Annotated in this window: 60 protein-coding genes and 1 tRNA gene (2 of these 61 cut by a window edge); 27 read left to right on the top strand and 34 right to left on the bottom strand. The window is 69.6% G+C overall.

Annotated features, from left to right (window positions below):
• From tatB to AC1RN0_RS04770, 7 genes are all read right to left on the bottom strand, one after another.
• Nucleotides 1-76: the beginning of a Sec-independent protein translocase protein TatB gene (gene tatB / locus AC1RN0_RS04800; RefSeq protein ID WP_492786287.1), read on the bottom strand. It extends 419 nt beyond the left edge of the window; only the first 76 of its 495 coding nucleotides appear in the window; the start codon lies at nt 74-76; its stop codon lies off the left edge, out of view.
• A 57-nt stretch (nt 77-133) separates the two neighbouring features.
• Nucleotides 134-349 (bottom strand): twin-arginine translocase TatA/TatE family subunit, encoded by a 216-nt coding sequence (tatA, locus tag AC1RN0_RS04795; RefSeq protein WP_492786286.1) that lies wholly within the window; start codon nt 347-349, stop codon nt 134-136.
• Between the two features lie 229 nt (nt 350-578).
• The gene (scpB, locus tag AC1RN0_RS04790; RefSeq protein WP_492786420.1) at nt 579-1232 is read right to left on the bottom strand and encodes an SMC-Scp complex subunit ScpB; all 654 of its coding nucleotides are present in this window, start codon (nt 1230-1232) and stop codon (nt 579-581) included.
• 8 nt (nt 1233-1240) lie between these two features.
• A complete protein-coding gene (locus tag AC1RN0_RS04785) occupies nt 1241-2059 on the bottom strand; it encodes a segregation and condensation protein A (protein ID WP_492786285.1) in 819 nt (272 codons plus the stop codon).
• The gene (nagZ, locus tag AC1RN0_RS04780; protein ID WP_492786284.1) at nt 2056-3081 is read right to left on the bottom strand and encodes a beta-N-acetylhexosaminidase; all 1026 of its coding nucleotides are present in this window, start codon (nt 3079-3081) and stop codon (nt 2056-2058) included. Before nagZ ends, AC1RN0_RS04785 begins: the two co-directional genes overlap by 4 nt.
• On the bottom strand, nt 3078-3857 hold the full coding sequence (gene ftsN / locus AC1RN0_RS04775; RefSeq protein ID WP_492786283.1) for a cell division protein FtsN: 780 nt from the start codon (nt 3855-3857) through the stop codon (nt 3078-3080). The genes nagZ and ftsN overlap by 4 nt, the downstream gene beginning before the upstream one ends.
• 153 nt (nt 3858-4010) lie before the next feature.
• Entirely contained in the window at nt 4011-5195 is a 1185-nt protein-coding gene (locus tag AC1RN0_RS04770; protein ID WP_492786282.1) for a deoxyguanosinetriphosphate triphosphohydrolase, read from the bottom strand.
• 79 nt (nt 5196-5274) lie between these two features.
• On the opposite strand from AC1RN0_RS04770, the gene AC1RN0_RS04765 reads away from it, so the two are divergent.
• From AC1RN0_RS04765 to AC1RN0_RS04750, 4 genes are all read left to right on the top strand, one after another.
• Nucleotides 5275-5607 (top strand): HesB/IscA family protein, encoded by a 333-nt coding sequence (locus AC1RN0_RS04765; protein ID WP_492786281.1) that lies wholly within the window; start codon nt 5275-5277, stop codon nt 5605-5607.
• 75 nt (nt 5608-5682) lie between these two features.
• Nucleotides 5683-5985, top strand: a complete 303-nt coding sequence (locus AC1RN0_RS04760) for a metalloregulator ArsR/SmtB family transcription factor (protein WP_492786280.1) — start codon at nt 5683-5685, stop codon at nt 5983-5985.
• The gene (locus AC1RN0_RS04755) at nt 5982-6653 is read left to right on the top strand and encodes an SdpI family protein (protein ID WP_492786279.1); all 672 of its coding nucleotides are present in this window, start codon (nt 5982-5984) and stop codon (nt 6651-6653) included. Before AC1RN0_RS04760 ends, AC1RN0_RS04755 begins: the two co-directional genes overlap by 4 nt.
• An 8-nt stretch (nt 6654-6661) precedes the next feature.
• Entirely contained in the window at nt 6662-7642 is a 981-nt protein-coding gene (locus AC1RN0_RS04750) for an alpha/beta hydrolase (protein ID WP_492786278.1), read from the top strand.
• Here the strand turns inward: AC1RN0_RS04750 and AC1RN0_RS04745 are convergent.
• Complete coding sequence (locus AC1RN0_RS04745; protein WP_492786277.1) at nt 7624-7962, bottom strand: hypothetical protein; 339 nt, start codon at nt 7960-7962, stop codon at nt 7624-7626. The genes AC1RN0_RS04750 and AC1RN0_RS04745 overlap by 19 nt on opposite strands.
• Before the next feature lie 36 nt (nt 7963-7998).
• Here AC1RN0_RS04745 and xth point away from each other — a divergent pair, with 36 nt between their 5' ends.
• Nucleotides 7999-8778, top strand: coding sequence for an exodeoxyribonuclease III (gene xth, locus AC1RN0_RS04740; protein WP_492786276.1), 780 nt, complete (start codon nt 7999-8001; stop codon nt 8776-8778).
• Here xth and AC1RN0_RS04735 read toward each other — a convergent pair.
• Complete coding sequence (locus AC1RN0_RS04735; RefSeq protein WP_492786275.1) at nt 8773-9834, bottom strand: FUSC family protein; 1062 nt, start codon at nt 9832-9834, stop codon at nt 8773-8775. The two genes, xth and AC1RN0_RS04735, sit on opposite strands and share 6 nt — an antisense overlap.
• An 87-nt stretch (nt 9835-9921) precedes the next feature.
• Between AC1RN0_RS04735 and AC1RN0_RS04730 the strand changes: the two genes are divergently transcribed.
• The 4 genes from AC1RN0_RS04730 (at nt 9922) to AC1RN0_RS04715 (ending at nt 12430) form a co-directional block, all read left to right on the top strand.
• On the top strand, nt 9922-10296 hold the full coding sequence (locus AC1RN0_RS04730) for an EthD domain-containing protein (RefSeq protein ID WP_492786274.1): 375 nt from the start codon (nt 9922-9924) through the stop codon (nt 10294-10296).
• A 238-nt stretch (nt 10297-10534) separates the two neighbouring features.
• Nucleotides 10535-11224, top strand: coding sequence for a hypothetical protein (locus tag AC1RN0_RS04725; protein WP_492786273.1), 690 nt, complete (start codon nt 10535-10537; stop codon nt 11222-11224).
• A 57-nt stretch (nt 11225-11281) separates the two neighbouring features.
• Nucleotides 11282-11968 carry an NnrU family protein gene (locus AC1RN0_RS04720; RefSeq protein ID WP_492786272.1) on the top strand — a complete coding sequence of 229 codons (687 nt, stop codon included), beginning with the start codon at nt 11282-11284 and terminating at the stop codon, nt 11966-11968.
• Nucleotides 11969-12004: 36 nt separating this feature from the next.
• Nucleotides 12005-12430 (top strand): group II truncated hemoglobin, encoded by a 426-nt coding sequence (locus AC1RN0_RS04715; RefSeq protein ID WP_492786271.1) that lies wholly within the window; start codon nt 12005-12007, stop codon nt 12428-12430.
• A gap of 11 nt (nt 12431-12441) precedes the next feature.
• Here the strand turns inward: AC1RN0_RS04715 and ilvD are convergent, their stop codons facing one another.
• Complete coding sequence (gene ilvD / locus AC1RN0_RS04710; RefSeq protein WP_492786270.1) at nt 12442-14292, bottom strand: dihydroxy-acid dehydratase; 1851 nt, start codon at nt 14290-14292, stop codon at nt 12442-12444.
• Nucleotides 14293-14391: 99 nt separating this feature from the next.
• On the opposite strand from ilvD, the gene AC1RN0_RS04705 reads away from it, so the two are divergent.
• Nucleotides 14392-15288, top strand: a complete 897-nt coding sequence (locus AC1RN0_RS04705) for a LysR family transcriptional regulator (RefSeq protein ID WP_492786269.1) — start codon at nt 14392-14394, stop codon at nt 15286-15288.
• Here the strand turns inward: AC1RN0_RS04705 and AC1RN0_RS04700 are convergent.
• The 4 genes from AC1RN0_RS04700 to AC1RN0_RS04685 form a co-directional block, all read right to left on the bottom strand.
• Nucleotides 15285-16406, bottom strand: coding sequence for a serine hydrolase domain-containing protein (locus AC1RN0_RS04700; RefSeq protein WP_492786268.1), 1122 nt, complete (start codon nt 16404-16406; stop codon nt 15285-15287). The genes AC1RN0_RS04705 and AC1RN0_RS04700 overlap by 4 nt on opposite strands.
• The gene (locus AC1RN0_RS04695) at nt 16403-16885 is read right to left on the bottom strand and encodes a glutathione peroxidase (RefSeq protein ID WP_492786267.1); all 483 of its coding nucleotides are present in this window, start codon (nt 16883-16885) and stop codon (nt 16403-16405) included. Before AC1RN0_RS04695 ends, AC1RN0_RS04700 begins: the two co-directional genes overlap by 4 nt.
• Nucleotides 16886-17070: 185 nt before the next feature.
• On the bottom strand, nt 17071-17388 hold the full coding sequence (locus AC1RN0_RS04690; RefSeq protein WP_492786266.1) for a hypothetical protein: 318 nt from the start codon (nt 17386-17388) through the stop codon (nt 17071-17073).
• Between the two features lie 12 nt (nt 17389-17400).
• On the bottom strand, nt 17401-18300 hold the full coding sequence (locus AC1RN0_RS04685; protein ID WP_492786265.1) for a Gfo/Idh/MocA family protein: 900 nt from the start codon (nt 18298-18300) through the stop codon (nt 17401-17403).
• Nucleotides 18301-18394: 94 nt separating this feature from the next.
• On the opposite strand from AC1RN0_RS04685, the gene AC1RN0_RS04680 reads away from it, so the two are divergent.
• Nucleotides 18395-19396 (top strand): NADP-dependent oxidoreductase, encoded by a 1002-nt coding sequence (locus tag AC1RN0_RS04680; RefSeq protein ID WP_492786264.1) that lies wholly within the window; start codon nt 18395-18397, stop codon nt 19394-19396.
• Nucleotides 19397-19520: 124 nt separating this feature from the next.
• Here the strand turns inward: AC1RN0_RS04680 and AC1RN0_RS04675 are convergent, their stop codons facing one another.
• Nucleotides 19521-19874 carry a copper-binding protein gene (locus AC1RN0_RS04675; protein ID WP_492786263.1) on the bottom strand — a complete coding sequence of 118 codons (354 nt, stop codon included), beginning with the start codon at nt 19872-19874 and terminating at the stop codon, nt 19521-19523.
• Between the two features lie 117 nt (nt 19875-19991).
• Here AC1RN0_RS04675 and AC1RN0_RS04670 point away from each other — a divergent pair, with 117 nt between their 5' ends.
• Together AC1RN0_RS04670 and AC1RN0_RS04665 are read left to right on the top strand one after the other, a co-directional pair.
• Complete coding sequence (locus tag AC1RN0_RS04670) at nt 19992-20900, top strand: cobalamin biosynthesis protein CbiG (protein WP_492786262.1); 909 nt, start codon at nt 19992-19994, stop codon at nt 20898-20900.
• Between the two features lie 72 nt (nt 20901-20972).
• Nucleotides 20973-22208, top strand: coding sequence for a DUF418 domain-containing protein (locus AC1RN0_RS04665; RefSeq protein WP_492786261.1), 1236 nt, complete (start codon nt 20973-20975; stop codon nt 22206-22208).
• Between the two features lie 90 nt (nt 22209-22298).
• Here the strand turns inward: AC1RN0_RS04665 and AC1RN0_RS04660 are convergent, their stop codons facing one another.
• Complete coding sequence (locus AC1RN0_RS04660) at nt 22299-23672, bottom strand: class II 3-deoxy-7-phosphoheptulonate synthase (RefSeq protein WP_492786260.1); 1374 nt, start codon at nt 23670-23672, stop codon at nt 22299-22301.
• Nucleotides 23673-24256: 584 nt separating this feature from the next.
• On the opposite strand from AC1RN0_RS04660, the gene AC1RN0_RS04655 reads away from it, so the two are divergent.
• Nucleotides 24257-24418 carry a hypothetical protein gene (locus tag AC1RN0_RS04655; protein WP_492786259.1) on the top strand — a complete coding sequence of 54 codons (162 nt, stop codon included), beginning with the start codon at nt 24257-24259 and terminating at the stop codon, nt 24416-24418.
• 130 nt (nt 24419-24548) lie between these two features.
• On the opposite strand, the gene AC1RN0_RS04650 is transcribed toward AC1RN0_RS04655, so the two are convergent.
• From AC1RN0_RS04650 to rpiA, 5 genes are all read right to left on the bottom strand, one after another.
• Nucleotides 24549-25337 carry a hypothetical protein gene (locus tag AC1RN0_RS04650; RefSeq protein ID WP_492786258.1) on the bottom strand — a complete coding sequence of 263 codons (789 nt, stop codon included), beginning with the start codon at nt 25335-25337 and terminating at the stop codon, nt 24549-24551.
• Nucleotides 25338-25346: 9 nt separating this feature from the next.
• Nucleotides 25347-25853, bottom strand: coding sequence for a hypothetical protein (locus tag AC1RN0_RS04645; protein ID WP_492786257.1), 507 nt, complete (start codon nt 25851-25853; stop codon nt 25347-25349).
• 44 nt (nt 25854-25897) lie between these two features.
• A complete protein-coding gene (locus tag AC1RN0_RS04640) occupies nt 25898-26818 on the bottom strand; it encodes a hypothetical protein (protein WP_492786256.1) in 921 nt (306 codons plus the stop codon).
• 162 nt (nt 26819-26980) lie between these two features.
• A complete protein-coding gene (gene gor, locus AC1RN0_RS04635; RefSeq protein ID WP_492786255.1) occupies nt 26981-28360 on the bottom strand; it encodes a glutathione-disulfide reductase in 1380 nt (459 codons plus the stop codon).
• A 50-nt stretch (nt 28361-28410) separates the two neighbouring features.
• A complete protein-coding gene (gene rpiA / locus AC1RN0_RS04630; RefSeq protein ID WP_492786254.1) occupies nt 28411-29091 on the bottom strand; it encodes a ribose-5-phosphate isomerase RpiA in 681 nt (226 codons plus the stop codon).
• Nucleotides 29092-29273: 182 nt separating this feature from the next.
• On the opposite strand from rpiA, the gene ahpC reads away from it, so the two are divergent.
• On the top strand, nt 29274-29837 hold the full coding sequence (gene ahpC / locus AC1RN0_RS04625; protein ID WP_492786253.1) for an alkyl hydroperoxide reductase subunit C: 564 nt from the start codon (nt 29274-29276) through the stop codon (nt 29835-29837).
• Nucleotides 29838-29923: 86 nt separating this feature from the next.
• Nucleotides 29924-31507 carry an alkyl hydroperoxide reductase subunit F gene (ahpF, locus tag AC1RN0_RS04620; protein ID WP_492786252.1) on the top strand — a complete coding sequence of 528 codons (1584 nt, stop codon included), beginning with the start codon at nt 29924-29926 and terminating at the stop codon, nt 31505-31507.
• On the opposite strand, the gene glmU is transcribed toward ahpF, so the two are convergent.
• Nucleotides 31504-32874: a bifunctional UDP-N-acetylglucosamine diphosphorylase/glucosamine-1-phosphate N-acetyltransferase GlmU gene (gene glmU, locus AC1RN0_RS04615; RefSeq protein WP_492786419.1), complete on the bottom strand. Its 1371-nt coding sequence runs from the start codon at nt 32872-32874 to the stop codon at nt 31504-31506. The two genes, ahpF and glmU, sit on opposite strands and share 4 nt — an antisense overlap.
• A 30-nt stretch (nt 32875-32904) precedes the next feature.
• Between glmU and gph the strand changes: the two genes are divergently transcribed.
• The gene (gph, locus tag AC1RN0_RS04610) at nt 32905-33621 is read left to right on the top strand and encodes a phosphoglycolate phosphatase (protein WP_492786251.1); all 717 of its coding nucleotides are present in this window, start codon (nt 32905-32907) and stop codon (nt 33619-33621) included.
• A gap of 31 nt (nt 33622-33652) precedes the next feature.
• Nucleotides 33653-33727 (top strand) — tRNA-Val (locus AC1RN0_RS04605).
• A 368-nt stretch (nt 33728-34095) separates the two neighbouring features.
• Here the strand turns inward: AC1RN0_RS04605 and AC1RN0_RS04600 are convergent.
• Nucleotides 34096-35853: a DUF4153 domain-containing protein gene (locus AC1RN0_RS04600; RefSeq protein ID WP_492786250.1), complete on the bottom strand. Its 1758-nt coding sequence runs from the start codon at nt 35851-35853 to the stop codon at nt 34096-34098.
• 140 nt (nt 35854-35993) lie between these two features.
• On the opposite strand from AC1RN0_RS04600, the gene AC1RN0_RS04595 reads away from it, so the two are divergent.
• From AC1RN0_RS04595 to AC1RN0_RS04580, 4 genes are read left to right on the top strand one after another with little or no spacing between them, the layout of a single operon-like run.
• Nucleotides 35994-37109 (top strand): ABC transporter permease, encoded by a 1116-nt coding sequence (locus tag AC1RN0_RS04595; RefSeq protein ID WP_492786249.1) that lies wholly within the window; start codon nt 35994-35996, stop codon nt 37107-37109.
• Nucleotides 37106-37918, top strand: a complete 813-nt coding sequence (locus AC1RN0_RS04590) for an ABC transporter ATP-binding protein (protein ID WP_492786248.1) — start codon at nt 37106-37108, stop codon at nt 37916-37918. The genes AC1RN0_RS04595 and AC1RN0_RS04590 overlap by 4 nt, the downstream gene beginning before the upstream one ends.
• Nucleotides 37918-38856, top strand: a complete 939-nt coding sequence (locus AC1RN0_RS04585; protein ID WP_492786247.1) for an MlaD family protein — start codon at nt 37918-37920, stop codon at nt 38854-38856. The genes AC1RN0_RS04590 and AC1RN0_RS04585 overlap by 1 nt, the downstream gene beginning before the upstream one ends.
• Nucleotides 38853-39473, top strand: coding sequence for an ABC-type transport auxiliary lipoprotein family protein (locus AC1RN0_RS04580; protein ID WP_492786246.1), 621 nt, complete (start codon nt 38853-38855; stop codon nt 39471-39473). The genes AC1RN0_RS04585 and AC1RN0_RS04580 overlap by 4 nt, the downstream gene beginning before the upstream one ends.
• A gap of 33 nt (nt 39474-39506) precedes the next feature.
• Here AC1RN0_RS04580 and AC1RN0_RS04575 read toward each other — a convergent pair whose 3' ends face one another.
• From AC1RN0_RS04575 to folD, 3 genes are read right to left on the bottom strand one after another with little or no spacing between them, the layout of a single operon-like run.
• A complete protein-coding gene (locus AC1RN0_RS04575) occupies nt 39507-40907 on the bottom strand; it encodes a D-arabinono-1,4-lactone oxidase (protein ID WP_492786245.1) in 1401 nt (466 codons plus the stop codon).
• 13 nt (nt 40908-40920) lie between these two features.
• Nucleotides 40921-41403 (bottom strand): c-type cytochrome, encoded by a 483-nt coding sequence (locus AC1RN0_RS04570; protein ID WP_492786244.1) that lies wholly within the window; start codon nt 41401-41403, stop codon nt 40921-40923.
• Nucleotides 41404-41405: 2 nt separating this feature from the next.
• Complete coding sequence (gene folD / locus AC1RN0_RS04565) at nt 41406-42302, bottom strand: bifunctional methylenetetrahydrofolate dehydrogenase/methenyltetrahydrofolate cyclohydrolase FolD (protein WP_492786243.1); 897 nt, start codon at nt 42300-42302, stop codon at nt 41406-41408.
• Between the two features lie 71 nt (nt 42303-42373).
• Between folD and AC1RN0_RS04560 the strand changes: the two genes are divergently transcribed.
• Genes AC1RN0_RS04560 through AC1RN0_RS04545 form a run of 4 tightly spaced genes read left to right on the top strand, consistent with a single transcriptional unit; the run spans nt 42374 to nt 46510 of the window.
• A complete protein-coding gene (locus AC1RN0_RS04560; protein ID WP_492786242.1) occupies nt 42374-42880 on the top strand; it encodes a low affinity iron permease family protein in 507 nt (168 codons plus the stop codon).
• A gap of 32 nt (nt 42881-42912) precedes the next feature.
• On the top strand, nt 42913-44094 hold the full coding sequence (gene crtY / locus AC1RN0_RS04555) for a lycopene beta-cyclase CrtY (protein WP_492786241.1): 1182 nt from the start codon (nt 42913-42915) through the stop codon (nt 44092-44094).
• Entirely contained in the window at nt 44091-45578 is a 1488-nt protein-coding gene (locus AC1RN0_RS04550) for a phytoene desaturase (protein ID WP_492786240.1), read from the top strand. Before crtY ends, AC1RN0_RS04550 begins: the two co-directional genes overlap by 4 nt.
• The gene (locus tag AC1RN0_RS04545) at nt 45575-46510 is read left to right on the top strand and encodes a phytoene/squalene synthase family protein (protein ID WP_492786239.1); all 936 of its coding nucleotides are present in this window, start codon (nt 45575-45577) and stop codon (nt 46508-46510) included. The genes AC1RN0_RS04550 and AC1RN0_RS04545 overlap by 4 nt, the downstream gene beginning before the upstream one ends.
• Here AC1RN0_RS04545 and AC1RN0_RS04540 read toward each other — a convergent pair.
• The 8 genes from AC1RN0_RS04540 to AC1RN0_RS04505 all read right to left on the bottom strand — a co-directional run bounded on the left by AC1RN0_RS04540 (nt 46507) and on the right by AC1RN0_RS04505 (nt 52967).
• Nucleotides 46507-47034 carry a sterol desaturase family protein gene (locus AC1RN0_RS04540; protein ID WP_492786238.1) on the bottom strand — a complete coding sequence of 176 codons (528 nt, stop codon included), beginning with the start codon at nt 47032-47034 and terminating at the stop codon, nt 46507-46509. The genes AC1RN0_RS04545 and AC1RN0_RS04540 overlap by 4 nt on opposite strands.
• Before the next feature lie 8 nt (nt 47035-47042).
• Entirely contained in the window at nt 47043-48233 is a 1191-nt protein-coding gene (locus tag AC1RN0_RS04535; RefSeq protein WP_492786237.1) for an ABC transporter permease, read from the bottom strand.
• Nucleotides 48230-49168, bottom strand: coding sequence for an ABC transporter ATP-binding protein (locus AC1RN0_RS04530; RefSeq protein ID WP_492786236.1), 939 nt, complete (start codon nt 49166-49168; stop codon nt 48230-48232). The genes AC1RN0_RS04535 and AC1RN0_RS04530 overlap by 4 nt, the downstream gene beginning before the upstream one ends.
• Nucleotides 49165-50049: a polyprenyl synthetase family protein gene (locus AC1RN0_RS04525; protein WP_492786235.1), complete on the bottom strand. Its 885-nt coding sequence runs from the start codon at nt 50047-50049 to the stop codon at nt 49165-49167. Before AC1RN0_RS04525 ends, AC1RN0_RS04530 begins: the two co-directional genes overlap by 4 nt.
• Nucleotides 50050-50267: 218 nt before the next feature.
• Nucleotides 50268-50891 (bottom strand): class I SAM-dependent methyltransferase, encoded by a 624-nt coding sequence (locus AC1RN0_RS04520; RefSeq protein ID WP_492786234.1) that lies wholly within the window; start codon nt 50889-50891, stop codon nt 50268-50270.
• A gap of 1 nt (nt 50892) precedes the next feature.
• Nucleotides 50893-51339: an NUDIX domain-containing protein gene (locus AC1RN0_RS04515; RefSeq protein WP_492786233.1), complete on the bottom strand. Its 447-nt coding sequence runs from the start codon at nt 51337-51339 to the stop codon at nt 50893-50895.
• Nucleotides 51339-52352 carry a phospholipase C/P1 nuclease family protein gene (locus tag AC1RN0_RS04510; RefSeq protein WP_492786232.1) on the bottom strand — a complete coding sequence of 338 codons (1014 nt, stop codon included), beginning with the start codon at nt 52350-52352 and terminating at the stop codon, nt 51339-51341. Before AC1RN0_RS04510 ends, AC1RN0_RS04515 begins: the two co-directional genes overlap by 1 nt.
• Before the next feature lie 30 nt (nt 52353-52382).
• A complete protein-coding gene (locus AC1RN0_RS04505; RefSeq protein ID WP_492786231.1) occupies nt 52383-52967 on the bottom strand; it encodes a glutathione S-transferase family protein in 585 nt (194 codons plus the stop codon).
• 93 nt (nt 52968-53060) lie between these two features.
• Here AC1RN0_RS04505 and AC1RN0_RS04500 point away from each other — a divergent pair, with 93 nt between their 5' ends.
• Nucleotides 53061-53446, top strand: partial view of a 3D domain-containing protein gene (locus tag AC1RN0_RS04500; protein WP_492786230.1) — the 5' portion only. Its footprint extends 130 nt past the window's final position; 386 of the gene's 516 nt are visible here — the first part of the coding sequence; it begins with the start codon at nt 53061-53063; its stop codon lies off the right edge, out of view.

Below are 53446 nucleotides of genomic sequence, written 5' to 3'. Positions count from 1 at the left end.
GGTCCTTGGGACCCACGACGATCAAGGCGACGATGGCGATGACGAAGAGTTCGGACGAACCGATTCCGGGCAGCATGGAGGCGGCCTTATGTTCGCGCGTGCGGCGCGATCAGGGACGAAGCCACAGGATCGTCTAGCTGACGATCTTGTCCTTCTCGGGTTCGGTGCGGGGCAGCGGCGTGGCCGGGGTCTCGTCGACCTTCGACTCCTCGCCCTTCAGGCCGTCCTGGAAGGCGCGGATGCCCTTGGCCGCGTCGCCCATCAGGCCCGACAGCTTGCCACGTCCGCCAAACACAACGGCCACGACCGCGATGACGATCAGCCAGTGCCAGATACTCAGACCACCCATGGCGGCGATGCTCCTTCAGGCGGACGGCGACCGGCGCGCCCGCAGTGTTCTATTGTTGGGCCCAATATAGGCGGTTGCGCGGCCTGTCGCCAAATTAAAGGACGGATATCATCGTGCGTGGTTCGAGACGCTCGCCCGAGGGCTCGCTCCTCACCATGACGAGCACCGGCTGTCGTCATCCTGAGGAGGCCCGCAGGGCCGTCTCGAAGGACGCTCGAACGCCCTACCCCTACTCCTCGCCGCCGACGTAGTCCTGGACGAACTCGGGCGAGTCGCCCTCCCCCTCGCCGAAATCGAGGGCGTCCTCCTCGTCGCCGAGACGCGAGGGATCCGGAACCTCGAAACCCGGCGGCAGATCGAGGCCCAGCAGGCCGGCGGCCTTCATGTCGGCCATGCCCGGCAGGTCGGCCAGGCTGGCCAGGCCGTAGTGCTCGAGGAAGGCGTCGGTCGTGCCGTAGGTCACCGGACGGCCCGGCGTGCGGCGGCGGCCGCGCATGCGGACCAGCCCCAGTTCCAGCAGGATGTCGAGCGTGCCGCTGCTGGCCTGGACGCCGCGCACGGCCTCGATTTCGGCCCGGGTCACCGGCTGGTGATAGGCGATGATCGCCAGCGTCTCCTGGGCGGCCTTCGACAGGCGACGGGGCGTGTCCCGCTCCTCGGTCATCAGGAAGGCCAGGTCCGCGGCGGTCTGGAACCGCCAGCGGCCGCCGACCGCCGCCAGCTCCACGCCGCGGGGCTCGTAGCGCACACGCAGCGCCTCCAGCCCGGCGGCGACATCGGCGCCTTCGGGCAGGCGGCGGGCCAGATCCTCGAGACTCAGCGGCTCGGCCGCGGCGAACAGCAGCGCCTCGATGCAGCGTTCGAGAAAGATCTGGTCAAACAGGGTGTCACTCACGCCACCGCCTCCGGACGATCCTTGCGTTTGCGCAGATAGAGATCGGCGAAGGCTTCGAGCTGGCGGGCCTCGAGTTCGCCCTCCTTGACCAGCTCCAGGCTCGCCGACAGCGTCGAGGCCAGATAGGAGGCGCGGCTGGGGCCCAGGTCGTCGACGGCCATCGGCGCCACCCCGGCCAGCGACGTCCAGGCGGTCAGCTCCGGCAGCATGCCGCGCAGGCGGTGGCGGGCGTCGTCCAGCGCATAGGCCGTCGGCACGGCCGGGCGATAGCTGCGGTCATGCTCACGCTTCCGCTGGCCGATATAGGCGCTCATCAGCTGGTAGAGGTCGCCCTCGATGCGGCCGGAGGACTGGATCACCACGGCCTCGGGATCGCCCCGCACGAACACATCGCGGCGCAGCTGCGGCCGGGCGTTCAGCGCGTCCACCGCCTTGCGCATGGCGTCGAGCTTCGCCAGCCGGAAGGCCAGCTGGGCGGCGATTTCTTCGGGCGGGGCCTCGTCGGCCTTCGGCCGCTCGTTGCGCGGCAGCAGCAGGCGGGACTTGAGGTAGGCCAGCCAGGCGGCCATCACCAGATAGTCGGCCGCCAGCGAGAACCGCAGCTTCCGCGCCTGTTTGACGAAGGCGAGGTACTGGTCGGCCAGCTTGGTCACCGACAGCTGCAACAGGTCGACCTTCTGGCTGCGGGCCAGAGCGAGCAGCACGTGCAGCGGGCCTTCGTAGCCGTCGACGTCGACGATCAGGGCGTCGCCGTCCTCGGCCGCGTTGGCCGCGGCGTCGAAGTTGAGGTTCGGCTGGAAGGTGATGTCGCTCATGCCGCGAGCCGTCCGCCGAAGGCGGCCTCGAAGCGGGCGACGGCGTCGGCGACGTCCAGTGGCTCGGGCGACCTGGCCAGCCGCGCCAGGGCCGCGTCGGCGCGACGCTTCGCCTTGCCGGCCAGCACCTTCGTTCCGGCGATGACCGCCGTCATCTCGTCCATCCGGCCGTTGCAGTGCAGGATCATGTCGCAACCGGCGGCCAGCGCCGAGCGGGCGCGGAATTCGAAATCGCCCCGCAGCGCCTTCATCGACAGGTCGTCGGTCATCAGCAGGCCGTCAAAGCCGATCGAACCCCGGATCACGTCACGGATCACCGTGCGCGAGGTGGTCGCCGGCCCCCTGGGGTCGACGGCCGTGTAGACGACGTGCGCACTCATCGCCATCGGCATGTCGGACAGGATGCGGAACGGCTCGAAGTCGACGGCTTCGAGGTCGGCGCGGGAGGCCTCGACCACCGGCAGGTTCTCGTGGCTGTCGGCCATCGAGCGGCCGTGGCCGGGCATGTGCTTGATCACCGGCAGGACGCCGCCGGCGATCAGGCCCTCGGCGGCGGCGCGGCCGAGCGTGGCGACCGCCTCGACTGTCTCGCCATAGGCGCGGTCGCCGATGATGTCGTGGGCGCCGGGGACCGGCACATCGAGCACCGGCACGCAGTCGACGGTGATGCCCAGCGCGCGCAGGTCATGCGCCATCAGCCGGGCGCCCAGGCGGGTGATCTCGCGGCGAACCAGCGGATCGTTGGTCGCCAGGGTCCCGTAGGCCCGGCCCGGCGGGTACTTGCGCCAGTGCGGCGGGCCCAGCCTCTGCACCCGGCCGCCTTCCTGGTCGATGAGGATCGGCGCGGTCTCGTCGTCGACCGCCTCGCGCAGGGCCGCGGTCAGGGCGCGGACCTGGTCCGGCGTTTCGACGTTGCGTTTGAACAGCACGAAGCCCCAGGGCCGCACATCCCGGAAGAAGGCCTTCTCCTCGTCGGTCAGGACCGGTCCGAGGCAGCCGAGGATGGCGGCGTGGCGCGTCACTTCACAAAGCAGCTCTTGCCGGCGCCCTTGAGGCGTTCGCAGAAGGTCTGGGCCTCGGCGCGGCTGGAAAAGCCGGTCACCGAGGTGCGGAACAGGGTCTTGCCGTCCTTGTCGATGGCCTCGACCTGCTTGCCCTTGCCGGCGGCGAGGCCGGGGGCGACCGAGGCGGCGTCGCTCCAGCCGCGATCGGCCAGGGCCGCCGAGGAGAAGGCGCCGATCTGGACCATGGCCGAGCCACCCGCCGATTTCGGCGTCGTGGCGACGACCGTCGGCCTGGGCGTCGCGGGCTTGGGCGTGGCGACCACGACCTGGGTCGGCTGCGCCGGCGGCGCGACGACGGGATGGGCGGGCGCGGCGGTTACCGGCAGAGCCGGACGCAGGGCCGCGCTCTGCACCGGCGCGGTCGGCTGGGCCTGCGGCGCGGGACGCGGCTGGACCGGCTCGGGACCCGGCGCGAAGGTCGGGGCCGCCTCGCCGGCGGCGTCCTCCTTGTAGATCTGCAGGCCGGCGCTCTCGTCCTCCGGCTGGGCCTGGGCGGGCGGCGGTGCGCGGGTCTCGGCCACCACGGCGCCGACCGGACGCGGCTCGTCGTTGGCGCCGCGCTGGCCGTCCTTGTAGAGCCAGAATCCGGCCCCCGCGACCAGAAGCACCAGAATGATCGCGCTGATCATCAGGGTCGAGGAATTGCCGCCGGCGCCGCGAACGGGGCGGCGGGCGTCGAAGGTCAGCGGAGAGTCGGTCGGGGGCGTATAGGCGCCGCGATCGGGATCGGACATCAAACAGGGCTCCAGGGAGCGGCGGACCGGACATCGCGGCGAATCGCGCGCCGACGTCGTCCAGTCTACCGAAGCGCGGCGCGGGGCCGCCAGCGCCGCAAGATCGCTACCAGACAGTTAATTTCGCGTTGCCAAACGGTTAATGACGCAGCGTCAGTTCCAGGTGTCCATCTGGAACAGGCGGCGGTGTTCCTCGATGGCGAAGCGGTCGGTCATGCCGGCGATGTAGTCGCAGACGACCCGCGCCCGGGCGGCGTCATCGCAGTTCTGCGACAGGGCGAACCACTCCTCCGGCAGCACCTCCGGCTCGGCCTGGAACAGCGAGAACATGTCGGCCAGAATCCGCTTGGCCTGGCTGCGGGTGCGGTTGACCTTCCAGTGGCGGTACATCCGCTCCATCAGGAAGGCGCGCAGCCGCGAGAGATCCTCGAGCATGTCCGGCGAGAAGGCCACCAGGGCATGGTCGAGCCCGCGGACGTCGTCCGGCGAGGCGACGCCGGTGGCCTGGGCGCGACGAAGGGTCTCGGCCATCACGTCGTCGATCATCGCCCCGATCATCCGCCGCACGGCTTCCAGCCGCGTCAGGCGCTCGTCGAGGCCCGGACGGTCGGCGCGCACCCCATGCAGGATCGGCCCGATCAGCGGAACGTCGAGCAACTCCTCAAGCCGGAACAGCCCGGCCTGCAGGCCGTCGTCGACGTCGTGGTTGTTGTAGGCGATGTCGTCGGCGATGGCCGCGACCTGGGCTTCGGCCGAGGCCCAGCTGTCGAGCCGCAGGGGCCATTCCCGGTCGCAGTCGCGCACCATGCTCCACGACGGCCGGTCGAGCTTTCCGGTCACCGGACCGTTGTGCTTGATGATGCCCTCGAGCGTCTCCCAGGTCAGGTTCAGCCCCTCGAAGTCGGGGTAGCGATGCTCCAGCTTGGCCACGACCCGGAAGGTCTGGACGTTGTGATCGAAGCCGCCCCACGGCTTCATGCTGTCGTCGAGCTGGTCCTCGCCGGCGTGGCCGAACGGCGGATGGCCAAGGTCATGCGCCAGGGCGACCGTCTCGGCCAGGTCGTTGTCGAGACCGAGCGCCGTGGAGATCGACCGGGCGATCTGGGCCACCTCCAGCGAATGGGTCAGCCGGGTGCGGTAGTGGTCGCCTTCATGGGCGACGAACACCTGGGTCTTTTCCTTCAGCCGCCGGAAGGCCGTCGAATGGATGATCCGGTCGCGGTCGCGGGCGAACGGCGTGCGGGTGCGGCTTTCCGCCTCCGGATGCCGCCGCCCCCGCGACAGGGCGGGGTTTTCGGCATAGGGCGCGCGCGGCGGCGGCTGGAACGATTGCGACATCAGCGGTCCGGAAAGTCGATCGCCCCTTTCCCCGGGGCTCTGGGTTGCACATATAGGACAGGAGAGAGTTTTCCACAGCATGACCAACACCGCCGTCACCCTGTCCGAACAAGCCGCCCGCCGGCTGCACGCCATCAGCGAGACCGAAGGCCGGCCGCTGATGCTGCGCGTCGCGGTTGACGGGGGCGGCTGCTCCGGCTTCCAGTACCGCTTTGACCTCGTCCCCGAGGGCGAACCGGACGATCTGCGGATCGAGTGCGACGGCGCCGCGGCCCTGGTGGATCCTGTCTCCCTCGCCCTGCTCAAGGGCTCGGTGATCGACTTCGTCGACGAACTGGCCAGCGCCGAGTTCCGCGTGCGCAATCCCAACGCCAGGTCCAGCTGCGGCTGCGGCGTCAGCTTCTCGATCTGATCCTCCCGCCAACGACTTAGGACATCGCCTGATCGAGGCTTGAATTTAGGATAAGCCCTAATTAGGGTTTGTCCTATGAACTCGCTCTTCAAGGCCCTGTCCCATCCGGTCCGCCGCCGCATCATCGAGATGTTGCGGGTCGGCCCGCTGGCCTCCGGCGACATCGCCGCGCGGTTCGACATGGCCTGGCCGACGGTGACCGGACATCTGAACACCCTGAAGGACGCCGGCCTGGTCGACGCCGAACGGGACGGCGCCTCGATCCGCTACCGCCTGAACATTTCCGCCGTCGAGGAGGCGCTGGCCTTCCTGATGGACCTCGCCCGCGCCGGTGAGCCCGCGCCGGACGCCCTCACGTCCCTGGAGACTCCCTCATGAGCAGGCTCGTCCCCCGCCCCGCCGTCCTGCTGGCCGCGGCCGGCCAGGCCGCGATCGGCGTCTATATCGCCCGCTTCGGTCCGACCGGCCCGATCCCCGCCCACTTCGGCCTGGACGGTCAGGTCGACCGCTGGGGCGACCGGACCGAGACCGCCCTCGTCGTCGGCGGGATGGCGCTCCTGACCCTTCTGGCCGGCGCGGCGATCGGCTGGAGCGCCCGGCGCCCCGAGGCCGATGCCGCGCGTCAGCGGGGACTGGGCGTCGCCCAGGGGGTGCTCATCGCCGCCACCAGCGGCGTCACGGCCCTCCAGCTGGCGATCGCCACCCTCGGCGTCGACGGCGTGATCGATCCCGCCCGGCTGTCGCTGCTGGGACTGTGCGTCGTCTTCACCCTCATCGGGGCGACGGTCGGCAAGGTCGCCCCCAACGCCCTGGTCGGCGTGCGCACGCCCTGGAGCCTGAACAGCCGCCTCGCCTGGGAGAAATCCAACCGTCTCGCCGGGCGCCTGTTCTTCTGGGGCGGACTGGTCGGGCTGTTTCTCGCCCCGTTCGCGCCCGAACCCCTGGGCCATCAGGCCGCCATCGGCGCGGTCCTGCTCGCCGCGCTCGCCTGTGTATTCGAAAGCTGGCGCGTGTGGCGCGCCGACCCCGAACGTCGCACCGTCTAGGAGCCGACATGACCTTCCGTTCCCTGATCCTGGCCGCCGCCCTTGCGGCCCTGGCCCCGGCCGCCGCCTTCGCCGCCGCGCCGGTCGAGACCTTCGTCGAGATTCCCGGCGGCCCGGGCCCGCTCAAGGGCACGATGCTGGCGCCGGCCGACGGGCCCCGCGGCCCGGCGGTGCTGATCCTCGCAGGCTCGGGGCCCACCGATCGCGACGGAATCAATCCGCTCGGCGTGAAGGCTCCGACCTACCGCCAGATCGCCGAGGGGCTCGCGGCCCAGGGCGTGACCAGCCTGCGCGTCGACAAGCGCGGCATGTTCGCCAGCGGCCTGGCGGCGGCCGATCCCAACGCCGTCACCGTGGTCGATCTGGCCGCGGACGCCCACAGCTGGGCCGTGAAGCTCAAGGCCGACACCGGCGCGCCCTGCGTCTGGCTGCTCGGCCACAGCGAGGGCTCGCTGGTGGCCCTCATCGCGGCGCAGAACCCCCGGGACATCTGCGGCCTGATCCTCGTCGCCGCGCCGGGCCGCCGCCTGAGCGACGTGCTGCGCGAGCAGCTCAAGGCCAATCCGGCCAACGCCCCCCTTCTGCCCCAGGCCCTGCCGGCGATCGACGCGCTGGAGGCCGGCAAGACCGTCGACACGACCGGCATGCACCCGGCCCTGCTCGGGCTGTTCCGGCCCAACATCCAGCATTTCCTCATGGTCATGTTCCAGCAGGATCCCGCCAAGCTGGCGGCGGCCTACAAGGGGCCGGTCCTGATCCTGCAGGGCGACGCGGACATCCAGGTCCAGGTGGCCGACGCCAATCTGCTCAAAGCCGCGCAACCCGCCGCGACCCTGGTCATCCTGCCCGGCGTCAACCACACGCTGCGGCCGGGAACCCGCGACCGCGCCGAAACCCAGGCCAACTACGCCGACCCGTCCCTGTCCATCGCGCCAGGGGTGGTCGACGCCATCGCGGCGTTCGTGAAAAGTCAGCCCGGCACGAACTGAAGCACGGTCACCAGCGCCAGCGCCCAGACCAGCGGCGCGCTCATCAGGCCCCAGGCGGCGGTCTCGCGGTGACGGCGGAACATGATCCAGGCCACGAACGGCGCGACGATGCAGACGATCCAGAAGCTGATCATCAGCGCGAAGCCGATCCAGGCCAGCGGGTTGAACAGGTTGCCCCGGGCGTCAAAGATCAGCGGCGAGAACAGCACCCCGATCGCGCCCAGCGGCATCAGGCCGGCGCAGCCCAGCGTCGCCACGACGAGCAGAATCTGCCGCGTCCTGCGATCAATCGTGATGTTGGTCTTGAGCGCCTTGGCCATGGGCCCTAGCCTCGCCCGCCGCAGCCGGAGCCGTCAATGCGCCTCGCCACCTGGAATGTGAACTCGATAAACGCTCGCCTGGAAACGGTATTGGGCTGGTTCGAGGAAGCCTCGCCTGACGTCGCCGTGCTGCAGGAAATCAAGTGCATCGACGAGAAGTTTCCCGCCGAAGCCTTTGAACGGCTTGGCTATAATATCGCCGTCCATGGCCAGAAGACCTACAACGGGGTGGCCATGTTGTCGAAGACGCCGCTCGAGGACGTGCGACGCGGCCTGCCGGGCGACGACGGCGACGAACAGGCCCGCTACATCGAGGCGGTCGTCTCCGGGCCCGTGCCGGTGCGGGTGGCCGGCATCTACCTGCCCAACGGCAACCCGATCGGAACCGAGAAATTCGCCTACAAGCTGGCGTGGATGGAGCGGCTGCGGCGGCACGCGACCGGGCTGCTGGGCTACGAGGAGCCGATGGTCATCGCCGGCGACTACAACGTCATTCCCCGCCCCGAGGACGCCGACAAGCCCGAGGCCTGGCTGGGCGACGCCCTGTTCCAGCCCGAGAGCCGGGCCGCCTATCGCGCGCTGCAGAACCTCGGCCTGACCGACGCCTTCATGCAGGCCGACGGCGGCGCGGGCGCCTATACCTTCTGGGACTACCAGGCCGGGGCCTGGCCGCGGAACCACGGCATCCGAATCGACCACGCCCTGCTCTCGCCGCAGGCCGCCGACCGGCTGACCGGCGTCGAGATCCACCGCGACGTGCGCGGCCGGGAAAAGCCGTCGGACCACGTGCCGGTGGTGGTCGAACTGGCCCTATAGCGACGGCGCCGGCCGGGCCGGCGCGGGCGTCCCCAGGAGGCGCTCCGTGGCGATCACCAGCAGCGCCCCGGCCAGGGTGGCCAGCATCCGGTCCGCCAGCAGGCCGGTCGTCGGCGGCGCGCCCAGGTCCAGCAACAGGATCACCAGCGGCGTCATGATCGCCGAATAGGCGACGTAGCTTCGTGTCCGCAGCAGCGGCCGGGCGCCGGCCAGCACGGCCACGCCGAGCGTCAGGGCCATGAGCGGCGGCCGCCACACCACCAGCAGGCCCGCCGCGAGGACGCCGACGAACACGCCGAGCGCCCGCTGTGTCGTCATCAGCAGCGCCTCCACGCCCTGCCGCCGCACGAGGATGGCCACCGTCAGGGTGATCCAGCGTCCGTGATGGTGCGGCCAGGCTGCCGCCAGCATCTCGGCCAGCGCCAGGCACAGGGTGATCCGCACCGGATACCGCCAGGCGGGCCAGGTTCGGAGCTGGCGCGCCCAGCGCCGCGCCAACAGCGTCATGCGCGGGCCCGGCGGCTCCTCGATGTCCGGGCGTTGCGGGAACAGCCGCCCGAATACGACGATCAGCAGGGCGGTCCACAGCGCGCCCTGCGACGCCAGAATGAACAGCGCCAGCGGTCGTCCCGCCTCGCCGAGATTGGTCGCGATGACCAGGAACAGGATGAAACGGGTCGCGGCGACGGCCGCCGGGCGACTGAGGCCGCCGAGCACGGCCGCGACGCCCGCCAGGCCAACCAGCGCCACGCGGGTCGCCGGCCCATGCCCCGCGATCAGCAGGCCGAAGCCGAGCGCCAGCACCGCCGCGGCCAGCCCCCACGCCAGATCGGCGCGACGGGCGCGACGCGACGGGCCGAGACCCGAGCCGCTGACCGCCAGCGCCCCGGTCGCCGCCGCCATGCCCGCCTCGACGTGTCCGAGCGCCGCGGCCAGCGCCACGGGGCCGGCCATGCCCAGCGCCGCGGCCAGCGCCTGCGGCCAGTCCAGGCCGTCCTCGCGCGTCCAGCTCAACGCCCGGCGAATGTGGTCAAGGAAGCGGGAACGCAGCGACACCGGCGGCCTGACTTGCGAGGGGATCGGAACACGCCGACAGTCGCACGCACGACCGGAACCGCCAATATCGGGCCAGGGGACGAGACCATGATCAAGCTGACCTTCTGTCTGATCCGCCGGCCGGAGTTCACCCGCGAGACCTTCCAGGACTACTGGTTCAACGTCCACGCCCCGCTGGTCGCCAGCGTCAGGGACGTTCTGCGCATCCGCCGCTACGTGCAGATGCACAGCCTGCCGGTCGAGGTCAGCGCTGGCACCCGCGCCGCCCGGGGCGGGCCGGAAGGTTATGACGGCGTGGCCGAACTCTGGTGGGACAGCTTCGAGGACATGGCGCTGACCGGGTCCGATCCCGCCGCCCGCGAGGCCAGCCGGCTTCTGCTCGAGGACGAGAAGCGCTTCATCGACCTGTCGAAGTCGCCGCTGTGGTGGGGTCAGGAGCGGGAGATCTTCGCCGCGACATGATGTGAGCGTTTGTTCACTTTTTGCTTGCGACAGAGCGCGTCCAGCGGTAGTGAGTGATTGCTCACATCTGGAGACGCCGCCATGCGTTCGTTCACCTACGCCGAGTTCTGCGCCGCCCTGACCGCCCGTGGTCGCCCCGCCCGCCAGGGCCGCATCGCCGTGCGCAAGCCCGCCGCCCGGGCGCCGCGCAAGGGCTGACGTCCTTCGGGACTCCCGCTAGCGTGTCGGCATGACCGACATGGCGCGCCTGTTTCTGCTTCTGGGGATCGCCGGCGCCGCCGTGACTTTCGTCGGCAGTCTGGCGCTTTGGTTCCTCGACGAGCCGCGCCGCATCCGCCGGGCCCTGCGCCGCGTGCTCGGGGCCGATCCCGAGGCCATGGTGCTGGCCCAGGGGCGCGGTCGGGGCGCCGGTTTCGCGTTCCAGACCGGCCTGGCCGCCGTGGCCTGGGACAAGGGCGACTGGTGCCTGATCTACCGCATCGACGAACTGGTCGGCGCCGAACTGGTCGTCGACGGCCAGGTCGCGGCGCGCGTCTATCGCGGCGAGCCGCGGCGGGCGCTGGAACAGCGGGTCTCGTCGGCCGACCAGATCACCCTGCGGCTGATCTTCGACGATCCGGGCAATCCCGACTTCGACCTGGACCTGTGGCTGCGCGGCGACGAGGCCCGGCGCGACGACTGGTCGCCGCAGAAGGCCATCCAGGAAGCCAACAGCTGGCTGGCCCGCTGCGACGCCATCCTGCGGCGGCCAGCGGCGCCGAAGGCCGCCCCGGTGGTGTCCGCACCGCCGCCCCCACCGCCTTCGCCGCCTTCGCCGCCGCCTGTTCCGTCCCCGCCTCCGTACGCCGGCGTCGAGGACGAGGCCGAACCGCCGCCGTGGGACGACGATGACGAGCCCGACAACGACGATCCACCGTGGCTTCTATAATTGACAGTGTAAATCTGTAAGCGCACGGTTCCGCCGGGTTTCCTGGGGAGGAGTCACATGACCGCCTTGATCGCCGCCGCCGTCTTCTTCGTGCTGTTGCACCTGCTGGTGTCCGGCACCGCCCTTCGCGGGGCCATCGTGACGATGATCGGCGAGGCCCCGTTCATGGGCCTGTTCTCGCTGGCTTCCGTCGCGGGTCTGGTCTGGCTCGGCTGGGCCTATGGCCAGGCGCGCGGGACCGGGCCGGTGTTCTGGGATCTGGGACTGCCGGCGAAACACACCGCCGTGGCGCTGGCGCTGCTGGCCATGCTGCTGATCGTTCCGGGCCTCACCACGCCCAACCCGACCAGCGTCAAGCAGGAGGGCGCGATCGAGAAGCCCAACGCCGTCCAGGGCATGCTGCGCATCACCCGCCATCCGTTCCTCTGGGGCGTGGCGATCTGGGCGCTGGCCCATCTGCTGGCCAACGGCGACCTGCCGAGCGTGGTCCTGTTCGGATCGATGCTGGCGCTGGCGCTGTTCGGCACGGCCAGCATCGACGCCAAGCGCAAGCGCGCCCTGGGCGCCCGCTGGGACAGCTTCGCCGGCCAGACCTCGGGCGTGCCGTTCGCGGCCATCCTCGTTGGCAAACAGAAGCTCTCGGTGAGCGAAATCGGCTGGTGGCGGCTGCTGCTGGGCGTCGTCGTCTGGGCGGCCCTGCTGTACGGCCACCCCTTCCTGTTCGGGGTCAATCCGCTCGGCTGAGGCCGGGATTGATCCGGATCATGGACCCGCGAGGCCTTGCTCCGCCACGCCTCGGCCATGGCCCGCACCGACACTGTCGAACTCCCCCTGCCCACGCCCTATGACCAGCTGGGCGGCGCGTCCGCCCTGCGCCGGCTGGTCGACGCCTTCTACGACGCCATGGACACCGATCCGGAGGCCGCCGGCATCCGCCGGATGCACGACGCCGATCTCGGGCCGATCCGCGACAAGCTGTTCGACTGGCTGAGCGGCTGGGCCGGCGGCCCGCAGCTCTACAGCCAGCGGCCGGACCGGGCCTGCATCATGTCGGCGCACGCGCCCTACGCCATTGGCCCGGCCGAACGCGACCAGTGGATGGCCTGCATGCGCACGGCGCTGGACAGCCTGTCGCTCGAACCCGATGTGCGGGAGATGTTCGAATCCGCCTTCGGCCGGCTGGCGAACGGCCTGCGGAACCGCTAGGCGAACAGCCCTCAGCGCTCGACCTGGCTCACATCGCGCACCGCGCCCCTGGCGGCGTTGGTGGTCATGGCCGCGTAGGCGCGCAGGGCCGGGCTGACGGCGCGCACGCGGTCGACCGGCTTCCAGGCGTCCTTGCCCCGCGCTTCCATCGTCTCGCGGCGCGCGGCGATGACCGCGTCCGGAAGGTCCAGGGTGATGCCCCGCTTGGGGATGTCGATCAGGATCGGATCGCCGGTCTCGACCAGCGCGATCAGACCACCCTCGCCCGCTTCGGGCGAGACGTGCCCGATCGAGAGTCCGGAGGTTCCCCCCGAGAAACGCCCGTCGGTGATCAGGGCGCAGGCGGCGCCCAGCCCCTTCGATTTCAGGTAGGTGGTCGGGTAGAGCATCTCCTGCATGCCCGGCCCGCCCTTGGGGCCCTCGTAGCGGATCACGACCACGTCGCCGGCCTGGACCTTGCCGCCGAGGATGCCGCTGACCGCCGCCTCCTGGCTTTCATAGACCTTGGCCTTGCCGTGGAAGGTCAGGATCGACTCATCGACCCCGGCCGTCTTCACGATGCAGCCTTCGGGCGCGAGGTTGCCGAACAGCACGGCCAGCCCGCCGTCCTTCGAGAACGGGTTCTCGACGTTGCGGATCACCCCGGCCTCGCGGTCGATGTCGAGCTCTTCCCAGCGCGCGGCCTGGCTGAAGGCGATCTGGGTCGGCTTGCCGCCGGGCGCTGCGCTGAACAGGTCGCGGGCGACCTGGCTGTTGGTGCGGCCGATGTCCCAGCGGGCGAGCGCTTCGGACATCGTCGCGGCATGGACGGTCGGCTGGGTCGCGTCGATCAGGCCGCCGCGCTCCAGTTCGCCCAGGATGGCCATGACGCCGCCCGCCCGGTGAACGTCCTCCATGTGGACGTCGGCCTTGGCCGGGGCGACCTTGCACAGGCAGGGCACGCGGCGCGACAGTCGGTCGATGTCGGCCATGCCGAAGTCCACTTCGCCCTCGTGGGCGGCGGCCAGCAGGTGCAGCACCGTGTTGGTCGAGCCGCCCATGGCGATGTCCAGGCTCATGGCGTTCTCGAACGCCGCCCGGGTCGCGATGCCGCGCGGCAGGGCCGTGGCGTCGTCCTGCTCGTACCAGCGCTGGCACAGGTCGACGATCAGCCGGCCGGCTTCCCTGAACAGCGCCTCGCGGTCGGCGTGGGTTGCCAGCACCGAGCCGTTGCCGGGCAGCGACAGCCCCAGCGCCTCGGTCAGGCAGTTCATCGAATTGGCCGTGAACATGCCCGAGCAGGAGCCGCAGGTCGGACAGGCGGCCTTCTCGATCTCGGAGACCTCATCGTCGCTGTACGTGTCGTCGGCGGCGACGACCATGGCGTCGACCAGGTCGAGCGCGCGGATCTGGCCCTTCACCGTGACCTTGCCGGCCTCCATGGGACCGCCCGAGACGAACACCACCGGAATGTTCAGCCGCATCGCCGCCATCAGCATGCCGGGCGTGATCTTGTCGCAGTTGGAGATGCAGACCATGGCGTCGGCGCAGTGGGCGTTGACCATGTACTCGACGCTGTCGGCGATCAGTTCGCGGCTGGGCAACGAGTACAGCATCCCGCCGTGGCCCATGGCGATGCCGTCGTCGACGGCGATGGTGTTGAACTCCTTGGCCACGCCGCCGGCCGCCTCGATCTCGCGGGCGACCAGCTGGCCCAGGTCCTTGAGGTGCACATGGCCGGGCACGAACTGGGTGAAGCTGTTGGCGACGGCGATGATCGGCTTGCCGAAGTCCCCGTCCTTCATGCCGGTGGCGCGCCACAGGCCCCGGGCGCCGGCCATGTTGCGGCCATGAGTGGAGGTGCGCGAGCGGAGAGCGGGCATGGCGAGGGTCTCGGTGTGATCAGACCCCGATCCTACCGCGGTTATCATCCGCACCGAAATATATTACTGACGGCCTATTAGGTCGCCTGGACTATCAATATGGACATCCGTCAGATCCGCCACTTCGCCGCCGTGGCCGACACCCTGCACTTCGGCCGCGCCGCCGAACGGCTGGGCATGACCCAGCCCCCGCTCAGCCAATCGATCATGGCGCTCGAGCGGGAGCTGGGCGCGCCGCTGTTCGTGCGGACCAAGCGCAGCGTGCGGCTGACGCCGCTCGGCGAGCAATGGCTGCCGCCTGTGCTTGAGGCGCTGGCCCTGGTCGATGCGCTGCCGGCGACGGCCCGCCGGCTGCGCGACGGCCAGACCGGCTACCTGACCCTGTCGTTCGTCAGCACCGCCGACTACAGCGTCCTGCCCGACCTCGTGCGCCGCTATGCCGAGGCCTTTCCAGATGTGGACATTCGCCTCGTGGAGGCGACCAGCGACGTCCAGATCCCGGCGCTAGTCGCCGGCGAGCGGCACGCCGGGATCATCATTCCGCCGCACGACGAGACGCTGCCCGAGCCCCTCACCTATCGCCGGCTGGTGTCCGAGCCGCTGGTCGCGGCCGCGCCGGCGGCCTGGATCGAGGATGGCCGACTGCCGGTCAAAGACGGGATCCTGGCACCCGCCGCTCTGCTGGACGCGCCGCTGATCCTGTTCCCCCGGTCCGTTGCGCCCGCCTTCCATGACCTGGTGACGGGCTACTTCAGCGCCCGGGGCCGGCCGGCGCGGATCGTCCAGGAGGCGATCCAGATGCAGACCATCATCAGCCTGGTCTCGGCCGGACTGGGCGTGGCGCTGGTCCCGGCCTCGCTGCGCAACCTCGCCCGCGCCGGGGTCCGCTATGTCGAGATCGAGGACCCGCCGATGCTGGAGACCGGCCTGACCTGGCGGCGGGACAATGACACGGCCACGCTGCGGGGCCTGCTGTCGCTGCTGCCGGGCGGCTAGCCGAGGAAGGCGTCGGCGATGTGCTGGGCGGGGACCAGCGGGTCGACGTCGACCTGGCCCAGGTTGGTCAGCATGGCCACGGCCACGCCGTCGTCGGGCAACATCATGACGATCGAGCGGCCGCCGACGATGCTGCCGGCGTGCCAGCCGCGCCGCCGGCCCTTCGGGTCGCGGTCGACGTCCCAGCCGACGCCGAACACGCCGGTCGCGCCGGTGCGCGAGGGATTGGCCGTGAACAGCGCCGACAGCCCCTCGGCGCTCAGATAGCCGGGCGCCGTCAGCGCGCCACAGAACCGCGCCACGTCCGGCGCCGAGCCCACCAGCCCGCCGCCCGGCCACTTGTAGGCGGGGTTGATCGGCGGGCAGCGGACGATCTCGGCCAGGCTCTTGGCCGGATAAACCGGCTGGTAGTCGCCGACCCGGCCCGGCAGCGTCGCGCCGCGCACCTCCGGCGTGATGCTGGCCAGCGCCAGCGGCCCGGTGACCTCCTCGGCGAGAATCCGCGGGAAGGTCTTGCCCGAGGCCGACTCCAGCACCGCGCCGATCAGAACATAGCCGAAGGTGGAGTAGTTCACCGCCTCGCCGGGCGGCGAGACCAACGGGTCGTTGATGAAGATGGCCAGCTTGTCGTCGGTGGTCGCGTAGGTCCGCAGGTCGATCGGCCCGCCCGGGGCGGCGGGGTCGAAATCGCGCGAGATGTAGTGGCGCACGCCGCCCTGGTGGCTGACCAGCTGGCGCAGGGTGGTCTGCTGATGCGGCGCGGGCAGCGACGGGCGGTAGCGGCCGATCGGCGTGTCCAGGTCGACGACGCCCTGCGCCACCAGACGCATGACGGCGGCGGCGGTCAGCACCTTGGAGACGCTGGCGAGGCGGAAGCGGTCATCGCTCGTGGCCGGAACCCGGGTGTCCAGGTCGGCGACGCCGAACGCCTCGGCCCAGACCAGTCCGCCGCCCTGCCAGACCGCGACGGAGGCGGCCGGGAACGGCGCCGCCCCCATGAACGCGCGCACCACCGCCCTCGCCTGCTCCGTCACGGGCGACTGGGCGCGGGCGAGACCCGGCGCGGCGAGCGTCAAGGCGGCGGGAACCGCGAGGAGGGAGCGACGGGTGAGCTTCAAGCCTTCAGCGCGTCCTCGACCGCGGCCTTCAGTTCGGCGTCTTCCGGCACGGTGCGCGGGCCGAACACATTGATCAGGGAGCCGTCCTTGCCGACCAGCAGCTTGTGGAAGTTCCACACCGGCTCGGCGGGTTCGCCGACCTGGGCGACCGCCCACTTGTAGAATGGATGGGCGTCCTCGCCCTTCACATCGACCTTGCTGGTCATCGGGAAGTCGACGCCGAAGGTGGTGCGGCAGAACTCGGCGATCTCCTCGTTGGTCCCGGGCTCCTGGCCCATGAACTGGTTGCTGGGCACGCCCAGCACCACCAGCCCCTGGTCGCGGTAGTCCTTGTAGAGCTGCTCGAGGCCATCGTACTGCGGGGTCAGGCCGCACTTGCTGGCCACATTGACCACCAGCACCACCTTGTCCCGGAAGGTCGTCATCGGCAGGGCCGAGCCGTCGATGGCGGTGAATTCGTAGTCGTAGGCGGTGGTCATGCGAGGGGCTCCGGGGCTCCGGGCAACTATACCCGCGACCCGCGCAATCGCGAAGACCAATGCCTCCCCTCCTCCCCGCTCATCCTCGCGGAAGCGAGGACCCAGGTTTACGGCCGGCGCACGCACCTCAAGGGATGTCTGGCGCTCGGGCCGGAGGAAGTGGGGACACACACGACTTTCGGCGACTACCCTGTGCGCGTCGCCTGCCACGCCGTGATCGCGGCCCCAGCTCTCTTGGCCTCATCGCTGGGGCCGATCGTCAGGTTCCTCACCTTGAACGGCGAGCTACTCCCGATCGCACCGGGGGCGCTGTAGTGAATGTCGTAGACTAGCTGATCGAGATAGGCGCGGCCGCCAGCCGCATACGCGACACGCTCCGCATCATCGAGTGCGATCAGAACGCTGTAGCCGACCGCGCTGTGTTCGCAGTTGGCGTCCAGATAGAGCGTCTTGTCCTCCTCCAGCAGAAACCAGACCTGCGGCTCGTGATCGAGAACTCTCACGCTCGATCCCCCTCAGAACCCCGCCGCCTGCTCCACCGCGAGCGCCAGATCCAGCGCCCGCGCCGCTTCCTCGCCCGTCACCACCGGCCGGGGCGACAGCCCGCGCACCGCCGCGACGAAGCCGGCGACGCTGGTTCCGAGCGGATCCTGGCCGGCCGGGGTCTCGGTGAAGGCCTCGTTCAGGGCGTAGGGCGTAGTGTTGCTGAAGGCGCGGGTGACGAAGTCGATCTCCAGCACGCCCGACGGATAGACGATGCGCATGGTCCGCTCGCGCGCCTGGGCGTTGCGGGCGGCGGTGAACACGGCCGTGAAGCCGTCGCTGAAGGTCGCCTCGCCGCGGACCTGGTCCTCGTCGCCCTCGGCCTCGACGGCCAGCGGCTCGGCGTCGGTCAGCGACAGGGCCAGATCGATGTCGTGGATCATCAGGTCGAGCACGACCGAGACGTCGCGGCTGCGGTCCGAAATCGGCCCCTTGCGCACGGCCTCAAGCAGCAGCGGCTTCTCGGGGATATCGAACAGGCCCATGGCCTGCGAGACAACCCGCTCCTGATGGCCGCAGGCCAGCGCCAGACCGCGCTTCGCCGCCTCTGCGATCAGGTGGTCGGCGTCCTCCAGCGTCGTCGCCAGCGGTTTTTCGACATAGACCGGCTTGCCTGCCTTCAGGCAGGCCAGGGCCGCCGCCGCATGGGTGGTCGCCGGCGACGCGACGGTGACGATGTCGACCGCCGCCAGCAGGGCGTCCAGGTCGGAGAAGGCGGTCACGCCTAGCCTGTCGGCGAGCGCCTGGCAGCGCGCCGGGTCGACGTCGAAGATGCCGACCAGATCCACCCCGTCCATCTGGACGTATTTGTTGGCGTGAAAGCCGCCGAAGACGCCGGAGCCGACGACCCCGGCCTTGAGAACCTGTTCCATGCCCCGCTTCTAGCGCGGTTCTTCGCCTTCCGCGAGGTGAGGAAACGCGCTAAACGCTCGTTTGAAATTCCAGAAAAGACCGGGAGATACGCCTATGACGACCTCACGCGAGATCCGCCTGAAGAGCCGCCCCGTGGGCACGCCCACCGCCGACAATTTCGAACTGGCCACCGTTGAGCTGCCTGCGCCCGGCGCCGGCGAGATCCAGGTGCGCAACACCTGGATGACCGTCGACCCCTACATGCGCGGCCGCATGAACGACGTGAAGAGCTACAGCCCGCCGTTCCAGCTGGGCAAGGCCATGGAAGGCGGGGCGGTCGGCGAGGTGATCGCCTCCAACGATCCGTCGTTCGCCGTCGGCGATCTGGTCCAGAGCATGTTCGGCTGGCGCGAGGCGTTCAACGCCCCAGCCTCGGCGGTGCAGAAGCTGAACACCTTCGGCCTGCCGCCGCAGACCTTCCTCGGCATCGCCGGCATGCCGGGCATGACTGCCTGGGTCGGCCTGCTGAAGATCGCCGCCCTCAAGGAAGGCGACATCGTCTTCGTCTCCGGCGCGGCCGGCGCGGTGGGCTCGGTCGTGGTGCAGATCGCCAAGATCAAGGGCCACACGGTGATCGGCTCCTGCGGCGGCGAGGACAAGGTCGCCTTCCTCAAGTCGATCGGCTGTGACGAGGTCATCGACTACAAGGCCGAGAAGGACCTGACCGCCGCCCTCAACCGCGTCGCGCCCAAGGGCATCGACGTCTATTTCGAGAACGTCGGCGGCGAGCACATGGACGCGGCCCTGGCCTGCGCCCGCCCGTTCGCCCGCTTCGCGCTGTGTGGCATGATCAGCCAGTACAACGCGACCGGCGACATGTACGGCGTGAGGAACCTGATCATGGCCGTCGGCAAGAGCCTGAAGCTGGAAGGCTTCATCGTCTCCAACCACTTCCACCACCTGCCCGACTTCCTGCAGGACATGTCTGGCTGGATCAACGACGGCAAGCTGAAGTGGACCGAGACGGTCGACGAGGGCATCGAGAACGCCCCCGGCGCCTTCCTCAAGCTGTTCGCCGGCGGCAACACCGGCAAGATGCTGGTCAAGCTGGGGTAGCTTGCGTGGTTCGAGACGCGGACCTGAGGGTCCGCTCCTCACCATGACGAACAGAGTGGGCGATCAACACCGCTGGGTCATCCTGAGGAGCGAGCCTCAAGCGAGCGTCTCGAAGGACGCACGATCAACGCCCCGTCAGCTCCACCACCGCCCAGCCGTCGCCGAGCTTCTGGTACTTCAGCGCCACCCGCGCGCCCGGCTCGCCGGGCGAGACGGCGATGACGTCCGCCCAGGTGCGGAAGGTCGTGCGACCGGCGGCCAGCGGCGAGCCCGCGGCGCCCTCGTGGTCGAGGGTGATCGTCCGGCCGTCGGTGGACACCACGGTCCCGGTCGTCGCGTAGACCGGCCCGCTCGGCCCCTCGGGGATGATCAGCGCGCGGGCCTTGGCCGACTTCAGGTCCCTGTCGTCCTTCGACGACGGCCCGCAGGCGGCCAGCGCCAGGGCGGCCAGAACAAGGGCGGCGGCGATCTTCTTCATGAAACTGCTCCGGGATCTGACGACCCGATTATCACGAACACGCGGGAATTGAAGCGGGCGCTTCCTCCCACGCGTCGCGACCGCTAAAAGCCCGGCCAATCTTGAGGGAGTAGAGCCGTGTCGCGCCTTTTCAGCGCCTATGTGATGGTCGACTGGAGCGCCGCCTCGGCGCCGCGGACGGGCAAGGACTCCATCTGGATCGGGGTGATCAAGCGCGACATCCGCTTCCGCCCGACCTTCGAAGCCTTCAACCCGGCCACTCGCGACGAGGCGATGAAGGTGCTCGGCGAGGTGCTGGCCGACCTACGCCGGCGCGGCGAGCGCGCCCTGGTCGGGTTCGACTTCCCGCTCGGCTATCCCGAAGGCACAGCCAGGGCGCTGGCGCTAAAGACGCCCGACTGGAGCGGCATGTGGGCCTTCCTGGCGGCGAACGTCGTCGACAAGCCGACCAACGTGAACAACCGCTTCGCCGTCGCGGCGAAGATGAACCGGCTGATGACCGACCAGCCCTGGCCGTTCTGGGGCTGCCCGGCCAATGACAGCCAGCGCTGGCTGTCGACCACCAAGCCGACCGCCCTGCCCGAGGGCCTGCCGCCGCAGCTGCGCCGCGCCGAGAAGCTCACCCAGGGCAAGGGCAAGGCCGGGGCCAAGACCGTCTGGCAGGTGTTCGGCAACGGCACCGTCGGCAGCCAGGCCATCGTCGGCATACCGCGGGTCAAGGCGCTGGCCGACCAACTGGGCGACAAGGCGAAGGCCTGGCCATTCCAGACCGGCTGGAAGACCCTGACCCCCGCCGACGTCGACGGCCTGGAAGCGGTGTTCGCCGAGGTCTACCCGCCGCTGGCCGAGCCCAGGCCCGAGCCCGGCGAGGTTCCCGACCGCGCCCAGGTCCGCGCGCTGTGCGAGCACTTCCTCAAGCTCGACGAGGCCGGCGATCTGGGCGCCGCCTTCGGTCCGGGCGCCGGCGCCGAGCCGGAGGTCGTGGCCGTGGTCGAGTGCGAAGAAGGCTGGATCCTCGGGGTCTGATCTTCCGGCGGATTGACTTCCGCCGGCCGCCGTTCACCCTCCCCGCAAAAGAACGCCGGGGGGAGGCGCGCCTTGACCACCACGACCGAACGCTACCAGTCGATCGACGCCGTGCGCGGCTTCGCCGTGCTGGGCATCCTGCTGATGAACATCGTCGGCATGGGCCTGCCGACCTTCGCCTACGTCAGCCCGGTCTACTGGGGCGGCCACACGGGCGCGGACCTGTGGGCCTGGGCGATCAACTACGTGCTGTCGGACGGCAAGTTCCGCGGCCTGTTCACCATGCTGTTCGGGGCCAGCATGCTGCTGATCGCCGACCGCGCCGAGGGCCGCAAACCGGGCCCGGCCGCGACCCACTACCGCCGGGTCTGGTGGCTGTTCGTCATCGGCATGATCCACGCCTACTTCCTGTTCTTCGGCGACATCCTGGTGACCTACGCCCTGGCCGGGGCGCTGGTGTTCCCGCTGCGCAAGCTGGGACCCAGGACGCTGATCGCCATCGGCGTGGCGGTGCTGCTGGCGCTGCTCGGCAAGGACCTGTTCGAGGTCACCTACATCAAGGCCATCCAGACGGCGGTCGCGGCCGGCACGGCCACGCCCGCGCAGACGGAGATCTGGAACGGCGCGCAGCTGCTGCTCAACGCGCCCCACGCCATGGGTGAGATGGAGGTGCGGCTGATGCGCGGCGGCTTCCTCGAGGCGCTGCAGAGCCGCGCCCAGGCCGCGTGGATCATCCAGAGCCAGTTCATGCCGACCGAGGAGATCCCCGAGGCCGTCGGCCAGATGCTGATCGGCGCGGGCCTGTTCCGGCTGGGCTTTTTCACCCTCGGCTGGTCCAGCCGCGCCTACGCCACGATGATCGCCATCGGCTACCTCGTGGGCGTGCCGGTCACCGCCTGGCTGGCCTGGAAGACGGTGCAGGTCGACTTCGAGCCGGTCGCCCGCCGCCTGTTCGAGGTGCTGACCGCCCCGCCGCGGCCGTTCATCGCCCTGGCCCACGCCAGCCTGCTGATGCTGATCATCCGCGCCGGCGCGCTGAAGGGCCTGATCAGCCGGCTGGAGGCCGCCGGCCGGATGGCCTTCAGCAACTACCTGTCGACCTCGATCATCACGTCGTTCGTGTTCTGCGGCTATGGCCTGGGCCTCTACGGCCAGCTGCACCGGGCGGAGCTCTACGGGGTGGTGCTGGCCGTCTGGGCCTTCATCCTGCTGTGGAGCAAGCCCTGGCTGGCGCGGTTCCACTACGGCCCGTTCGAGTGGCTGTGGCGCTCGCTGGTGATGTGGAAAGCCCAGCCGTTCCGCAAATAGGGGACATGTACCGCAGGTACGTGTCCCCCAATCGAGAGTCAGCGGCGGTTCGTTTAGGGGACACGTACCTTCGGTACATGTCCCCGCGTATCAGCTCGCCGCCCTCAGCCGGTCGCGGCCGCTCTTCAGCCGCTCGGCCACGAGGAAGGCCAGTTCCAGCGCCTGTTCGCCGTTCAGGCGCGGGTCGCAGTGGGTGTGGTAGCGGTCGCCGAGCTCGCCCTCGAGCACCGCCCGCGCGCCGCCGATGCATTCGGTGACGTTCTGGCCGGTCATTTCCAGGTGCACGCCGCCGGGGTGGACGCCCTCGGCCTCGGCCACGTCGACGAAGCCCTTCACCTCGGCCAAAATCTTGTCGAACGGCCGGGTCTTGTAGCCGTTGCCGGCCTTCAGGGTGTTGCCGTGCATCGGGTCGGTCGCCCAGACCACCGAGCGGCCGGCCTTCTTGGTCGCCGCCATCAGCCGCGGCAGGCGCTCGGCGATCTTGTCCGCGCCGAAGCGGCCGATCAGCGTCAGCCGGCCGGGCTCGTTGGCCGGGTTCAGCGTGTCGATCAGGCGCAAGAGGTCGTCCGGCTCCAGCGTCGGGCCGACCTTCATGCCGATCGGGTTCCTGATGCCCTTGGCGAACTCGACATGCGCCCCGTCCAGCTGGCGCGTGCGCTCGCCGATCCACAGCATGTGGGCCGAGGTGTCGTACCAGTCGCCCGAGGTCGAATCGATGCGCGTCATGGCCTCCTCGAAGCCCAGCAGCAGCGACTCGTGGCTGGTGAAGAACTCCACCTGCTTCATGCCCGGATGGCTCTCGGGCGTGACGCCGATGGCGGCCATGAAGGCCAGGCTCTCGCTGATCTTGTCCGACAGCTCGCGGTAGCGCGCGCCCTGCGGACTGTCGCTGACGAAGCCCAGCGTCCAGCGGTGGATGTTGTGCAGGTCGGCGTAGCCGCCGCCGGCGAAGGCCCGCAGCAGGTTCAGCGTCGAGGACGCCTGGGCGTAGGCCTTCAGCAGCCGCTCGGGGTCCGGCGCGCGGTCGGCGGCGTTGAAGTCCATGCCGTTGATGTTGTCGCCGCGATAGGACGGCAGGGTCACCCCGTCGATCGTCTCGACCGGCTCGGAGCGCGGCTTGGCGAACTGGCCGGCGATGCGGCCGACCTTCACCACCGGCTTGCCGCCGGCGAAGGTCAGCACCACCGCCATCTGCAGGATCAGGCGGAAGGTGTCGCGGATGTTGTCCGCATGGAATTCCTTGAAGCTCTCGGCGCAGTCGCCGCCCTGCAGCAGGAAGGCCTTGCCCTCGGCCACGTCGCCGAGCAGCGACTTCAGCCGGCGCGCTTCACCCGCGAACACCAGCGGCGGCATCCGGCGAAGCTCGGTCTCGACCCGCTCCACCACGGCCGCGTCCGGATAATCGGTCGGCAGGTGCTTGGCGGGTTTGGCTCTCCAGGACGACGGGGTCCAGCGCTCGGTCATGATCTCAACTCTGAAATGGATCGCGGCTCATACAGGAAGCCGGTTCCGAAGGCAAAATAATGCGCGCGACGGGTGTGATCGGCGCGGACGGGGGCATGGGTGTGCGTGGCGGTTGCGGCGGGCGTAGGGCGTAGGGCGTAGGGCGTAGGGCGTAGGGCGTAGCGGAAGATGGGGTGCGGCGGCGGCGGCGGAAGGGGGTTTGGGGGTGAGTGTCTCTGTTTCACGCCTTTGCCCGCCCTCCACCATCGCGCGAAGCCCTCGCGGCCCGCGCCCTGCCCTCATTATAACGCCGCCGCCCAAGGGGCGGGGTCGGGGCGGCGGAGGTTAGTGAAAACAGGGGGTTGCGGGTGGGGGGCGAGTTCGGCGCGCGCACGGGAGGGCGTCGGGCGGCGGTGACGAGGGGCGGGTGGGGGGCGTCGAGAGGCTCCGAACATGGGAGCGAATGTCCCGTCGATGTCTCGCGTTGTCTCGGGATTATTCGTCTCGACAGTCTCGAAGGCAGGGCCGCTCCTGACCCTTAGAGGCCCTTAAGAATGTCAGGTTCTCGCAGCTTGGTTTCGACGCGGCGACATGGAGGTATCAACATGACCGACCGTGCTAGCGCCGCCGAGAACGTTGCTGAGGATTGCCACGAACTGGCGGCGGTCGGATATCTGACCCACGTCGGCAGCTACCGCGCGCGCCGCCGTTTCGCCGAAGGCCCGCCGCTGGTCTTCATCGTGGGCCTGCTGTCGATCCGGCCGTGACCGGCAACGAGAAGCAGTCGGTCATTCTGGTCCCGATGGGGGCGGCGGCTGGGAAGACGTCGGTGCCGTAGCCAAACGAAGCCTGGCCGGACTAGCGGTCGCCGAGGAACTCACCCGACGCAGGATGCTATCAAGACCGCAGAATGAAGGCTCCCATTCGGTGCAACGTGCGAAGGTCGAACTTCTCCGACGCCAACTCGTCGAACCGGAAGACAAGGCCGTCCAAAGTGTAGCTTGCCCGGCGCAGCCACTCATCAGTGATCTGGACCCGTCCCGTGTCGGAGACCTCGAGCTCGATCGACAACCCCCTTGTCCGCGCTTTGAAAAGGTCGTTCACGACGCAGTCGTTATGGGCGATCAGGTTGCGAACCTCAGATGCCAAAGTCGTCATTTCGAAGGCCGCATCCGTCGGGAAGAGGTCGATGCCGGTTCGCCCAACCACGAACTTCCGAAGCTCGCCGAGCGACTTGTATGACAGCTCGTGGACCTTCTTCTCGGCAATGCGCCAGATGAGGTCATCGTAGCTGCCTGCCTCGATCACCGACGCGATGTCTACCGACCCTTCGGACTTCAAGATTTCAGGCCGAGCCAGGAAGATGTCGCGAAGGGCGGTCGTGAGATAGAGGTCGAAGGACTCGATGGCTCTCGACAGCATGATCTCGTTCATGAGCGGGCGGTGCTTGGAATAGTCATACCGAAGCACCGCACGCCCCTTGTCGTCGGCCCTCGCTTGTTCCTCCTCCGGCACGAGATTGCCTAGGGCAACGGAGGTCTTCACGAAGTTGAAGTAGAAGCTAACGAGGTCGCGCAACTCCATGATCCGCGCCATGTAGGTTAGGCACGGCTCAGTAACGCGGTCGGGCGGATTGCGGAATCCCTCGGCAAGCGGGTCGGTGGCTTCTTCAGCGTCGTCGCTCATGCCTCTCATTCAATTCGCCTGCGGGGTCGTCAGGATAAAGAGATCGTGGGGTCCCTGCCCCTCGCCGCGATGCATAAGGGCGTTGAGGTATCGCATCCGCTTGGAGCCTTCGGCCACAATGTATCGAACCTGACTGAGATCACCGTCCAGGGAACGGATACCGTTAGGAGTTTCGAGCGCGAGCAAAGGCATGTCCCAGGTCCCGGTGTTCATCGCCAGTGCGGTGGCGTTCGGGCCAAATCCCACCCCTCCGTTGAAGACCTTGAAGTCGTGGTCGGCCACCATCGGGCCGCCGAATTCCAAGTGGACATCCGAAAGGATGCGGTCGCCCGGCCACGACTCCAATCGCCACTTGAGCGGGGCAAGCTCAAGAAATGCCATGTAGGAGTGGCACCAGTGCCGATAAATCCATTGCTCGGCGATGCGCGGGTCGAGATGGGCCAAACTCTCGCTCCAGCGTGCCCACCAAGCCTCAAAGGGTTCCTTGTTGAAGTCGCCCTCGCCGATAGGACGCATGGCAGGGTCCCAAACACATTCCCAGCGTTGGCGAAGGTCCAGCACTAACCCGCGCCAGCGATGTCGATCGTGATGGCGATCGCGGCCTGGATCGGCGCCGACCGCCGATAAAAGAGGTACTCTAGGTTCTCGTCAGCGCTGCCGTCGAACAGCGCGCCTTGACGGCAACGCAGAACTTCGTCGGCCACAAAGTCCTCCAGCCGCCAGCCCGAGCTGGCGAAGGCGTCGGAAGCGTCGCTGACAGTTGGATCCTTGAGGCCCCCGAAGGTCGGGAACCGTCCCACTGAAAGCGACGCCAGATGGCCATGGACGTGCGCCATCGTCTGCACCCGACAGCCGAGATCGTTGCTCGTAGTAGCCCTGACGCCGTTGAGCGCGGGATAGGTGGCGCGGAATGGGAGCTGATGCGGATTGTAGAAGGCATAGAAAACGGGGATGCGGCGGGCCTGCACATACTCTTCGATCCGACCGACTTGCGGACTTCCAGCATGCATGGCGGCGTACCGGCTATCGTCATCGAAGCTGAAGGTTCGCTGTGACGTAAGCGGCATTACCGGGTCCGTGCGGTCGCCAAGGCGGCCGATACCGATCGCGAAGTCATCCATCTCCAGTGGTTCGACAGCCACCTCGTCAGAGTAGAGACGCTTGGTCTGGAGCAAGGCGACCTTGCGCTGCTGCAGGCGTCCAGCCCGACGGAGCAGGATCAAGATTGCGATGTCCGCGATCTCCCAACGGCCGTACATTCTCCTCCCGCCGAGCCAGTGGCTTTCGATCACGACAGCAGCCTGTTCTCCCGCAAAGAACGCTGCCGGCGCGTCGGTCAGCTCGTCAATCAAGGTGTGGTCTAGCGACTCCTCGTGCATCGACGGGTGGTCGCTCATCTTCCGCGACACGCGGTCGTTCGCTGCGGCGAACGTCTGTTTGACGTAGTCGATGACGGCTTCTGGAATGTCCGCGAACGTCATAAGTCCACCGTTCTTTCCGCCCCGTCCGCCCTCGCGGTTGAGGTCATACTAGCCGCAAGCAACTCAAGCGCCAGACCGCCGCCGGCGGTCGGGCGGTTCGGGGAAACGTCTGCTTTTCGGCTGCGCCTTAACTTCCGGTCCTGGCGCGATGCGGCCCCCCCCCTACCCCAGCTCCGCCGGCACATACTTCTCCCGCATCGTCACCAGCTCCTCCGCCGCCGTCGGGTGGACCGCGCAGGTGGAGTCCCACTGCTGCTTGGTCACGCCCATCTTCACGGCGATGGCGGCCATCTGGATCATTTCGGGGGCGTCGGGGCCGACCACGTGGACGCCGACGACCTGCTGGGTGTCCTGGCGGACCAGCAGCTTCATCAGGGTGCGCTCCTCGCCGCCGTAGAAGGTGACCTTCATCGGGCGGAACACCGCGCGGTAGACGTCGATCGGGCCGAATGCCTTGCGGGCCTCGGCCTCGCCCATGCCGACCGTGCCGATCGGCGGCTGGGAGAAGACGGCGGTGGCGACCATGTCGTGGTCGAAGGTGGTCGGGTTATTGCGGAACTCGGTCTCGGCGAAGGCGGCGCCCTCGCGGATGGCCACCGGGGTCAGGTTGATCCGGTCGGTCACGTCGCCGACGGCCCAGATGTTGTCGACGTTGGTCTTGCTGAATTTGTCGACCTTGATCGCGCCGCGTTCGTTGAGCGCGACGCCCGCCGTCTCAAGGCCCAGACCCTGGACGTAGGGCTCGCGGCCGGTGGCGAACATCACCTGCTCGGTGGTGAAGGTCATGTGGTTGTTGAGCGTGCTGACGATGCCGGCGTCGGTCTTTTCCAGCTTCTCGTGGCGGCAGCCGAGCACCACCTTGATGCCGCGCCGCTCCATCTCGCCGGCCAGGTGGGCGCGGATGTCGTCGTCGAAGCCGCGCAGCACGTTCGCCCCGCGATAGAGCAGCGTCACCTCGACGCCGAGGCCGGCGTAGATGCCGGCGAACTCCACGGCGATATAGCCGCCGCCGACGATCAGGATGCTCTTGGGAAGGGTCTCCAGGTGGAAGGCCTCGTCCGAGCTGATGGCGTGCTCGACGCCCGGCAGGTCGGCCGGATAGGTCGGCCGGCCGCCGGTGGCGATGAGGATCTTGTCGGCGGTGACGGTGCGGGCGTCCTGGCCGGTGATCTCGAGGGTGTGGGCGTCCTTCAGCACCGCCCGGCCATGCAGCAGGTCGGCGCCGGCCTTCTGCAGGTTGGTGACGTAGATCCCCGACAGGCGGGCGATCTCGATGTCCTTGGCCTGGAGGAAGGTCGGCCAGTCGAAGGTCGGCTCCTGGACGGTCCAGCCGAAGCCGCGGGCCGTCTTGATCTGCTGCGAGACCTCGCTGGCGTAGACCATGAACTTCTTGGGCACGCAGCCGCGCACCACGCAGGTGCCGCCGACGCGGTATTCCTCGGCCACGCCGACGCGGGCGCCGGTCATGGCCGCCAGCCGCGCGGCCCGGACCCCGCCGGAACCGGCCCCGATGACGAAGAGGTCGTAGTCGTACTTGGACATGGGGGCTCCGGCGGTCAGGGATTGGGCGTGGGCGGCAGGTGGATATGGGGTCAGGGAACGTGCCTGACCACCCCGGCGTCGGTGCCGACCAGCGCCTCGTCGGCGAGGTCGAGGAACAGGCCGTGGTCGACCACCCCGGTGACGCTCTTGAGGGCGGCGGCCAGGGCGGCGGGATCCTCGATGGCGCCGGCGGCGAGGTCGTAGATGACGTTGCCGCCGTCGGTGACCACCACGCCGCGCTCGGCCGTGCGCAGGCGCGGCGGCGGCAGCTCGAACTCGGCGGCGATGTCGGCCAGGTGACGGCCGGTGTGCGGGTGGCCGAAGCGGACCACCTCGATCGGCAGCGGGAATTTGCCGAGCACCTTCACCAGCTTGGCGGCGTCGGCGATGACCACGCAGCGGCGCGAGGCCTCCCAGACCAGCTTCTCGCGCAGCAGGGCCGCGCCGCCGCCCTTGATCAGCGACAGGCCCGGGCCGATCTCGTCGGCCCCGTCGACGGTCAGGTCGATGGCCTTGACGTCATCCAGACCGACCAGCGGGATGCCCAGCTCGCGGGCCAGATTGGCCGTCGCCTCGGAGGTCGGCACGCCGCGGATGTCGAGCGAGCGGGCGGCCAGGGCCCGCACGAACCAGGCGGCCGTCGAGCCGGTGCCCAGGCCCACGACCATGCCGGCCTCGACCAGATCGGCGGCGGCCTCGCCCGAGGCCTTCTTCTGTGCGTCTGCGGTCATGATCCCGGTCCGAAACTTCGCGTCGGGGGTGTTTAGCACCGGACGGCGGCGTGGGAAGATGGCGGCGGCCGCGCGGCCTGGAGACGACATAGACCGTCTCTATCCTGCGCGCTGATTAAATCAATTTTGTTTATCAAGCGTCAGCGGCTATCCCAACGCCATCGACCTCACCGGAGCACGACATGTCCCTGATCAACACCGAAATCAAACCCTTCACCGCCCAGGCCTTCAAGGCCGGCAAGTTCATCTCGGTCAGCGACGGCGACCTGAAGGGCAAGTGGTCGGTGGTCTTCTTCTATCCGGCCGACTTCACCTTCGTCTGCCCGACCGAGCTGGAAGACCTGGCCGACAACTACGCCGAGTTCCAGAAGCTGGGCGTGGAGATCTACTCGGTCTCGACCGACACCCACTTCTCGCACAAGGCCTGGCACGACACCTCGCCGGCCATCGGCAAGATCCAGTACACGATGATCGGCGACCCGTCGGGCGTGGTGACCAACAACTTCGGCGTCATGCGTGAAGGCCAGGGCCTGGCCGACCGCGGCACCTTCCTGGTCGACCCGAACGGCGTGATCCAGTTCACCGAGGTGACCGCCGAAGGCATCGGCCGCAACGCCGCCGAGCTGCTGCGCAAGGTCAAGGCCGCCCAGTACGTCGCCTCGCACCCGGGCGAAGTCTGCCCGGCCAAGTGGGAAGAAGGCGAGAAGACCCTCGCCCCGTCGCTGGACCTGGTCGGCAAGATCTAGGCCGCGCTTCCCCGGACTACCCGGCGCCGTCCAGCGGGCGGCGCCGGCGCTACCCCTCCCCCAGACGACCGTTACCGGAGCCGCACATGTTGGACGCCACCCTCAAGGGCCAGCTGAAAGCCTATCTCGAGAACCTCCGGCAGCCGGTCACCCTGGTCGCGTCGCTGGATGACCGCCCCGCCTCGGCCGAGCTGTCCGAGCTGCTGGACGACATCGCCGCCGCCTCGGACAAGGTCAGCCTGGCGCGCCGCGACGACGACGCCCGCCGGCCGTCCTTCGCCATCGAACGCGCCGCGGGCGACGCCAGCGTGCGCTTCGCCGGCCTGCCGCTCGGCCACGAGTTCACCTCGCTGGTGCTGGCCCTGCTGCACGTCGGCGGCCACCCGCCGCGCATCGAGCCCGAGCTGGTCGAGCAGATCCGCGCCCTCGAGGGGCCGTTCCACTTCGAAACCTACTTCTCGCAGTCCTGCCAGAACTGCCCCGACGTGGTGCAGGCGCTGAACACCATGGCCGCGCTGAACCCGAACATCAGCCACGTGGCCATCGACGGCGCGCTGTTCCAGGCCGAGGTCGAGGCCCGCCAGGTGATGGCCGTGCCCACCGTGCTGCTGAACGGCGAGGCCTTCGGCCAGGGCCGCATGAGCCTGGAGCAGATCCTGGCCAGGCTCGACACCGGCGCGGCCGCCCGCGACGCCGAGAAGCTCAAGGCGAAAGCGCCTTACGAGGTGCTGATCATCGGCGGCGGCCCCGCCGGCGCCGCCGCGGCCATCTACGCCGCGCGCAAGGGCATCCGCACGGGCCTCGCCGCCGAGCGCTTCGGCGGCCAGGTGCTCGACACCATGGCCATCGAGAACTTCATTTCCGTGCCGCACACCGAAGGGCCCAGGCTGGTCTCCGGCCTCGAGCAGCACGTGAAGGACTACGACGTCGACGTGATGAACCTGCAGAAGGCGGTCAAGCTGGTCCCGGCGGCCACGCCCGGCGGGCTGGTTACGGTCGAGCTGGAGAACGGCGCCAGCCTGTCCTCGCGCACGGTCATCCTGGCCACCGGCGCCCGCTGGCGGCAGATGGGCGTGCCCGGCGAGGAGCAGTACCGCAACAAGGGCGTGGCCTACTGCCCGCACTGCGACGGTCCGCTGTTCAAGGGCAAGCGCGTGGCGGTGATCGGCGGCGGCAACAGCGGCGTCGAGGCGGCCATCGACCTGGCCGGCATCGTCGCCCATGTGACCCTGATCGAGTTCGACAGCCAGCTGCGGGCCGACGCGGTGCTGCAGCGCAAGCTGAACAGCCTGCCGAACGTGACCATCGTCACCTCGGCCCTGACCACCGAGGTCCATGGCGACGGGGCGAAGGTCAACGGCCTGAGCTACACCGACCGCAAGACCGACGAGACGCACCGGATCGAGCTGGAAGGCATCTTCGTGCAGATCGGCCTGGTCCCGAACACCGAGTGGCTCAAGGGCGCCCTGGCGCTGAGCCCGCGTGGCGAGATCGAGATCGACGCCCGCGGCGCCACCTCACTCCCCGGGGTGTTCGCCGGCGGCGACGCGACGACGACGCCCTACAAGCAGATCGTCATCGCCATGGGCGAGGGCTCGAAGGCGGCGCTGTCAGCGTTCGACTACCTGATCCGCCAGCCGGTGGCCGAGGCGGAGCAGGCGGCCGCCTAGGTCTTCTTCCGCGCCGCCTTCATGGCGCGGAAGCGCGCGGCCCAGCCGGGCTTTTCGGCCTGGACGCCGCGCTCGAGGCCCAGGGCGTCCGGCGGCACGTCCTTGGTGATCACCGAGCCCGAGCCGGTGTAGGCGCCCGCGCCGATGGTCACCGGCGCGACCAGGGAGGAATTCGAGCCCACGAAGGCCCCCTCGCCCACATGGGTCTCGAACTTGTCGAAGCCGTCGTAGTTGCAGAAGATCGTCCCGGCGCCGATGTTGGCCTTCGCGCCGATCGTGCCGTCGCCGAGATAGGACAGGTGGTTGGCCTTGGCGCCCTTGCCGACCCTGACCTTCTTCACTTCGACGAAGTTGCCGATATGGGCGTCCTCGCCGATGTCCGCGCCGGGGCGCAGGCGGGCGTAGGGGCCGACGATGGCGCCGGACCGAACGATGGCGCCCTCCAGATGGCTGAAGGCGCGGATCATCGCGCCGCTCTCGACCGTCACCCCCGGGCCGAACACCAGGTTGGGCTCCAGCGTCACGCCGCCGGCGATCTTCGTGTCGAAGCTGAGGAACACCGTCTCCGGCGCGGTCATGGTCACGCCGTCAGCCAGCAGGGCGGCGCGGGCGCGATCCTGCCAGAGGCGCTCGGCGCGGGCGACGCCGGCCTGGTCGTCGGCCCCCATGACGGCGGTCTCGGAGGTGAAGGCCACCCCCACCCGCTTGCCGGCCGCGCCCGCGATGCCGACGATGCTGGTGATGTAGTACTCGGCCTTGACGTTGTTGTTGTCGACGGCGGCCAGCCAGTCGAACAGCGGCCCCGCCGGGGCGCAGAGGATGCCGGAGTAGCAGGCGCGGACGGCCTTCTCCTCGGCGTTCGCGTCACGCGCCTCGACGATGCGCAGCAGCCGGCCGTCGGCGTCCTGGATCATCCGGCCGTAAAGGGCCGGATCGGCCGCCTCGAAGGCCAGCATGACCAGATCGTCGCCGGCCGCGCGGCGTTCGAACAGCGGAGCGAAGTCATCGGCCGTCAGCAGCGGGCAGTCGGCGTTGGTCACGATCACGTCGCCGTCGAACCCGGCGAGCGCCGCCTTCGCCGCCAGCACGGCGTGGGCGGTGCCCAGCGGCGGGTCCTGGATGGCCACGGCGGACTCGCCCAGGCGCTTCTTCACATGCTCGGCGACGGCCGGGCTGTGGGTCCCGCAGACCACCACCACCCGCTCACAGCCGGCGGCCTCGGCCGCGTCGATGGCCCGGTCGAGCATCGTCCGCCCGCCGATCCTGTGCAGGACCTTCGGCGTCGGGGACTTCATGCGGGTGCCCTGGCCGGCGGCCATGATCACCGCGGCGCGCTGGCTCATCGGATCGACTCGTGACGTTGCAATTGATCTCCGTTTACCCGAAAGCCCCTGACGATGCATGACCCGAGCAAACCCCTCGCCGGCTGGACCATCGCCTTCGATCTCGACGGCACCCTGGTCGAGACGGCCCACGACCTCGTCGGCGCCCTGAACGTCATCCTCGTCGAGCAGGGCATGGCCCCGGCGCCGATGACCGCCGTGCGGCAGCTCGTCGGCCACGGCCTGCGGGGCATGTTGATCCGCGCCTACGCCATGGCCGACCTGACCATCCCGGAGGACCAGATCGCGGCGCTCCGGCCGCGGGTCGTCGAGGTCTACCGCGCCCGGATCGCGCAGGAGAGTCGCCCCTTCCCCGGTTGCCTGGAGGCGCTGGCCGCCCTGCGCGACCGCGGCGCGGCGCTGGCGGTCTGCACCAACAAGCCGGAGGCGCTGGCCCGGCTGCTGCTGGATGAGCTCGACATGACCGGCCTGTTCGACGCCCTCGTCGGCGGCGACACCATGCCGGTGCAGAAGCCCGATCCCGCGCCGCTGCTGGCGGCCATCACCCGCGCGGGCGGCGCGCCGGAGAGGGCCATCCTGGTCGGCGACGCCTCGCCGGACGTGGGCGCGGCCAGGGCGGCGGGCGTGCCCTGCGTGATCTGCGCGTTCGGTTACAACGACCTGCCGCCCGCCGAACTTGGCGGCGATGTGGTGATCGACCACTACGACGCCCTGGTGCGGACGGCGTCAGACATCGCGGCGTCTTGCCGGACCGCGACCGAGTCGCTATAGACGCCGCCTCCCGGGCGGACAGCCCCAGAGCGGATGCGTAGCTCAGCGGGAGAGCACCTCGTTCACACCGAGGGGGTCACAGGTTCAATCCCTGTCGCATCCACCATTCTGCTTCGCCCTCCGGGCTTCGCAGAACAAGCCCTTCGCCTTCATTCGAAGCAGGATGCCCTCCGAAGCCTCGGCGAAGGAGGGCTGCCGCCCTGCGGGCTTCGGGTGGCGAGCCACCCGGAACCGCATCTTGGGCGAAGGCGTGTCCTCCGAAGCCTCGGCGAAGGAGGACTGGAGCCGCATCCGCGCCCTCCGGGCTTCGCAGAACAAGCCCTTCGCCCCAAGTCGAAGCAGGATGCCCTTCGAAGCCTTGGCGAAGAAGGGCTGGATCCGCTCCATTCCCACAGGCTTCGCAAACCAAGCCCTTCGCCTTCATTCGAAGCAGGATGCCCTCCGAAGCCTCGGCGAAGGAGGGCTGCCGCCCTGTTACCTCGCCACCGGCGCCCGCCCAGCTTCCGGGCAGGCCTGGGGCTCGCGGGCCAGCGGCACGCGCCGGCCGTTGATCGACAGGTCTGGCCAGGGCGCCGGCAGGGCGGACACCTTGCCCTGGCCGACCGCGACCCCGTCACCCTCGCAGTTGATCGCGTCGGCGCGACCGACCAGCGTCCACTCGCCCGGCGTCTTCTCGTCGAACACCGCCACCCCGCCCCGGAAGGCGAACAGGATCTCCTCACGACTGTCGCCGTTGAGGTCGGCGAACGTGGCCTCGCACTTGTCGTCGGTGGCGTTGCAGCGGGGCTGCGGCATCGAATCGTCCAGCCAGCGCCGTTTGAGGAAGGCCTTCGGCAGACTGCGGCCCCGCGGCCAGACGGTCACCAGCATCGGCTCATCCGGTCGCCCGGAGGAAAATATGGGAGCCGAGCGATCATCGCGCGCCAGCGCGTCCCTGGCCCGTTTCCCGACCTCCCCGCCCCTGGCCCCCAGCGCCTTCAGCGCGTCCTGCCCGTAGCGCTGGCTTTCGAACCGCAGGAAGGCGTAGTCGACCTTGTCCGGCGCGATCTTCCCCGCCGCGATCCGCGCCATCTGGTCGTTCACCGACAGTCGCGCCGGGTCGGCCAACGGCGAAAACAGCGCCAGGATCAGCCCGACCACCACCACGGCGGTGACGATGTTGGTGATCTCCAGCGGCTTCATCCAGGCGCCGGGCAGCACCGCCGCCACGCTGTAGCCGATGGCGTAGCAGACGCCGGCGATGACGCAGGCCGTGGCGATGATGCGGTCCGGGGTCAGGCCGTACTGGCCGACGCGCAGCCAGACGGCGTAGGCCGCCACCGCCACCAGCGGGACCAGCAGCAGAGCGCCGATCCGCGCGGCCCAGCGCAGCACGCGCGGCGTCGCCTCGTCCGGCTCGCCGTCCTGGTAGGCGGCGTTGATCAGGATGACCATGATGGCCGCGGCGCTGAGCAGGATCGCCGCGGCGCTCTTCGTCTTCCACAGTGGCTCCAGCCCCGTGAACGGCAGCGAGGCCATGAAGGCCCCGACCAGCACCACCAGCACCGGCAGCAGCCAGGACAGCAGGGTCAGGGCCACCGTGCGGATGCCGCGGATCAGGCCGTGCCGCACGTCGGTCAGCTGCACGGCGGCGGCGAACATGGTCCCGGTGGCCGGGAAGGCGAACCACGGCTTGTCGATGACGTCGGCGATCAGGGAGATGCCGATCAGTTTGAACAGCGCGCCGCCGAGGAACAGCACGATCCAGAACACGCCGACGAAGCCCACGGACAGGGCCAGTTGCACGCCGTGCTTCCAGGCGAGGTCGAAATAGGTGGCGAAGCGGGCGACCGGCCTGCGGTCGGCGTCGGCGCCGGCGACCAGATGGTGGGCGATGAACAGGGCCGCGGCGAGGAAGACCATCGTCTCGGGCGCGAGCCACTGGGCGCCCGTCTGGGCGACGCGACGGCCGATGTCGTGCGCCCCGAGGCCCGCGAGCACGATCGCCACCGCCACGCCCCACAGCGCCAGCGTCCGGCGACGCATATCCGCGAGGCCCGCCAGCACCACGAAAGGCGCGAACACAGCGACCGCCTCCAGCGCCCCGAGCAGGACGTGGTTGGCGGTCAGGCCGGCCTTGCCGTCGATGATCTCGGTCAGGGCCCAGAGCGCGAGCCCCTGCGCCAGTCCGGTCCCGATGCGGGCCCAGCCGACAGCCGTCCCGCTCGCGCGATCGTCCAACCCGTAGGCCATGGTCGCCCCCCCCCTATTTAGGTGTCAGCCTCGCGCAACAGATGGCGTAAGACAATCGCACGCAACGCTTACGGGCGCTTTGCGTTGGCCATAACGCATGTCAGGTTGCCGCTGACGGAAGGAAACCTCGCGATCCCTGCATGAGCAAGCCCGCCGACTATACGCTTCAGCAGGGCGACCAGGGCGCGACGGTGGTTCTGACCGGCGACTGGACCGCCGAAGGCATGGGCGACGCCGACAACCGGCTGATCGACCTGCTGCACGGCTCCAAGGCGCTGACCATCGACCTCAACAGCCTGCGCCGCTGCGACACGGCCGGCGCCTATGCGATCCTCAAGGCCATCGACGGGCTGGCCGTGAAGGGCGAGGTCCTCGCCAAGCCGGAAACCCGGCGCCTGCTGGACCTGGTGGCCGCCGCCGTGCAGGCCGAACCCACACCGCACGTGCCGCAGCGCGGGCTGTACGACCTGCTGGTGCGGGTCGGCCAGGGCGTGTTCAACATCGTCGAGGAGGTCATCGGCACCTTCGCCTTCATCGGTCGCCTGACCATGTCGGTGCTGCGGGGCCTGGCCAAGCCGTCGAAAATCCGCTGGGCGCCGATCTTCGCCCAGTGCGAACGGGCCGGGCTCGACGCCCTGCCGATCGTCGCCACCGGCACGGCCTTCATCGGCGCGGTGGTGGCGCTGATCGGCATCAACACCCTCCAGGACTTCGGCGCGACGGTGTTCGTGGTCGAGACCATCGGCATCGCGGTGCTGCGCGAGTTCGGAATCGTCATCACCGCCGTGCTGATCGCCGGCCGCTCGGCCTCGGCCTTCGCCGCCGAGATCGGGGCGATGAAGATGCGCCAGGAGATCGACGCCATGCAGGTCATGGGCGTCGATCCGTTCGACGCGCTGGTCCTGCCCCGGTTCATCGCCCTGCTGCTGATGATGCCGCTGCTGACGTTCGTCGCCGATCTGTCCGGCATGGCCGGCGGGATGATCGTCACCTGGAACATTCTCGACCTGTCGCCGACCTTCTTCCTGCAGCGCATCGTCGACAACGTCGGCGCGACCCACTTCTGGGTCGGCATTTCCAAGGCCCCGATCATGGCCGCGGTGATCGCCACCATCGGCGCGCGCCAGGGCATGCAGGTCGGCGGCGACGTCATCTCCCTGGGCCAGCGGGTCACCTCGGCCGTGGTCCAGGCGATCTTCACCATCATCGTCATCGATGCCGTGTTCGCGGTCCTCTACATGAAGCTGGACGTATGAGCGGCCTGGTCGACGAGAACGATACCGAAGCCCCGCCGATCGAGATCATCGGCCTGCGGTCGCAGTTCGGCGATCACGTGATCCACGAGGACCTCGACCTGACGGTCAACCGGGGCGAGATCCTCGGCGTGGTCGGCGGCTCCGGCTCTGGCAAGTCGGTGCTGATGAACACGGTGATCGGCCTCAAGGCCCCGGACGGCGGCACGGTCCGGCTGTTCGGCCAGGACATCGACACGGCCACGCGCAAGAACTGGACGGCGATCGAGCGGCGCTGGGGCGTGCTCTTCCAGCAGGGCGCGCTGTTCTCGTCCCTGACCATCCGCGAAAACGTCGCCGCGCCGCTGTTCGAGCACACCCGCCTGTCGCGGGCCGAGATCTACGAGCTGGCGGACCTGAAGATCGCCCTCTCCGGCCTGCCGCCGCGCGCGGGCGCGCTGCATCCGTCGGAGCTGTCGGGCGGCATGATCAAGCGCGCCGCCCTGGCGCGGGCGCTGGCCCTTGATCCGCAGCTGCTGTTTCTCGACGAACCGACCGCCGGGCTCGACCCGATCGGGGCCGCGGCCTTCGACGACCTGATCGCTGACCTGTCGTCGAGCCTGAAGCTGACGGTGTTCATGATCACCCACGATCTGGACACCCTCTACGCCATCACCACCCGCGTCGCCGTGGTCGCCGACAAGAAGATCGTCGCCGTGGCGCCGGTACAGGAACTGGAGCATTCCGATCATCCGTGGATTCAGGAATACTTCCTGGGTCCGCGCGGTCGGGCTGCCGCCGACTCGCACAAAAGGACGGGGCCAAGCGTCTGATGGAACGAAACGCAAATTACGCCCTCGTGGGCGTCGCCTCCCTTGCCCTTGTGATCGGCATGGTCGTGTTCATCGTCTGGCTGGCGCGCCTGCAGGTGAACAGCGACTACGACGTCTACAACGTGCTGTTCGTCGGGCCGGTCAACGGGCTGTCGGAAGGCGGGGAAGTGCACTTCAACGGCATCAAGGTCGGCGAGGTGACCAAGATCTCGCTCGACAAGCGCGACCCCAACCGGGTCATCGCCGAGACGCGCGTGACCTCTGACGTGCCGATCCGCGAGGACTCCATCGCCACGCTGGAGCCGCAGGGCATCACGGGGGTCAACTTTATCCAGATCACCGCCGGCACCGCGACCAAGCGCCTGCTCAAGGACACGGTGCCCGAAGACGTGATCCCGGTGATCCGCACCCAGCGCAGCACCCTGTCGGACCTGCTGCAGGGCGGCGGCACGGTGCTGACCCGCACCATCGAGGCGCTCGACCGCGTCAACCTGGTGCTGTCGGACGAGAACGTGAAGACCTTCACCGCGGCGCTCAACGACGTCCAGGCGATCACCGCCGAGGCCCGCGAGCGCAAGGAGATCATCGCCGACGCCCAGAAGGCGCTGCAGAGCATCGACGCCGCGGCCACCGAGATCAGCGAACTGAGCCGCACGACCAAGGGCCTCGTCGACGGCGACGGCCGCCGCAGCCTGGCCGAACTGGGCGACGCCGCCGCCGAGCTGAAGGCCGCCGCGCGCGACGCCCGGACGATGATCGGCAAGATGGAAGGCCCGACCAGCGAGTTCGCCGACACCGGTCTGCCGCAGCTGACCCGGGCCATCAGCTCGCTGCAGGCCACCGCCGAATCCCTCGACCGGCTGGTCGGCGAGGTCGAACAGAACCCGCAGGGGGTGGTCGCCAAGCCGCCTGCGAAAGAAGTGGAGGTCCAACCGTGAGCCGCCGACTGACCGCCGCCGCGCTCGCGCTCGCGGCCATCGCCCTCTCGGGCTGTATCTCGCTGTTTCCCAAGGCCGAGCCGGCCCAGCTGTACCGGTTCGAGGCCGCCGCGCCCGCGCCGTCCGCGGCGACCGGTCCGGTGTTCGGCGTGCTGCGCCTGGGGACCAGCTTCCCGCGCGCCTCGGCCGCCGACCGGATCCTGACCGTCAACGACAAGGGCGAGGCGGCCTACATCGCCAGCGCCCGCTGGGTGTCGCCCGCCTCCGTGCTGTTCGACGAGGAGGTCGCCACCGCCTTCCAGGGCGCGGGCCGCGCGCGGCTGATCGGCCGCGGCGAGGTGATCAAGGCCGACTATTCGCTCAAACTCGACGTCACCACGTTCGAGGCCCACTACGACCGTGGCCCCAAGGCGGCGCCGGAGATCCTCGTGTCCGTGCGCGGCGTGATCACCCGCAACCGGGATCGCGCCCTGGTCGGCGAGCAGGTCTTCTCGGCCCGCGTCCGGGCCAGCGAGAACCGCGTCAGCGCGATCGTGCCGGCGTTCAACACGGCCCTGACCCAGGTGCTCGGCCAGCTGGTCGCCTGGGTCAACGCGGTGGATACGACGGCGACCTAGATCACGGGGACATGTACCGCAGGTACGTGTCCGCTAGAGCCCGAACAGCGTCTTCAGGTACGGATTGAGCAGCCGACCCTGCGGATCGAGTTCGCGGCGGATTTCGAGGAAGTCGTTCCAGCGCGGATAGAGGGCCGCCAGCTGCGGGCCCTTCAGGTCGTGCAGCTTGCCCCAGTGCGGCCGGCCGCCGTGCTTCACGAAGATCGGCTGGATCAGCTCGAAGAAGAACTTGTAGTCGTCGCGGTAGTAGGCGTGCACCGCCACCGAGCCGCGAGGCTCGCCCTGGAACGGCGACAGCCAGGCGTCGTCGGGCGCGATGCGGCGGACCTCGATCGGGAAGAAGACGTCCGGCCGGTGCTTCTCGATCGTCTCGACGACCTCTTTCAGCGCGGCCAGCTGGGTCTCGTGCGGCAGATGGAATTCCATCTCGTTGAACCGCACCGGACGCTCGGTCGACAGCAGCTTCCAGCCCTCGTCGACTGCCGTCTCCGGCGGCGTCCCCCCGAGCAGCGCCTTCGCCGCCGCCTTGCGCAGGCCGGTCGAGAAGCCGAGCAGGTTGCGCAGCCCCTTGAGCGCGTCGAGGAAGGCCGTGTCGGCGTCCGGCCCGCGGTCGAGCGCCGGCTCGTCGGTCTCGTCGTGGCTGATGTTGGCCGCCAGGCCGGTGAACGGCACGGCGTAGAACTCGAAGTTGCGGTGCTGCGCCCAGCGCGCCTCGGCCTTGCCGAGCGCCTCCTCGAACGGCTCCAGCCAGACCCGGCGGCGCAGGCGGCGGTTGGCCGTCATGGTCAGCCGCGCCTTGGAGATGATCCCCAGTGATCCCAGCGACACCCGGGCGGCGCTGAACAGCTCCGGCCGGGTCTTCGCGTCGCAGTCCAGCACCTGGCCGCCGGCCGTCACCAGCGTCAGCGCCTGCACGTCGCCGTGGATCGCCTTCAGCGTCCGGCCCGTGCCGTGGGTCGCCGTGCCCAGCGCCCCGCCGAGCGACTGCTTGTTGATGTCGGGCAGGTTGGCCATCGCCCGGCCCTTCTCCGCCAGCGCCGGTCCCAGGGCGCCCAGGCGGGTGCCCGCCCAGACGGTGGGCTCGTCGCCGTCCCAGGCCTGGATGCCGCTCATGGCGTCGAGCGAGACCAGCGTGCCGTCAGTGCCGCACAGACCGGTGAAACTGTGTCCCGCGCCGGTCACGCGGACCGGCGACGGCGCCGCCTTGAGCAGGGCCGACAGCTCGCCCTCATCCTTCGGCGCGCTGCGCTGGACCGGATAGCTGTGCTGGATGCCCGACCAGTTGCGCCAGACGGTATGGCCCTTGCCGTCGGTCGACGGCGGCGCGGGCGGCTCGGGCTTGTCGCCCTTGAAGACTCCGACGGCGACCGCCGAGCCTCCGACGACGGCGACGCCCGCCCCTCCCGCGATCAACGCCTGCCGTCTGGAAATCATGGGAAGCCCCGCCCTATTTCGCCGACTCTTCGTGGTCGGACATGAAGCGTATCAGAGCCTCCAGATCGGCCGGCGTGCAAGTGGCGCACTGGCCGCCGGCCGGCATGGCCTTGAATCCCTGGATGCTGTGGTCGACGAGCACCGGCAGGCCCTGCTTCCAGCGCGGCCCCCAGGCGGCGGCGTCATGCACCATCGGCGCGCCGGACTCGGTGATGGTGTGACAGGCCTTGCAGGAGGTCACGTACAGCTCCGACAGGCGCGGATCGGCCGGCCGCAGCAGGGCCGCCTGTTCCGGCGTCGGCGCGGGCGCGGGGGCGGCGCCGCAGGCGGTCAGGGCGAGGGCGACGAAGACGAGGCCGAAAGAACCTGCGTGGTTCGAGACGCGGCCTGTCGGCCGCTCCTCACCATGACGAACAGGGTTGCCACCCCGGATGCCCGTCATCCTGAGGAGCGCGAAGCGCGTCTCGAAGGACGCACGAAGCCTGCGCAACGACATCCCTAACCCTCCAGACCGTTGAGCCGCCGCGCGGCGGTCAGGGTGTTCTGCAGCAGGCAGGCGATGGTCATCGGCCCCACCCCGCCGGGCACCGGCGTGATCCAGCCGGCCACCTCCTTCGCTTCCGCGAAGGCCACGTCGCCGACCAGCCGCGTCTTGCCTTCGGCGGCCCGCACAGGGTCACGCGAGGGGAAGCGGGTGATGCCCACGTCGATCACCGCCGCGCCCGGCTTGATCCAGTCGCCGCGTACCATCTCGGCCCGGCCGACGGCCGCGACCAGGATATCCGCCTGCCGGCAGATGGCGGGCAGGTCGCGGCTGCGCGAATGGGCGATGGTCACGGTGCAGTCGGCGGCCAGCAGCAGCTGGGCCATCGGCTTGCCCATCAGGTTGGAGCGGCCGATGACCACGGCGTGCTTGCCGGTCAGGTCGCCCAGCGCATCCTTCAGCAACAGCATGCAGCCGACCGGCGTACAGGAGGTCAGGGCCGGCAGTCCGCTGGCCAGCCGGCCGGCGTTGATCACCGTCAGACCGTCCACATCCTTGTCCGGCGAGATGGCGGCGACGATGCGCGCCTGGCTCAGATGGTCGGGCACCGGGAACTGCACCAGCAACCCGTGGATCGCCGGATCGGCGTTGAGCCTGGCGACCAGCGCCAGGACGTCCGCCTCGCTGGCGTCGGCCGGCAGCTTGTGCGTTTCGGAGTACATGCCGGCGGCTTCGGACTGGATGCCCTTGTTGCGGACATAGACCTCGCTGGCCGGATCCTCGCCCACCAGCACCACCGCCAGGCCCGGCGTGATCCCGTGGTCGGCCTTCAGCGCGGCGACCTCGGCGGTCACCTGTTCGCGCAGGCGCTCGGAGAAGGCCTTGCCATCGATAATGCGCGCCTGCGTCATGCCGTCCGTCTCCCGGGAACCTGCGTCGCCCCCTACCCGTTCACCGCCCGCCGCGCAATCAGAGGTCGCCGATGTCGCTCAATCGCCTGTTCACCCGCTTCGCCAACGTCGTGTCCAGATGGACCGGCCGGCCGGCGGCCTTCACCCTGTGCATCATCGGCGTGCTGATCTGGGCGGCCAGCGGTCCGGTGTTCAAGTTCTCCGAAACCTGGCAGCTGGTGATCAACACCTCCACGACCATCATCACCTTCCTGATGGTGTTCCTGATCCAGAACACCCAGAACCGCGACAACGCCGCGCTGCACGCCAAGCTCGACGAGCTGATCCGGGTCGGCGACTCCGACAACAAGTTCATCGGCATCGAGCACCTGACCGATGACGAACTCGAGGCCATCCTTGAGGAGTGCGAGCGCTCGGCGCGCGAAATCCACGAGGTGCTGCACAAGAAGCGCGCCGGTCGCAAGGGCGGGACCACGGCGATGGTGGAAGACTCCGGCCATCCCGTGCCCGCCGCGCGCAAGGCGACCCCGCGCAAGACATCGGCCCGCAAACCGGCGGCGAAGCGCAAGCCCGCCTAGTCATCGCGCGGCATCGTGGTATGCCGGACGCCATGCCCTCGCCGCGCGCTGACACAGCCGATGTCGTTCTGGTTGGCGGCGGTCTGGCCAACGGCCTGATCGCCCTGCGGCTCAGGGCGCTGCGTCCGGACCTGCGGGTGATCATGGTCGAGCGCGACGCGACCTTCGGCGGCCGGCACACCTGGAGCCATTTCGCCACCGATGTCAGCCCGGCCATCGGCGAGTGGCTCGGCCCCCTCATCGCCCATCGCTGGGACCGCTACGAGGTCCGCTTTCCCGCGCATTGCCGGACCCTTGCCACGCCCTATCTGGCGATCCCGTCAGGGCGGTTTCACGAAGTGGTTTCAGCGGCGATGGGCAAGGACGGCTGGACCGGGACTGACGTCGTGTCGCTCGACGCCACCATGGTTGTCCTGACCGACGGCCGGGCCATCAACGCGCCCTGCGTCATCGACGGCCGGGGCCCCGCGCCCAGCCCCGACCTGGCGCTCGGCTGGCAGAAGTTCCTCGGCCAGGAAGTCGAGCTGGCGGCGCCCCACGGTCTCGACGGCCCGATCGTCATGGACGCCACGGTCGACCAGCTCGACGGCTACCGCTTCCTTTACAGCCTGCCGCTGTCGCCGACCCGGCTGCTGATCGAGGACACCCGCTACAGCGACGGCGAGGCGCTCGACCCGGACGCCCTGCGCGCCGACATCGCCGCCTACGCCGGGCGACAGGGCTGGACCATCGCGTCCGTGGAGCGGGAGGAGACCGGCATCCTGCCCATCGCCCTCGCCGGAGACATCGACGCCCACTGGCGCCACACCCGCGCCGCCCAGGTCGGGCTGCGGGCGGCGCTGTTCAATCCGGTGACGGGCTATTCCCTGCCCGACGCGGCGCGGCTGGCCGATGAGATCGCCGCCCTGCCCGTCCTGACCACGGAGACCGTGCGGGCCTGCGCCGAGGGCCGCTCGAAGCAACGCTGGCGCGAGCGGGGCTTCTACCGCCTGCTCAACCGCATGCTGTTCCGCGCCGCCGCGCCGGGCAGGCGCTACATCGTGCTGGAGCGCTTCTACCGGCTGAACCAGGGGCTCATCGAGCGGTTCTACGCCGGACGCATCACCCTGGCCGACAAGGCCCGGATCCTGACCGGCAAGCCGCCGGTGCCGATTGCGGCCGCTCTGGCCGTACTGTCTGAAAACTCTGTTCTTCCTGGGGGCGTACACGCATGACCAAGCCGCGCGCGGCGGTGATCGGGTCGGGATTCGGCGGGCTTGCGCTCGCGGTCCGACTGCAGTCGGCCGGCTTCGACACGACCCTGTTCGAGGGGCGCGACAAGCCCGGCGGCCGGGCCTACGTCTGGCATGAGGAGGGCTTCACCTTCGACGCCGGGCCGACGGTGATCACCGATCCGGACTGCCTGGAGCAGCTGTTCGCCCTGTCGGGACGCAAGCTGTCCGACTATGTCGAGCTGGTCAGCGTCGATCCCTTCTACCGGCTGTGCTGGGAGGACGGCCACACCTTCGACTACGTCAACGACCAAGCCGCGCTGGACGCCCAGATCGCCGCCCGCAACCCGGCCGACGTGGCCGGTTACAAGCGTTTCCTCGCCTACTCGGAAGAGCTGTTCCAGGAAGGCTACGTCAAGCTGGGCCATGTGCCCTTCCTCGACATCAAGAGCATGATCGCCGCGGCCCCGGCGCTGATGAAGCTGCAGGCCTGGCGCAGCGTCTACGCCAAGGTCAGCACCTTCGTGCAGGACCCGTACCTGCGCCAGGCTCTGTCGTTCCACACCCTGCTGGTCGGCGGCAGCCCGTTCGCCACCTCCTCGATCTACGCCCTGATCCATGCGCTGGAGCGGCGCGGCGGCGTCTGGTTCCCGATCGGCGGCACCCACAGCCTGATCACCGCCCTGGCCACCCTGTTCCAGGAACTCGGCGGGACCTTGCGGCTGTCGACGCCGGTCAGCCGGATCACCACCCAGGCCGGCCGCGTCACGGGCGTGACCCTGGCCGACGGGTCCAGCGAGACCTTCGACACGGTCGCCTCCAACGCGGACATCGTCCACACCTACGAGACGCTGCTCGGCCAGACGCCGCGCGGCCGGTCGGAGGCCAGACGTCTCAAGGGGGCGCGCTTCAGCCCCTCGCTGTTCGTGGTCCACTTCGGGCTGAAGGCCGAGCATCCGCAGATGCGCCACCACACCATCTGTTTCGGGTCGCGCTACCGCGAGCTGATCGGCGAGATCTACGGCAAGGACGGCCTGGCCGATGACTTCTCGCTCTACGTCCACGCGCCCTGCGCCACGGACAAGGGCATGGCGCCGGAGGGCTGTTCCAGCTTCTACGCCCTCTCGCCAGTTCCGCATCTGGGCACGGCCAACATTGACTGGGCGGTCGAGGGGCCGAAGTACCGCGACCGCATCCTCGGCTATCTGGAGGAACGCTACATCCCCAATCTGAAGCGGGATCTGGTCGTCAGCCGCATCTTCACACCGGAGGATTTCCGGAGCGAACTCAACGCCTTCCAGGGATCTGCTTTCTCGCTGGAGCCGATCCTGACGCAAAGCGCCTGGTTCCGGACCCACAACCGCGACGACCAGATCGGCAACCTCTACTTCGTCGGGGCGGGCACCCATCCGGGGGCCGGCATCCCCGGCGTCGTCGGCTCGGCCCGGGCCACGGCCGGCCTGATGATCGGGGACTACCTGGCGTGACCGACCTCGCCGCCGCCAGCCGGGAGACCATCCAGAAGGGCTCGCAGAGTTTCGCGGCGGCGGCCGCCCTGTTCGATCCGCAGACCCGCGCCGACGCGGAGATGCTCTACGCCTGGTGCCGCTACTGCGACGACGTCATCGACGGCCAGACGCTCGGCCACGATCGCGAGGTGCTGGACCATGACGAGGTCGAGCAGCGGCTGGTCGACCTCTACGCCCGCACCCGCGCGGCGCTGGCGGGCGAGCCGACCGACGATCCGGCCTTCGCCGCCTTCCGCGAGGTGGCGCGGCGCAAGGCCCTGCCCGAGCGCTATCCGATCGAGCTGATCGACGGCTTCGCCATGGACGTCTCCGGCCGGCGCTACGAGACGATCGGGGACACGCTGGACTACTGCTGGCATGTGGCGGGCGTTGTCGGGGTGATGATGGCCATCGTCATGGGCGTCGCGCCGCACGATCTGGAGACCCTGCGCCGGGCCCAGGACCTTGGCCTGGCCTTCCAGCTGACCAACATCGCCCGCGACATCGTCGAGGACGCCGAGAACGGACGGATCTACCTGCCGGCCGACTGGCTGGCGCAGGCCGGCGTGCCGGAGACGGCCGTGGCCGCGCCCGAGCACCGCCCCGCTGTCGCCGGTCTGGCCCGGCGGCTGGTCGAGACGGCCGAGCCCTACTACGCCTCGGCGCGCTGGGGCCTGCGCGGCCTGCCGTTCCGCTCGGCTTGGGCCGTGGCGGCGGCGCGCGGCGTCTATCGCGAGATCGGCGTCAAGGTCGTGGCGCGCGGCGCGGCGGCCTGGGACGAGCGGGTGTCGACCAGCACGCTGGAGAAGCTGGGCCTGGCGCTCGGCGGCGGGCTGATGGCCCTGCGCGGCGCGACGCTGGACCGCTGGCGCGAGCCACCGGAACGGCCGGCGCTGTGGAGCAAGATCTAGAGCGGCGCTTCCGTGCCGTCGGGCGCGGGCGTGTGGAGGTCGACGTTGCGGGCCTCGAGCTGCGCCTTCAGCGTCCGCACCGGCGGCGCCATCAGGAATCCGAACGAGACGCAGCCGTCCTTGGCGTGCACCGCGTGGTGGAACCGGTGCGCCTGGATCAGCCGCTTCCAGTAGGCCGACTTTCCGCTCAGCGGCACGGCGAAGCGGCGGTGCACCAGCCCGTCGTGGAACATGAAGTAGATCGCGCCGTAGGCCGTGATGCCCAGCCCGATCGGCAGCATCCAGGTCAGCGGCGTGTTGACCCCGATCCAGATGGCCACGATGGCCGGGGCGGCGAACACCACGGCGAACAGGTCGTTGAGCTCGAAGGCGCCGGTGCGCGGCTCGTGATGCGACCGGTGCCAGACCCACATGAAGCCGTGCATGACGTACTTGTGCATGACGAAGGCGAAGCCTTCCATGAAGGCCAGCGCCCCGCCGAACAAGGCCAGGAACAGGGCCAGATGGATCACGAACTGCGGCATCGGAGGTCTCAGCGGACGAGGCGCGTCGCCGTGTGGGCCAGCAGCAGGCCGACCAGGCCCGCCGCGGTCAGCACGGCCCAGGCAGGATACACCGCCAGAAGGCCCGCGTCGCGCCACAGGATCGCCTGGTAGGCCTCGATCGTCCAGGCGTGCGGCGTGGCCCAGCCGGCCAGCTGCAGCCAGGGCGGCATCAGGAAGCGCGGCACCATGCTGCCGCCGATCGCCGCGAGGATCAGGATGATGAAGGTCGACAGCATCTGCGCCTGGTCGCGCGTGCGGCAGAAGGCGACGATGCCGAGCGCCAGCCCGGCCGCGCAGAGGGACGCCGCGAGGGTCGTGACCAGCCAGGGCCCGAAGTGCTGCAGCACCGGCACGCCATAGACCAGCTGGGCGGTGGCGAAGATCATGCTGGCCTGGACCACGCCCTGGCCGATCAGGAAGACGAACTTGCCAGTCACCACGGGGCCCATGCCGCGGGCGCCCGCGAGGATGCGGTCGGCCACGCCCGAGCGCCGCTCGTCGATCAGCGACAGCGCCCCGGTCATGGCCGAGAACAGCGCGAACAGGATGCTCACGGCCCCGGCGTAGTAGGCGATGGTCCCGCCGCCCTTCTTCGCGCCGGTAATCGCCTCGCGCTGGAACAGGCCGGGTCCGGCGGTAGCGGCGCCGTCCTTCGCCAGGTGCGCCTCGGCGGCCGAGGCAACGGCGATCTGCCCGGGCGTGAAGCCGCCCACGGCCGGGGCGACGTCGACGAGGGTCCGGCCCAGCATCACGTCGGGCAGCGCCGTAGCCAGCACCTGCTGCACCCGGGCCATGGTCAGCGGCGCGGCGACCGCGCGGCTGGGGTCCGAGACGATGACGATCGGCGCGTCCGGCGCGGACGGATCGGCGCGCAGGATGACCCCGGCGTCGGCCTTGCCGGCCTTGACCAGCGCCCGCACGGTCGCGCCCGTGTCCGGCGCCGCGCGCTCGGCCCGCAGGTCCGGGCTCTTCAACAGCGCGTCGGCCAGCCGGCGCGAGGCGGGCGTGCGGGCGTCGTCGGCGACGGCCAGCTTGAGCTTCACGTCCTCGCCGGTGGCCCCGGCGAACACCGCCGAGAAGATCAGGAACACCAGCGGCGGCAACAGGAAGGTCATTACCAGCGCGCCCCGGTCCCGCCACAGCGACAGCGCCATGACGCGGAACATGGCGAGGATCATGCGGCCGACCTCCAGTCCGCCACCAGGCTGAACAGGTTCTGCAGTGACGGGGGCCGCACGCGGATCTCGCGCGGCGCCATGCCCAGACTGCGCAGGCGGCGGTCCAGCTGGGCGGCGGCGTTGTAGCCGCCGGCGTCGATGCGGGCCCAGAGATTGCCCTTGCGCCGCTCGAGCCCCTCGCCGGCGAGAATGCTCTCGCCGTCGACGCCGGGCTCCATGTCCAGGTGGACGAGGATTTCCATCTCCTGACCGAAGGCCTGTTCGATCAGGGCGCGCGGCGCGCCTTCGAGCACCTTGCGGCCGTCGCGCAGGAAGCCGACCCGGTCGGCCAGCGCCCCGGCCTGGTCGAGGTCGTGGGTCACGATCAGCACCGCCACGCCCGTGTCCCGCAGATTGCGGATCACCGCGTCGAGCGCCTCGCGGGCGTCGATGTCCACCCCGACCGTCGGCTCGTCGAGGATCAGCAGCTTCGGGCCGTGCAGGATGGCGGCGGCGATGTTGACCCGCCGGCGGTAGCCGCCCGACAGCTGGCGCACCGGCACATGCTCGCGGTCGGCCGTGCGGGTAAGGTCCATGGCCCGCGCGACGACGGCGCGGATGTCGGCGCGGCGCACGCCCGACAGGCGGCCGAACACCTCGAGGTTCTCGCGCACGGTCATGTGGCCGTAGAGGGCGATGTCCTGCGGCACGAGGCCGAGCCGCTTGCGCGCCACGGGGGTGGTGAAGGGGTTGTCGCCGTCCAGCGCCACCTCGCCGGCCTTCAGCTTGAACCGGCCGCAGATGGCCCCGACCAGCGTCGACTTGCCGGCGCCGTTCGGGCCGAGCAAAGCGTAGATCTCGCCCGGCCGCACGGCCAGGTCCACCCCGCGCAGCACCTTGCGGGTCCCGTAGCCGTGCTCGGCCCCCCAGACGTTGAGAATCGGGCGGTCGTTCACGCGGCGGCCTTCCGGGCCTCGAACAGCCTCATCACATAGGGCGCCAGCAGGCGCTGGCGCGCGCCGGCGGCGACCAGCGCCGCCTCGGCCCGGGCCAGATGATCGACGATCGCCGCGTGGGCCCCCTCGACGCCGAGCACCGAGACCAGGGTGGTCATCTGCGCGTCCTTGCCGAGATCCTTGCCGGCCTCGGCGCCGCCCAGCACGTCGATCAGGTCATCCTGGATCTGGAAGGCCAGGCCCAGGTGGTGGGCGAAGACGCCGACCTGCCGCACAGCCTCCGGCGCGGCGCCGGCGATCAGCGCGCCCGCTTCGGCCGCCGCGACGATCAGCACGCCGGTCTTGCGGTGATTGAGCAGGTCCAGCTCGGCAGCCGTCCGCTCGCGCGCCCGGTCATCGAGATCCATGGCCTGGCCGCCGACCAGCCCCTCGAACCCGACGGCGTCGGACAGCCGCCGCGCCAGCTCGGCGCGGATGGCGACCGGCAGGCCCGGATCCCCGGCGATCACGCCCTGCGCACGGTTGAGCAGCCCGACCGAAGCGAGGATGGCGGTCGCCTCGTCGAACTCCCGGTGGGTCGTGGTCCGTCCCCGGCGGAGGGTCGCGTCGTCCATGCAGGGCAGGTCGTCGAGGATCAGCGAGGCCGTATGAACCATCTCGAAGGCGCAGGCCGCGTCCATCGCCGTCGCCGGATCGGCGCCGAATTCGCGCGCCGCCAGCAGGGTCAGCATCGGCCGGAAGCGCTTGCCCGGCGCCAGCAGGGCGTAGCGCGCCGCCTCGACCAGCCGCCGCGTCCGCCCCGGGCGTTCCGGAGTCAGTTCCGCGAGGCGGCGTTCGACGGCGGCCCGGCAATGCTCGATGAAGGCGGCGTCGTCGTCCATGCCCCCGCAGCGCTGTTCGGCAGTCCCCCAAGCGGACCGACCCATTTGAGGGACCGCGCCGCGCAGCGTCAACCGACGATGCAGATTGGGTGCAGGCGATCAGTGGTCGCTGGTTCAAGCCGCCCGCGCGGGCACTCAACCAGCGCCGCCCCCCTCCGCCTCGGCTTCGCCGATTCACCTCGCCCAGGGGGGAGGATCCGGGAGTGGCGCTTCGGGGCCTAGGCCGCGACGGCCTCGCCCCATTCGCTCCAGCCCAGCGCGCGCGGCGTGCCGGGCAGGTACATCCGCTCGACCTGGGCCACGCTGAAGCCGGCCCCGAGCACCGAGCTGGTGATCGGCCGGGTCAGGTGGCAGCCGCCGGCGATGGCCTTCCAGGCCGGTTCGAGCCGGCGCTGCCACTTCGAAACCCCGGCGTCCGGGGCCAGGCCGTGCTCGCAGAACAGGAACCGTCCGCCCGGCTTCAGCACGCGTTTGGCCTCGGCCAGCGCCGCCGACGGCGACTGCACCGAACAGAGGGTGAAGGTGCAGACCACGCAGTCGAAGCTGCCGGCCTCGAACGGCAGGGCCTCGGCCGCGCCCTTCTGGATGTCGACCTTCAGGCCCGCCGGCCGCTCGGCCGCCAGGGCGAAGGCGCGCAGTTCGTCGGACGGATCCACGCCCGACACGCTCTCGACCTTCGCGGGATCGTAGAACTGCAGGTTCAGCCCGCCGCCGATGCCCAGCTCCAGCACCTTGCCCGCGGCCTTCGGCACGACTTTCACCCGCTGCTTCATGATCGGCTTGCTAGCGCAGGCGCAGCCGATCAGCCGCGGCATGATGTAGCGATCGTAGAAAGAGGTCATGTCAGCCCTTGTCCCGTAGCCATTTCGCCACCGCCCAGCTGTGGGCGTCGTGGCGCAGCCGTCGCACGTCCTCGTCCGGAGTGATCCACAGCAGCGTGTGGTCGTCCTCGATCTTCAGCGCTGCATCCTCGCCCGTGACCGTCACCGCATAGACGCCGCAGAGGTTGTTCACCGGCTCGCCGTCGGACAGCACGAAATACTGCGCCACCCCGACGATACGGCGACCGGGGCGGATGACCAGGCCGGTCTCCTCGCCGAACTCGCGCACGACGGCCTGCAGTTCGTCCTCGCCGGGATCGACGGCCCCTCCCGGCAGATCCAGCCAGTCGCCGCCGGCGGCCGGGCGCACCCGGACCACCGCGATCAGTCCGTCCCGCCCGGCGATGCCGAAGGCGGCCGGCCGGTCCCGGTAGGACCGTCCGGGTTCGGCCGCGCCGAACTGCGGCATCAATCCTTGCCCACGAGCGCTTCCCACGGATCGACCTTGCCCGACTCGACGTCGGCGACGCTGACCTCCGGCCAGCCGACCTTGGCGCTGGCGCTGGCCCGCCAGGCCAGCACGATCATGTCCCGCAGCTCCGCCGCGCCGGCCGCCACCCGCTCGGTCGCGAAGGCCGCGCCGCGCGCGTCGCCGGGCTGGAAGCCGCCGTCCTTCCACAGGCGGTAGAACGGGACCACGTAGCTGTTGGTGTGGGTCAGATAGGCGACGACACGCTTCTCGATCGGGCAGCCGCAGTCGTTGAAGGCGGGCATGGCGGCGCGCGCGGCGGCCGGCGTGACGACGCCCTTCACATAGGTCCCTTCCCACGGCACGTGGACGCGATCGTTGGTGAAGCCCTCGGGGTTGGGATAGTCGCCCCAGCCGTTGTGGTGATAGCTGGTGTGCAGCGGCTGGCTGCCGTCGCCGACGTAGTGGCCGAGGTTGGCCAGATTGGCCATCAGCAGGGCCTCGCGGCGCTGACGGTCGCGCTTGTACCAGGCCTTGCGCTCGCCCTTGGCCCGCTTCTCGGCGGCGAGGTCCACGCGCCAGTAGGCGAAGTCCTTCACCAGCTGCTGCCAGGCGTCGACGATCGAGTACTGCAGATAGCCGGCCTTCCAGGTGTCGGTGTTGAAGGCCCGCAGGCTGGTCTCGTACTCGGCGCGGGTCGGCGGCATGTCGGCGAAGGCCGGGCCGTCCATGACCTTCCCGGTGTCGCCCAGGTCGATGTAGTGGGCCGGGTCGCGGTTGCTGTCGTGGATCTTGCCCGAGCCCTTCGAGCGGTCAGGCTCCCGGGCCAGCTCGCCCATGTCGGCGATGGCCTGTTTGCCGCGCAGGAAGCCGGGCACCTCCGCCGGCAGGCCTTCAATCGCCAGCGTCCCGACGATGCGGTGGCCGGTGTTGCCCCACGACAGGGCGACCACCGGGGTCAGACAGACCGCCGCGACAGCGGCGACGGCGGCGAAGCGGGCGACCAGACGCATGAACATTCCTCAGGACAGCGAGACCAATACCTAGACGATCCCCAGGGCGGCCTCAACGCGCGCCACCCAGGCGATCACCCGCGGAAAATCCGCGAGGTCGAACCCGCCCTCATGCGCCACCCGGGTATAGGCGACCAGGGAGACGTCGGCGAGGCTGACGCTGTCGCCGACGAGAAACTGGGTCTCCTCCAGCCCGTCCTCCAGCCGGCGCAGGGCCGCCCGGCCCCGCTCGACCAGTTTCGGGTCCAGCGCCTCGCGCGGCGTGCCCAGATAGGCCATCTGGAAGCGGGCCACGGCGACATAGGGCTCGTGGCTGTACTGCTCCCAGAACAGCCATTCGAACATCTTGGCCCGGTCATAGGCGTCGGCGGGAATCAGGTCCGATCCCTCGGCCAGATGGATGATGATGGCGTTTGACTGGGCCAGCGCCCGGCCGTCCGGCAGGATCACAAGCGGCACCTGGCCGGCGGGATTGAGGGCCAGGAAATCGGGGGTGCGGGTCTCCGCGCGCAACACGTCCAGCTCGCGCCAACGATATGGAATCGCGAGCTTTTCGGCCGTCCATTTGACCTTCAGGCAGTTGCCCGATTTGCCGTCGCCGTACACCGTCAGCATGACGTCATTCTCCTGCTGGTTGATCGACACGGGTTGTTACGCGCGCCGATGGCGGATAGACAGCCCCTCCGAGAAACAAACAGGGGGGCGCGTTTGAAACGCATCCTGCCATGCCTCGCCGCGCTGTTCGTGGGTATGTTCACCCCGCCGGCGTTTGCGCAGTCCGCGGTCGATCCGATCGCAGACCTGATCCAGACCGCACTCCAGGACTCCGCCCCGGCCATGCCGGTCCAGGCCCCGGACTGGGTGCTCAAGGCCAGTCTCTACCATGGCGGCGCGCCGGGCGTGGGCGGCCGCGACTCGCTGGGCTGCCCGACGGTGGCCATGCGCACGGCGGCCGTCGACCGCGCGATGATCCCCCGCCGCACCATCCTGTTCATCAAGGAAACGGTCGGCATGCCGATGCCGGACGGCTCGATCCACGACGGCTACTGGTACGCTTCCGACATCGGCGGCTCGATCAAGGGCAATCGCATCGA

It is taken from the genome of Caulobacter sp. GW821-FHT12F03, from assembly GCF_058806855.1.
This window is presented reverse-complemented; position numbering and strand designations above follow the sequence as displayed.

Bases quoted from the DNA above. Each gene is read 5' to 3' on its own strand.
- tatA (WP_492786286.1), bottom strand. From the start codon at position 349: ATGGGTGGTCTGAGTATCTGGCACTGGCTGATCGTCATCGCGGTCGTG.
- AC1RN0_RS04785 (WP_492786285.1), bottom strand. From the start codon at position 2,059: ATGAGCGACATCACCTTCCAGCCGAACCTCAACTTCGACGCCGCGGCC.
- ftsN (WP_492786283.1), bottom strand. From the start codon at position 3,857: ATGTCCGATCCCGATCGCGGCGCCTATACGCCCCCGACCGACTCTCCG.
- AC1RN0_RS04770 (WP_492786282.1), bottom strand. From the start codon at position 5,195: ATGTCGCAATCGTTCCAGCCGCCGCCGCGCGCGCCCTATGCCGAAAAC.
- AC1RN0_RS04765 (WP_492786281.1), top strand. From the start codon at position 5,275: ATGACCAACACCGCCGTCACCCTGTCCGAACAAGCCGCCCGCCGGCTG.
- AC1RN0_RS04760 (WP_492786280.1), top strand. From the start codon at position 5,683: ATGAACTCGCTCTTCAAGGCCCTGTCCCATCCGGTCCGCCGCCGCATC.
- AC1RN0_RS04755 (WP_492786279.1), top strand. From the start codon at position 5,982: ATGAGCAGGCTCGTCCCCCGCCCCGCCGTCCTGCTGGCCGCGGCCGGC.
- AC1RN0_RS04750 (WP_492786278.1), top strand. From the start codon at position 6,662: ATGACCTTCCGTTCCCTGATCCTGGCCGCCGCCCTTGCGGCCCTGGCC.
- AC1RN0_RS04745 (WP_492786277.1), bottom strand. From the start codon at position 7,962: ATGGCCAAGGCGCTCAAGACCAACATCACGATTGATCGCAGGACGCGG.
- xth (WP_492786276.1), top strand. From the start codon at position 7,999: ATGCGCCTCGCCACCTGGAATGTGAACTCGATAAACGCTCGCCTGGAA.
- AC1RN0_RS04730 (WP_492786274.1), top strand. From the start codon at position 9,922: ATGATCAAGCTGACCTTCTGTCTGATCCGCCGGCCGGAGTTCACCCGC.
- AC1RN0_RS04725 (WP_492786273.1), top strand. From the start codon at position 10,535: ATGGCGCGCCTGTTTCTGCTTCTGGGGATCGCCGGCGCCGCCGTGACT.
- AC1RN0_RS04720 (WP_492786272.1), top strand. From the start codon at position 11,282: ATGACCGCCTTGATCGCCGCCGCCGTCTTCTTCGTGCTGTTGCACCTG.
- ilvD (WP_492786270.1), bottom strand. From the start codon at position 14,292: ATGCCCGCTCTCCGCTCGCGCACCTCCACTCATGGCCGCAACATGGCC.
- AC1RN0_RS04705 (WP_492786269.1), top strand. From the start codon at position 14,392: ATGGACATCCGTCAGATCCGCCACTTCGCCGCCGTGGCCGACACCCTG.
- AC1RN0_RS04695 (WP_492786267.1), bottom strand. From the start codon at position 16,885: ATGACCACCGCCTACGACTACGAATTCACCGCCATCGACGGCTCGGCC.
- AC1RN0_RS04685 (WP_492786265.1), bottom strand. From the start codon at position 18,300: ATGGAACAGGTTCTCAAGGCCGGGGTCGTCGGCTCCGGCGTCTTCGGC.
- AC1RN0_RS04680 (WP_492786264.1), top strand. From the start codon at position 18,395: ATGACGACCTCACGCGAGATCCGCCTGAAGAGCCGCCCCGTGGGCACG.
- AC1RN0_RS04675 (WP_492786263.1), bottom strand. From the start codon at position 19,874: ATGAAGAAGATCGCCGCCGCCCTTGTTCTGGCCGCCCTGGCGCTGGCC.
- AC1RN0_RS04660 (WP_492786260.1), bottom strand. From the start codon at position 23,672: ATGACCGAGCGCTGGACCCCGTCGTCCTGGAGAGCCAAACCCGCCAAG.
- AC1RN0_RS04655 (WP_492786259.1), top strand. From the start codon at position 24,257: ATGACCGACCGTGCTAGCGCCGCCGAGAACGTTGCTGAGGATTGCCAC.
- AC1RN0_RS04650 (WP_492786258.1), bottom strand. From the start codon at position 25,337: ATGAGCGACGACGCTGAAGAAGCCACCGACCCGCTTGCCGAGGGATTC.
- AC1RN0_RS04645 (WP_492786257.1), bottom strand. From the start codon at position 25,853: ATGCGTCCTATCGGCGAGGGCGACTTCAACAAGGAACCCTTTGAGGCT.
- AC1RN0_RS04640 (WP_492786256.1), bottom strand. From the start codon at position 26,818: ATGACGTTCGCGGACATTCCAGAAGCCGTCATCGACTACGTCAAACAG.
- gor (WP_492786255.1), bottom strand. From the start codon at position 28,360: ATGTCCAAGTACGACTACGACCTCTTCGTCATCGGGGCCGGTTCCGGC.
- rpiA (WP_492786254.1), bottom strand. From the start codon at position 29,091: ATGACCGCAGACGCACAGAAGAAGGCCTCGGGCGAGGCCGCCGCCGAT.
- ahpC (WP_492786253.1), top strand. From the start codon at position 29,274: ATGTCCCTGATCAACACCGAAATCAAACCCTTCACCGCCCAGGCCTTC.
- ahpF (WP_492786252.1), top strand. From the start codon at position 29,924: ATGTTGGACGCCACCCTCAAGGGCCAGCTGAAAGCCTATCTCGAGAAC.
- gph (WP_492786251.1), top strand. From the start codon at position 32,905: ATGCATGACCCGAGCAAACCCCTCGCCGGCTGGACCATCGCCTTCGAT.
- AC1RN0_RS04600 (WP_492786250.1), bottom strand. From the start codon at position 35,853: ATGGCCTACGGGTTGGACGATCGCGCGAGCGGGACGGCTGTCGGCTGG.
- AC1RN0_RS04595 (WP_492786249.1), top strand. From the start codon at position 35,994: ATGAGCAAGCCCGCCGACTATACGCTTCAGCAGGGCGACCAGGGCGCG.
- AC1RN0_RS04590 (WP_492786248.1), top strand. From the start codon at position 37,106: ATGAGCGGCCTGGTCGACGAGAACGATACCGAAGCCCCGCCGATCGAG.
- AC1RN0_RS04585 (WP_492786247.1), top strand. From the start codon at position 37,918: ATGGAACGAAACGCAAATTACGCCCTCGTGGGCGTCGCCTCCCTTGCC.
- AC1RN0_RS04575 (WP_492786245.1), bottom strand. From the start codon at position 40,907: ATGATTTCCAGACGGCAGGCGTTGATCGCGGGAGGGGCGGGCGTCGCC.
- AC1RN0_RS04570 (WP_492786244.1), bottom strand. From the start codon at position 41,403: ATGTCGTTGCGCAGGCTTCGTGCGTCCTTCGAGACGCGCTTCGCGCTC.
- folD (WP_492786243.1), bottom strand. From the start codon at position 42,302: ATGACGCAGGCGCGCATTATCGATGGCAAGGCCTTCTCCGAGCGCCTG.
- AC1RN0_RS04560 (WP_492786242.1), top strand. From the start codon at position 42,374: ATGTCGCTCAATCGCCTGTTCACCCGCTTCGCCAACGTCGTGTCCAGA.
- crtY (WP_492786241.1), top strand. From the start codon at position 42,913: ATGCCCTCGCCGCGCGCTGACACAGCCGATGTCGTTCTGGTTGGCGGC.
- AC1RN0_RS04550 (WP_492786240.1), top strand. From the start codon at position 44,091: ATGACCAAGCCGCGCGCGGCGGTGATCGGGTCGGGATTCGGCGGGCTT.
- AC1RN0_RS04540 (WP_492786238.1), bottom strand. From the start codon at position 47,034: ATGCCGCAGTTCGTGATCCATCTGGCCCTGTTCCTGGCCTTGTTCGGC.
- AC1RN0_RS04535 (WP_492786237.1), bottom strand. From the start codon at position 48,233: ATGATCCTCGCCATGTTCCGCGTCATGGCGCTGTCGCTGTGGCGGGAC.
- AC1RN0_RS04525 (WP_492786235.1), bottom strand. From the start codon at position 50,049: ATGGACGACGACGCCGCCTTCATCGAGCATTGCCGGGCCGCCGTCGAA.
- AC1RN0_RS04520 (WP_492786234.1), bottom strand. From the start codon at position 50,891: ATGACCTCTTTCTACGATCGCTACATCATGCCGCGGCTGATCGGCTGC.
- AC1RN0_RS04515 (WP_492786233.1), bottom strand. From the start codon at position 51,339: ATGCCGCAGTTCGGCGCGGCCGAACCCGGACGGTCCTACCGGGACCGG.
- AC1RN0_RS04510 (WP_492786232.1), bottom strand. From the start codon at position 52,352: ATGCGTCTGGTCGCCCGCTTCGCCGCCGTCGCCGCTGTCGCGGCGGTC.
- AC1RN0_RS04505 (WP_492786231.1), bottom strand. From the start codon at position 52,967: ATGCTGACGGTGTACGGCGACGGCAAATCGGGCAACTGCCTGAAGGTC.